Source organism: Flexivirga oryzae, assembly GCF_014190805.1.
GTDB classification, from domain to species: Bacteria; Actinomycetota; Actinomycetes; order Actinomycetales; family Dermatophilaceae; genus Flexivirga; species Flexivirga oryzae.
Genome location: NZ_JACHVQ010000001.1, coordinates 1,428,818 through 1,486,488, shown reverse-complemented (window position 1 = coordinate 1,486,488; position 57,671 = coordinate 1,428,818). Strand labels below are relative to the sequence as shown.

At 69.4% G+C, this 57,671-nt stretch carries 46 protein-coding genes and 1 tRNA gene (2 of these 47 running past the window's edge); 8 read left to right on the top strand and 39 right to left on the bottom strand.

Annotated features, from left to right (window positions below; all coding sequences use genetic code 11):
* The 3 genes in view from FHU39_RS06825 to FHU39_RS06815 are tightly spaced (each overlapping or abutting the next) and all read right to left on the bottom strand, a layout consistent with a single transcriptional unit that may run on beyond the window.
* Positions 1 to 2,043: the 5' portion of an alpha-(1->3)-arabinofuranosyltransferase domain-containing protein gene (locus FHU39_RS06825; protein ID WP_183319649.1), read on the bottom strand. It extends 1,725 nt beyond the left edge of the window; only the first 2,043 of its 3,768 coding nucleotides appear in the window; it begins with the start codon at positions 2,041 to 2,043; the stop codon falls past the left edge of the window.
* Positions 2,040 to 2,747: a class I SAM-dependent methyltransferase gene (locus FHU39_RS06820; RefSeq protein ID WP_183319648.1), complete on the bottom strand. Its 708-nt coding sequence runs from the start codon at positions 2,745 to 2,747 to the stop codon at positions 2,040 to 2,042. Before FHU39_RS06820 ends, FHU39_RS06825 begins: the two co-directional genes overlap by 4 nt.
* A complete protein-coding gene (locus FHU39_RS06815; protein WP_183319647.1) occupies positions 2,747 to 3,565 on the bottom strand; it encodes a class I SAM-dependent methyltransferase in 819 nt (272 codons plus the stop codon). Before FHU39_RS06815 ends, FHU39_RS06820 begins: the two co-directional genes overlap by 1 nt.
* Before the next feature lie 141 nt (positions 3,566 to 3,706).
* Here FHU39_RS06815 and FHU39_RS06810 point away from each other — a divergent pair, with 141 nt between their 5' ends.
* Entirely contained in the window at positions 3,707 to 4,990 is a 1,284-nt protein-coding gene (locus tag FHU39_RS06810) for a glycosyltransferase family 4 protein (protein ID WP_343065763.1), read from the top strand.
* A gap of 106 nt (positions 4,991 to 5,096) precedes the next feature.
* Here FHU39_RS06810 and FHU39_RS06805 read toward each other — a convergent pair whose 3' ends face one another.
* From FHU39_RS06805 to FHU39_RS06785, 5 genes are read right to left on the bottom strand one after another with little or no spacing between them, the layout of a single operon-like run.
* Positions 5,097 to 5,249: a hypothetical protein gene (locus tag FHU39_RS06805; protein ID WP_183319646.1), complete on the bottom strand. Its 153-nt coding sequence runs from the start codon at positions 5,247 to 5,249 to the stop codon at positions 5,097 to 5,099.
* 47 nt (positions 5,250 to 5,296) lie between these two features.
* On the bottom strand, positions 5,297 to 7,012 hold the full coding sequence (locus FHU39_RS06800) for an MmpA family trehalose lipid delivery protein (protein WP_183319645.1): 1,716 nt from the start codon (positions 7,010 to 7,012) through the stop codon (positions 5,297 to 5,299).
* The gene (locus FHU39_RS06795; protein WP_246336403.1) at positions 7,009 to 8,079 is read right to left on the bottom strand and encodes a glycosyltransferase family 4 protein; all 1,071 of its coding nucleotides are present in this window, start codon (positions 8,077 to 8,079) and stop codon (positions 7,009 to 7,011) included. The genes FHU39_RS06800 and FHU39_RS06795 overlap by 4 nt, the downstream gene beginning before the upstream one ends.
* Positions 8,080 to 8,087: 8 nt before the next feature.
* Positions 8,088 to 8,918 carry a glycosyltransferase family 2 protein gene (locus tag FHU39_RS06790; RefSeq protein WP_183319644.1) on the bottom strand — a complete coding sequence of 277 codons (831 nt, stop codon included), beginning with the start codon at positions 8,916 to 8,918 and terminating at the stop codon, positions 8,088 to 8,090.
* Positions 8,911 to 13,365, bottom strand: a complete 4,455-nt coding sequence (locus FHU39_RS06785; protein WP_183319643.1) for an alpha-(1->3)-arabinofuranosyltransferase domain-containing protein — start codon at positions 13,363 to 13,365, stop codon at positions 8,911 to 8,913. The genes FHU39_RS06790 and FHU39_RS06785 overlap by 8 nt, the downstream gene beginning before the upstream one ends.
* A gap of 32 nt (positions 13,366 to 13,397) precedes the next feature.
* On the opposite strand from FHU39_RS06785, the gene FHU39_RS06780 reads away from it, so the two are divergent.
* Entirely contained in the window at positions 13,398 to 14,651 is a 1,254-nt protein-coding gene (locus FHU39_RS06780) for an oligosaccharide flippase family protein (protein ID WP_183319642.1), read from the top strand.
* On the opposite strand, the gene FHU39_RS06775 is transcribed toward FHU39_RS06780, so the two are convergent.
* The 7 genes from FHU39_RS06775 to FHU39_RS06745 all read right to left on the bottom strand — a co-directional run bounded on the left by FHU39_RS06775 (position 14,616) and on the right by FHU39_RS06745 (position 25,220).
* Positions 14,616 to 15,458 (bottom strand): class I SAM-dependent methyltransferase, encoded by an 843-nt coding sequence (locus FHU39_RS06775; protein ID WP_183319641.1) that lies wholly within the window; start codon positions 15,456 to 15,458, stop codon positions 14,616 to 14,618. The two genes, FHU39_RS06780 and FHU39_RS06775, sit on opposite strands and share 36 nt — an antisense overlap.
* 33 nt (positions 15,459 to 15,491) lie before the next feature.
* Positions 15,492 to 16,787 (bottom strand): ArgE/DapE family deacylase, encoded by a 1,296-nt coding sequence (locus FHU39_RS06770; RefSeq protein ID WP_343065762.1) that lies wholly within the window; start codon positions 16,785 to 16,787, stop codon positions 15,492 to 15,494.
* A gap of 64 nt (positions 16,788 to 16,851) precedes the next feature.
* Positions 16,852 to 18,324 carry a hypothetical protein gene (locus FHU39_RS06765; RefSeq protein WP_183319640.1) on the bottom strand — a complete coding sequence of 491 codons (1,473 nt, stop codon included), beginning with the start codon at positions 18,322 to 18,324 and terminating at the stop codon, positions 16,852 to 16,854.
* Positions 18,325 to 18,333: 9 nt separating this feature from the next.
* Positions 18,334 to 20,283, bottom strand: coding sequence for an acyltransferase family protein (locus tag FHU39_RS24930; RefSeq protein WP_343065761.1), 1,950 nt, complete (start codon positions 20,281 to 20,283; stop codon positions 18,334 to 18,336).
* Positions 20,280 to 22,235, bottom strand: a complete 1,956-nt coding sequence (locus FHU39_RS06755; protein WP_183319638.1) for an acyltransferase family protein — start codon at positions 22,233 to 22,235, stop codon at positions 20,280 to 20,282. Before FHU39_RS06755 ends, FHU39_RS24930 begins: the two co-directional genes overlap by 4 nt.
* The gene (locus FHU39_RS06750) at positions 22,232 to 24,178 is read right to left on the bottom strand and encodes an acyltransferase family protein (RefSeq protein WP_183319637.1); all 1,947 of its coding nucleotides are present in this window, start codon (positions 24,176 to 24,178) and stop codon (positions 22,232 to 22,234) included. Before FHU39_RS06750 ends, FHU39_RS06755 begins: the two co-directional genes overlap by 4 nt.
* Positions 24,179 to 24,266: 88 nt before the next feature.
* Entirely contained in the window at positions 24,267 to 25,220 is a 954-nt protein-coding gene (locus tag FHU39_RS06745) for a sugar phosphate nucleotidyltransferase (RefSeq protein ID WP_183319636.1), read from the bottom strand.
* Between the two features lie 69 nt (positions 25,221 to 25,289).
* Between FHU39_RS06745 and FHU39_RS06740 the strand changes: the two genes are divergently transcribed.
* The gene (locus FHU39_RS06740; RefSeq protein ID WP_183319635.1) at positions 25,290 to 26,987 is read left to right on the top strand and encodes a hypothetical protein; all 1,698 of its coding nucleotides are present in this window, start codon (positions 25,290 to 25,292) and stop codon (positions 26,985 to 26,987) included.
* Positions 26,980 to 27,576 (top strand): hypothetical protein, encoded by a 597-nt coding sequence (locus tag FHU39_RS06735; protein ID WP_183319634.1) that lies wholly within the window; start codon positions 26,980 to 26,982, stop codon positions 27,574 to 27,576. Before FHU39_RS06740 ends, FHU39_RS06735 begins: the two co-directional genes overlap by 8 nt.
* Here FHU39_RS06735 and polA read toward each other — a convergent pair.
* On the bottom strand, positions 27,573 to 30,254 hold the full coding sequence (gene polA / locus FHU39_RS06730) for a DNA polymerase I (RefSeq protein WP_343065760.1): 2,682 nt from the start codon (positions 30,252 to 30,254) through the stop codon (positions 27,573 to 27,575). The genes FHU39_RS06735 and polA overlap by 4 nt on opposite strands.
* Positions 30,255 to 30,273: 19 nt before the next feature.
* Here polA and FHU39_RS06725 point away from each other — a divergent pair, with 19 nt between their 5' ends.
* Positions 30,274 to 30,729: a hotdog fold thioesterase gene (locus FHU39_RS06725; protein ID WP_183319632.1), complete on the top strand. Its 456-nt coding sequence runs from the start codon at positions 30,274 to 30,276 to the stop codon at positions 30,727 to 30,729.
* 3 nt (positions 30,730 to 30,732) lie between these two features.
* Here the strand turns inward: FHU39_RS06725 and FHU39_RS06720 are convergent, their stop codons facing one another.
* The 7 genes from FHU39_RS06720 to phaZ form a co-directional block, all read right to left on the bottom strand.
* A complete protein-coding gene (locus FHU39_RS06720) occupies positions 30,733 to 31,311 on the bottom strand; it encodes a GNAT family N-acetyltransferase (protein ID WP_183319631.1) in 579 nt (192 codons plus the stop codon).
* 111 nt (positions 31,312 to 31,422) lie between these two features.
* Entirely contained in the window at positions 31,423 to 32,028 is a 606-nt protein-coding gene (locus FHU39_RS06715; RefSeq protein ID WP_343065759.1) for an ANTAR domain-containing response regulator, read from the bottom strand.
* A 63-nt stretch (positions 32,029 to 32,091) separates the two neighbouring features.
* A complete protein-coding gene (locus FHU39_RS06710) occupies positions 32,092 to 33,117 on the bottom strand; it encodes a DUF695 domain-containing protein (RefSeq protein ID WP_183319630.1) in 1,026 nt (341 codons plus the stop codon).
* A 65-nt stretch (positions 33,118 to 33,182) separates the two neighbouring features.
* A complete protein-coding gene (locus tag FHU39_RS06705; RefSeq protein ID WP_183320932.1) occupies positions 33,183 to 33,914 on the bottom strand; it encodes an MgtC/SapB family protein in 732 nt (243 codons plus the stop codon).
* 71 nt (positions 33,915 to 33,985) lie between these two features.
* The gene (locus tag FHU39_RS06700) at positions 33,986 to 34,264 is read right to left on the bottom strand and encodes a PLDc N-terminal domain-containing protein (protein ID WP_183319629.1); all 279 of its coding nucleotides are present in this window, start codon (positions 34,262 to 34,264) and stop codon (positions 33,986 to 33,988) included.
* Between the two features lie 66 nt (positions 34,265 to 34,330).
* Positions 34,331 to 34,909, bottom strand: a complete 579-nt coding sequence (locus FHU39_RS06695) for a hypothetical protein (protein ID WP_183319628.1) — start codon at positions 34,907 to 34,909, stop codon at positions 34,331 to 34,333.
* Positions 34,910 to 34,919: 10 nt separating this feature from the next.
* Positions 34,920 to 35,738 (bottom strand): poly(3-hydroxyalkanoate) depolymerase, encoded by an 819-nt coding sequence (gene phaZ / locus FHU39_RS06690; protein WP_343065758.1) that lies wholly within the window; start codon positions 35,736 to 35,738, stop codon positions 34,920 to 34,922.
* A 657-nt stretch (positions 35,739 to 36,395) separates the two neighbouring features.
* Here phaZ and FHU39_RS06685 point away from each other — a divergent pair.
* Together FHU39_RS06685 and FHU39_RS06680 are read left to right on the top strand one after the other, a co-directional pair.
* A complete protein-coding gene (locus tag FHU39_RS06685) occupies positions 36,396 to 37,604 on the top strand; it encodes an acyl-CoA dehydrogenase family protein (RefSeq protein ID WP_183319627.1) in 1,209 nt (402 codons plus the stop codon).
* Between the two features lie 53 nt (positions 37,605 to 37,657).
* Entirely contained in the window at positions 37,658 to 37,963 is a 306-nt protein-coding gene (locus FHU39_RS06680; protein WP_183319626.1) for a hypothetical protein, read from the top strand.
* A gap of 61 nt (positions 37,964 to 38,024) precedes the next feature.
* Here FHU39_RS06680 and FHU39_RS06675 read toward each other — a convergent pair.
* The 16 genes from FHU39_RS06675 to hisI form a co-directional block, all read right to left on the bottom strand.
* Positions 38,025 to 38,110 (bottom strand) — tRNA-Leu (locus FHU39_RS06675).
* Between the two features lie 55 nt (positions 38,111 to 38,165).
* Positions 38,166 to 39,605, bottom strand: coding sequence for a pyruvate kinase (gene pyk, locus FHU39_RS06670; protein ID WP_183319625.1), 1,440 nt, complete (start codon positions 39,603 to 39,605; stop codon positions 38,166 to 38,168).
* Positions 39,606 to 39,675: 70 nt separating this feature from the next.
* The gene (locus FHU39_RS06665) at positions 39,676 to 41,136 is read right to left on the bottom strand and encodes a glutamate synthase small subunit (RefSeq protein WP_183319624.1); all 1,461 of its coding nucleotides are present in this window, start codon (positions 41,134 to 41,136) and stop codon (positions 39,676 to 39,678) included.
* On the bottom strand, positions 41,129 to 45,670 hold the full coding sequence (gene gltB, locus FHU39_RS06660; protein WP_183319623.1) for a glutamate synthase large subunit: 4,542 nt from the start codon (positions 45,668 to 45,670) through the stop codon (positions 41,129 to 41,131). The genes FHU39_RS06665 and gltB overlap by 8 nt, the downstream gene beginning before the upstream one ends.
* Positions 45,671 to 45,816: 146 nt before the next feature.
* Entirely contained in the window at positions 45,817 to 46,143 is a 327-nt protein-coding gene (locus FHU39_RS06655) for a hypothetical protein (protein WP_183319622.1), read from the bottom strand.
* A complete protein-coding gene (locus FHU39_RS06650; RefSeq protein ID WP_183319621.1) occupies positions 46,080 to 46,448 on the bottom strand; it encodes a hypothetical protein in 369 nt (122 codons plus the stop codon). Before FHU39_RS06650 ends, FHU39_RS06655 begins: the two co-directional genes overlap by 64 nt.
* Before the next feature lie 11 nt (positions 46,449 to 46,459).
* Positions 46,460 to 49,642: a CDP-glycerol glycerophosphotransferase family protein gene (locus FHU39_RS06645; RefSeq protein ID WP_183319620.1), complete on the bottom strand. Its 3,183-nt coding sequence runs from the start codon at positions 49,640 to 49,642 to the stop codon at positions 46,460 to 46,462.
* Positions 49,643 to 49,854: 212 nt separating this feature from the next.
* Complete coding sequence (locus FHU39_RS06640; protein ID WP_183319619.1) at positions 49,855 to 50,742, bottom strand: glycosyltransferase family 2 protein; 888 nt, start codon at positions 50,740 to 50,742, stop codon at positions 49,855 to 49,857.
* A 4-nt stretch (positions 50,743 to 50,746) separates the two neighbouring features.
* Positions 50,747 to 51,772, bottom strand: coding sequence for a prolipoprotein diacylglyceryl transferase (gene lgt, locus FHU39_RS06635; RefSeq protein WP_343065757.1), 1,026 nt, complete (start codon positions 51,770 to 51,772; stop codon positions 50,747 to 50,749).
* Complete coding sequence (gene trpA, locus FHU39_RS06630) at positions 51,769 to 52,581, bottom strand: tryptophan synthase subunit alpha (RefSeq protein ID WP_183319618.1); 813 nt, start codon at positions 52,579 to 52,581, stop codon at positions 51,769 to 51,771. The genes lgt and trpA overlap by 4 nt, the downstream gene beginning before the upstream one ends.
* Positions 52,578 to 53,795 carry a tryptophan synthase subunit beta gene (trpB, locus tag FHU39_RS06625; protein ID WP_183319617.1) on the bottom strand — a complete coding sequence of 406 codons (1,218 nt, stop codon included), beginning with the start codon at positions 53,793 to 53,795 and terminating at the stop codon, positions 52,578 to 52,580. Before trpB ends, trpA begins: the two co-directional genes overlap by 4 nt.
* A complete protein-coding gene (gene trpC / locus FHU39_RS06620; RefSeq protein WP_183319616.1) occupies positions 53,792 to 54,580 on the bottom strand; it encodes an indole-3-glycerol phosphate synthase TrpC in 789 nt (262 codons plus the stop codon). Before trpC ends, trpB begins: the two co-directional genes overlap by 4 nt.
* A complete protein-coding gene (locus tag FHU39_RS06615; protein ID WP_183319615.1) occupies positions 54,581 to 54,847 on the bottom strand; it encodes an HGxxPAAW family protein in 267 nt (88 codons plus the stop codon).
* 41 nt (positions 54,848 to 54,888) lie between these two features.
* Complete coding sequence (locus FHU39_RS06610) at positions 54,889 to 55,485, bottom strand: Trp biosynthesis-associated membrane protein (RefSeq protein ID WP_183319614.1); 597 nt, start codon at positions 55,483 to 55,485, stop codon at positions 54,889 to 54,891.
* Positions 55,482 to 57,050 (bottom strand): anthranilate synthase component I, encoded by a 1,569-nt coding sequence (locus tag FHU39_RS06605; RefSeq protein ID WP_183319613.1) that lies wholly within the window; start codon positions 57,048 to 57,050, stop codon positions 55,482 to 55,484. Before FHU39_RS06605 ends, FHU39_RS06610 begins: the two co-directional genes overlap by 4 nt.
* A complete protein-coding gene (hisI, locus tag FHU39_RS06600; RefSeq protein ID WP_343065756.1) occupies positions 57,047 to 57,400 on the bottom strand; it encodes a phosphoribosyl-AMP cyclohydrolase in 354 nt (117 codons plus the stop codon). Before hisI ends, FHU39_RS06605 begins: the two co-directional genes overlap by 4 nt.
* A gap of 92 nt (positions 57,401 to 57,492) precedes the next feature.
* Between hisI and FHU39_RS06595 the strand changes: the two genes are divergently transcribed.
* A protein-coding gene (locus FHU39_RS06595; RefSeq protein WP_183319611.1) for a TIGR03085 family metal-binding protein crosses the window boundary here: on the top strand, positions 57,493 to 57,671 show its 5' portion. 466 nt of this gene lie beyond the right edge of the window; the window shows 179 of its 645 coding nt (coding positions 1–179); the start codon lies at positions 57,493 to 57,495; its stop codon lies off the right edge, out of view.

Here is a 57,671-nt window from a genome sequence, read left to right as displayed (position 1 = left end):
CCATTCGCGGGCGGGCTGGGTCGACGGGTCCGTGGCGGGTGGCAGGTCTTTCGCGCCGATCCTCGTCGGCTCGTCGTCGCCACGGGTGAGCACCGGGCTGTAGGCGTACGCGGTCGGGACTCCGTCGTTGTACGCACGCCACGGCATACTGTCGGTGACGACGTCAGCATTGCCCGAAACACGTGAATCCAGCTGGTACCACTGATCTTCCGAGAGCACGCCTGCGGCATACATCGCGAAGAGCGCCTCGGGGCCACCCGCGACCGTCACGGGCTCGGAGCTGTAGACGGCGGCACCCTTGTCCGCGGCACCGGTGATGTCGTACACGGTGAGCGTGGAACCGCCCTCGCCGTAGACCGCCTGCTGGCGGAAACCGGGTGACAGGCGCAGCGTCCGCTGCACCCGCTGCCACGGCTGCGCCCGCACCGACGGGGCGAGGTCACGCCGGAGCACGACCCGCTCGATGCCGAGCCGGGCCAGCCCCGCCGCCAACGACGGCTGCGAGACACCGGTGGCCGCGAGTTGGTCGACGACGTCAAGGATCCGGGTCGACCCGGGGATGCCGAGCGGCGCCGCCTCCCGGGTGACGACCGGCGAGGCGGCGAGGGCCGCGAGGGGTTCGTCGGTGGTGCTGCCCCACGTGTAGGTGGGCGTCCGCGAGTTGGGCAACAGCAACGTCGCTCCGCCGGAGGTCTTTGCCGCGGAGTCGATCTCGTGCGCGACCTGCGTCCACTGCGTGGGTATGGCGGCATAGGCGTCGGCGGCACCGACGCGTCCCTGCCAGATCGGTGTCGCGGCCACTGCGACCGCCAGCGCGATGATCGCGGGCGCGAAACGATGGCGGGCCTTGCCGGACGAGGACACGTGGTGCAGCACCGCGGCCAGGCCGATGACCAGCGGTAACCGCAGGACCGGGTCGGCCTTGTGGACGTTGCGCAGTGGCGCGAGCGCCCCGTCGAGCAACGCCCTCACCGGCTCGGACAACGGGCTGCCCACGGACCCGCCGTGGCCGAGGCTCATGAAGAGCACGGCCGCCACCGCGCAGCACAGCGTCCACCGGGCCAGATGTCCGCGCAGGCGGAGCAGTCCCCAACAGCCGACGGCCGCAACGACTCCGGTGGCGATGATCGCGGTCACCGACTGCGCGAGGACCCAACCGCCTTGCCAGACGGGGTGATCCGCGCTGTCCAGGATGTAGGCGATCCAGTCGTCGGCGCCGCGGAACACGTTGGGCACGGACGTCACCGCGGTGGTGATCGACGCCGTCTCGATGTAGTCCAGGAACGGGTACGCGTACCGGCCCAGCACCAGCAGCGGCAACAGCCACCACAGCCCGCCGAGGACGGCCGTGCCGACCCAGAGCAGCAACCTCCGCCGGCCGACCGGATGGGTGAGCAGGAAGACGAACGGCAACGCCAGCACGATGCCCGAAGCGGTCGCGTTCACCCCGCCCAGGGCCGCCGTGAGCACCCCGGCCAGCGCCAGTGCCCGGATCAGCTCGGCACGGGTGAGCGACCGCCGGGTCAACGGCAGCACGGCGACCACCAGCCACGGCGCCAGTGCCATCGGCCACGCCTCGATCGAGATCACCGGCAGCACGGTGAGCATCCGCGGTGCGAGCGCGTACGCGGCGCCGCCGGCGATCGCGGGCAACGGTCCGGCGACCCCGAGCCGGCGGATCAGCTGCTGCGCACCGAGGAAGGACACGACCAGCAGCAGCGTCCACCAGACCCGTTGGGTGGCCCAGCCGGGGATCCCGAGCGACCGGCACACGCCGAAGATCGGGCCCATCGGGAAGAGGTAGCCGTATGCCTGGTTCTGCAACTCCCCCAGCCCGGCGTGGTTGTTCCACGCGTCCAGGGACCGGCCGAGGTAGCGCCACGGCGAGATCGTCAGGTCGATCTTGGTGTCCGGTTCGGTCCGCCCCGGCGACACCAGCCACGGGAGCACCACGAACACCGCCAGCATGAGCAGCAGCTGGATCCGGTGCACGCGCCGCCGGTCGGCGGGTGCGTCGACCTGCGCGTCATACCCCTCGGTCATCGGCGTCGCAGGATCAGCAGCAGGTTCCAGGTGACGATCTCGCGCAGCCCGGGGACCCGCAGGACGTGCCGGGCGGAGTCCGGCAGGTACCGCGGGCGGGCGACGAGCACCTCGACGTCCGGTTGCTGCCGCGCCCAGCGCAGCCCCTGCGCGACGCTGACCCGGAACAGGGTGCGACCGACGGTGTTCTTGGGGGCGTGTCCGTGCTTGCGGGTGTAGCGGCGGACCGCCCGCTCGCCGCCCAGCCAGTGCCACGGGGACGTCTCGTGACCACCCCAGGGCGAGAGCCAGTTCGTGTAGGAGAGGAAGACCAGGCCGCCCGGCCGGACGACGCGCACCATCTCGTCGGCGGCGTGCTCCGGGTCGCGGACGTGCTCCCACAGGTTGCTGCTGAAGACCACGTCGACGGAGCCGTCGGCGAACGGCAGCGCCTCCGCGGTGGCCACCACGCCGCCGTCGTGCACCGACGGGACCGAGCGGTCGTGGTCGATCGGGACGTACGTCGCCCCCGCCGCCCGGAACGCGTCCGCGAACTCGGTCGGTCCCGCTCCGACGTCGAGCACCCGTGCCCCGTCCAGCGTGGTGAGCTCGCCCAGCAGCTCGCACGAGTCGCGGGCGAGCGTGCCGTAGAAGACCTCCGGCTCGGTCTGTTCGACGAGGAACGCACGGAACAGCCGCACCGACCGGCCGATGCCCCGTTCCATCAGGCCGGCTTCCGGGCGGTCAGCTGCAGGGTCGGCCGCAGGCCGGGTCGTATGGCGCGGGCGCCGAGCACCAGAGGCGCGCTGGCCAGGCCCGCGAACAGGACGGGGCGCTCGGCGAGCACTCCGTGCGGGCGTGCCCGTGGCCGCACCCGCCGGGCGATGCTGGCAACGTCGGTCACCAGGCTGTCCATCGCCGGCCGAGTCACGCGCACATCGGTCAAGCCTACGGACAGCGCGGCCCGGCGCAGGCTCTCGGCGGTGAAGAACCGCACGTGGGTCGGGTCCTCGAGCATCCACCAGGCCGACCCGTAGAGCCGCAGACCCGCGCTGTCCCCGGCCGGGGTGAGGAACTGCACCCGGCCGCCAGGTCGCAGCAATCCGGTGACGTGCTCGAGGGTTCGCAGCGGATGCTGCACGTGTTCCAGCACGTGGATGCCGTAGGCGAGCTCCACCTGCCGGTCCGTCGCGGCCAGCTCCTCGATCGGCTCGGTGTGCAATTCCCCGCGCGCCCGCACCACCGGGTCGACGTCGATCGCGAGCTGGTCGGGGTCGGTGCCCGCCACGATCGCGCCGGCGTCCAGGAAACGCCGTAGCAGCGAACCGGCGCCGAAGCCCACCTCGAAGACCGAGTCGGGCACGCCCTCGGCAGTGAGCAACCGGTAGGTGAGTGCGAGCCGCCACGCGTCCAGCGTCGGCTCGCCGCCGTAGGCGTGATCCCGGTGGCCGGCGGGCGCGTCCTGCAGGTCACGTGTCAAGTGCCCGCAGGTGTCGCAGCGTCGCAGGGATCCGCCGCCGCGCAGCGTCAGGCGCCCCGTCATACCTCCGCAGATTTCGCAGCGATCCTGCGGCGGCGCGCCCAACACGCAGATCCTCCAGTTACCAACGGGTAGCATTCGGCGCTACTGTACCGGTGGCCGGGCGATGTGTCCGGCACCACATCGACCGACTGGGGGAGAAACGTGCGGGCACGTCCGGCGGAGGCAGGTTCACCCCTGCGGGTGCTCTACCTGTCCTGGAGGGACCGGGACAACCCCGAGGCGGGTGGCGCCGAGACCTTCACCGAACGCACCGCCGAGGTGCTCACCGAGCTCGGGCACCGGGTGACCATCTTCACCAGCCGCTTCCCCGGAGCCCCGGCGATCGAGGACCACGGCGCCGTGCGGGTGCTGCGCCGCGGTGGCCGATTCTCCTGCTACACCGCGGGACTGCTGTATGCCGCGCGGCACCGCCACGACTACGACGTCGTCATCGACGTCCAGAACGGCGTGCCGTTCTGGTCCCCGCTGCTCGCCGGCTGCCCCGTCGTCAACGTCATGCACCACGTGCACCGGGACCAGTGGCACGTCATCTTCGGCCCGAGACTCGCGCGGTTCGGCTGGTTCCTGGAGTCGCGGGTCGCGCCGTGGGTCTACCGCACCTCGCGCTACGTCACGGTGTCGCAGGCCAGCCGCGACGACCTGGTCGACCTGGGCATCGACCGCGACCGGATCGACGTGGTCTACTCCGGCAACGACCGCCCCGCCGAGCTGGAGAACGGCCTGATGCACCCGCAGAGCGCCACCCCGGTGCTGACGGTGCTCGGCCGGCTGGTCCCGCACAAGCAGGTGGAGACCGCGATCGACATACTCGCCGACCTGCTGCCCGCGCACCCGCAGCTGCGACTGGACATCGTGGGCACCGGCTACTGGCACGACGACCTGGTGCGCTACGCGAGCGAGCGAGGCGTCCGGGACCGGGTGGACTTCCACGGTTTCGTCGACGAGGACACCAAGCACCGGCTGCTCGCCAGGTCCTGGCTGATGCTGATGCCGTCCCAGAAGGAGGGGTGGGGCCTGACCATCGTCGAGGCCGGCCTGCACGAGACGCCCTCGCTGGCCTACGCCCACGCCGGCGGGCCGACCGAGTCGATCCTGCACGGCACGACGGGGCTGCTCGCGCACACACCGGAGGAGATGCGCGATCAGGTCGACGTCCTGCTCCGCGACGAGGAGCTGCGCAGCACCCTGGGCCGCGGAGCGCGCAAGCACGCGCTCAGCTTCGACTGGGCCGCCAGTGGCAAGGCCCTCGACCTGACCCTCAAGTCGGTGCTCGGACTCGCGCCGCGGCCGGAGCAGCCCGCCGCACGCACACCCCGGCTACGCACCGTCCGGGAGATCCTCGCCGACCGGCGCTCCGCGCAGGACGCGGTCGACGCCGACGCCGACGGCGCGGAGGACGCCACGCCGGTCGCCGCGAACTTCTGAGCGGACGCAGCGGCGGCCCAGGTCGCGACTGTCGTCACATCCTCGGGCACGAAAGGGCGGCCATCCCGGAGGATGACCGCCCTTGTCGTATGTCGGGTGCGACGACCTACTGGTTGTAGTTGATCGTCGAGGAGAACTTCTGCGGCTGCGTGATCGACCCCTGCTGCGCGATCAAGCCGAAGATGGCCACCGTCGCGAGGACAGCACCGACGATCGCTCCACCCACGTTGAAGAGCACCTTCTTGTTCGACTCGCCCATCACATCCCTCTCGGTTCGGCGCCGTTGCCCCCTATGTTACCCATGAGTCAGTGCCTGTGTGTCAACCCTTCCGCGACGAGTCGTGCACCGACGACCAGAATCGCCAGTCCGGCGAGCAGCCAGCCGGTGTAGCGCACGGCCCCGTGCGTCGCCGGCTGCGGCCGCCCGCTGCCCAGGTCGTACAGCCGCAGCGTGCCGTCGGAGGCGATCCGGCGGGCCGATCCGAGATCGGGCACGTCCCCGGAGGTCGGCTGGTCGGTCTGCACCAGGACGTACCGCACACCCTCCCGGCGCAGGGTCGCCGGCACGCCGCGGTCGGCACGCACGGCGTCGGTGATCCGCGCGGCGCGCGGGCTCTCCCCCGGCACGACCGCCCCACCCACCAGCGGCAGGTCGTCGTCCACCACGACGTCCCGGTCCAGCAGCCGCTGCCACGGATCGAGCACGACGACGTCGTCGTCGAAGGCGTACTGCCGGTACAGACCCCACGGGAAGACCGCCACACCGCCGGCGGGCAGCGCGTCGATGCGCTGCGCCATCCTGGTGTATGACGCGGGGTAGTCGACGGCGTGCAGCGATCCGCCGAGACCCCAGGCGAACCCGGTCAGCGTGACCACCGGCCAGCAGGCAACGAGTGCTGCGACGGTCAGCGCGGTGGAGCGTTCGACGCCGGCGGCCGCTCCGACGTCCCGGACGCGTTCGACGAGCCGTCCCGCGAGCACGGCCACCAGGATCATCCAGAGACCGACGAACTTCTGGGCGTCCCGCAACAGCCCACCGCCGGGCAGGTCGGTGATGACCGTGGTCATCAGGTCCCGCCCGAGCGGTAGCGCGCTGGCCGCCGCGAGCACCAGCCCCACGAGGCCGGCCAGGGCGAGCCCCGCGACGGCCGGCCCGGCGCGCCATACCCGATCACGGACGGCCAGCCCGGCCGACAGCAGCGCGACCAGGAGCGCCAGTCCGGAGACGACCGCCGAGTCGCGCTCGGAGAACCAGACCCCCTGGTTCCAGATGCCGCCGCCGGTCAGCAGCGACCCGATGACCCCCCAGGGTGTGTCCGCAACCGACCGGAACGCCTCCACCCCGACGCGGGAGGTGCTCGTCGACGACGCGAGGAAGAGGTAGGAGAACCACCAGGTCGCGTTCGCGAGCACGAAAACCACGGCGGCCCAGGCGAAATCGCCGACCCGTCGGCGCAGCCCGGGACTCGGCACCGCGAGGACGGCCAGGACGGCGATCATCCCCAGGACGGCACCGGTCGACCCGGTGGCGGCAGCGGCCAGCAGCCACACCCCGAGCCGGACGCGTGACCGAGGCACCCCCTGGCGGACCGCCGCGGCAGCTCCGACCAGGAAGGGCACGCACGCGTAACCCAGCAGGTAGCCCCAGTGCCCGATCGACAGGCGCTCGGCGACGTACGGGTTCCAGCACGCGACGAGCGCGCCGGCTGCCGCGCCCAGCCGGCTGCGCAGCAGCGCACCGACCCCGGTGCCCGCGAGCACGAAAACGGCCAGCAGGAGCACCTTTTCGATCACCCAGCCGGGTGCGAGGTGCGACAGCAGCGCGGCGACGAAGTCGTTGGGGACGGCGCGCGGGACGGAGCCGTCGACGCCCAGGGTCCGGTCGCCGAGTGCCAGGTGCGGGACGAAGACGAGGTCGTAGCGCAGGATGAAGCCGGGTGCCAGGGAGGGCCCCAGGGCGATCAGGCCGCAGACGAGCCCGACGACCGCACCGACGCCCCGGCGCCCGACCGTGGCCTTCATGGCCGGTCTTGTGCCTCGATGTCGGCGAACGCCTCTCCCATCCGGGCACATTGGGTGGCCAGGTCGTGCTCGGCGATCATCCGTTCCCGGTTCGCAGCCCCGATCCGCAGGCGCAGGTCGCGGTCGGTCAGCTGGGTGACCAGCGCGGCCGCGAGTGCCTCCGGGTCGTCCTCGACGAGCACGTTGGGTGGTTGCACCGCCTCGTCGTTGGTGCCGCAGCGGGTGGTCACGACGGGTATGCCGCAGGCCTGCGCCTCGATGTACGCGAGGCCGAACTGCTCGGTCCACTTCCAGGTGGGGCGGGGCGCCGTGCAGAAGACCGCGGCGTTCGCCAGCAGGTCGGCGACACCGTGGGCGTCCAGTTGGCCGGCGAGGCGCACCCCCGTGCCGGGATCCGCCGCCGCGCGCTCGACCAGGCCGCGCAACGGGCCGTTCCCGGCCACGACCAGCTCCGCCTCGGGCACCCGCTTGCGGACCAGCCGCATCGCATCCAGCACCCGGTCGATGCCCTTGTTCGGTGCGAGCGGCGAGCAGAACACCACGACCGGGTCGTCGGTCGGTTCGGCTGCCGGTGTGAAGACCCGCGTGTCCACCCCGGGCTTGACGACGCGGATCCGGTGGTCGGGAAAACCGTTGTCGATCATGTGGTTCCGCGCCGCGTCGATCATGCACAGGAAGAGGTCGGCGTCACGCGCGGAGTCGAGGGCCTGCTTGTAGGGCGGGATCCGGTAGAGCGGCTGGTGCGACAGGTTCTCCCAGGTGACGACCGCCTGGCGCACCCGGCTGCCCCGCCGCCAGCGACTGGCCTGGCCGGTGACGAGCGAGCACAACTCCAGCGTCGTCACCCAGTCGTATGACGCGGGCGGCTGCTCCTCCAGGCCGTTGACCCACGCCAGCGCACCGGCCTCGATGAAGCGTTTGACCGGCCGCCGGTAGCTGCTGGGGACCCAGGTGATGTCACCGACCGGTTCCTGCGCGGCGAGCGCCGTGACGTCGGTGTGCGGCATCCGGCTCATCCAGTACAGCTCGCGACGGGGTCGCTGGTCGGGCAACGACACCCACAGCATCCTCCTGCTCACGACACGCCCCGCGCCCGGTCGCGCCGGCCGCGGCGGGCTCCTGCGGTGTAGCCGACGACCTCCAGGCTGCGCAGCGCGACCATGCCGGCGGCGTGCAGCGGATCGCGTGCGAGCAGACGCCAGTTGACGGCATACGACTTCAGCACGGCCTTGCCCTGGGCGCCGACGGCACCGTCGTGCTGCCCGGCGAAGGCCGGGATGCTGCGGCCGTAGTAGTAGCGCTTGAGCATGACGTCCTTGACGGTCAGCCGTCCCTCGTCGTGGTCGACGATGATCGGTGCGAGCTCGATGCCGTGCCCCTCGGCGCGCATCCGCAGCCGCAGGTCGGCGTCCTCCGGCCCGGACATCCCCAGGTGGAACCCGCCCTCGGTGACCAGGTAGTCGCGCCGGACCAGCCGCGGGTTGTGCAGCCACGGCTGGTTCAGGTAGCACTCCCGTTCCAACGCCCGGCAGGCCGTCCAGAAACCGTCGCCGATCGTGCGCTCGGGCAGCGCGACGCCGGTCGCCCCGGTGGACAGCGCGGTCGCGACCGCCTGCTCGACGCTGGTCGGCGGCAGGATCATGTCGCTGTCCAGCCACAGCACCCACTCACCACGTGCCCGCTCGATGCCGAGGTTGCGTTGCGCGGACCGCTCGGGCCCGCCCGTCACTGCACTGTCGGCCAATTCCGTTGCCACATCGATGGTTCCGTCGTTGCTGCTGTTGTCGACGACGATGAGCTCGATGGCGGGATAGGTCTGGTCGCGCACCGACTGCAGGCAGGGGCGGATGGTGCGCGCGTTGTTGCGCGTCGGCACGACGACCGACACCAGGGGTTGTTCACTCATCGGCCACGTCCTCGTCCGTCGATCCGGTGTCCCGCAGTGCGCCCACGAGACCGATCACCAGTCCCGCGCCGGCCAGCCAGTGCGGCCACATGCTCTGTGCGACGCCGTCCGCGCTCAGGGTGCCGCGGGCGTCGCCGAGCACGAGCAGGTAGACACCCATCGAGAGCAGCAGCAGGGCCGCTCCGGCGACCTGCAGCCATCTGGCGGGGACCGAGCGCCGCCGGCGCAGCACCGCCACGACGACGGCGCCCGCGACCAGCCCGGCCCAGCCGACGAAGAACGCCGCCACCAGGACCAGCCCGACCTCCAGGACAGGACGTGGCAGCGCCCTCGCCGCGCTGGGCGAGGTCAGCCGTCGCGGCCCGCGGGCGCGTTCGGTCCGCGGACGCCGGTCCCAGGTGTCGGACAGGCCCAGGCCGCGACCCGCCGCACGATCGGTGTCCACCTCGTCGGCGGCGCCGCTGTCCCGATGCCCCGCCATGCTCATCGCGCGCTCCACCGCGCCGTCCACCGGCCCGAGTTCGGCGAGCCGGCGGTAGAAGACGTCCAGGTCCTCGTCGTCGAGGTCCTCCTCGCCGTCCGGGTCCTCCGGGCCGTTCTTCGCCGGGCGCAGCTTGCGGAACACCGCCAGCACCACCAGCGCGACCGCGAGCAGCAGCACGGCGAGGCTCACCGCGAGTGCCACGTCGGCGCGGCGCTGCGGGGCGTAGCTGATCTGGATCGTGTACTTCCCGGCCTTCGGCAGCAGCCATCCGGTCGAGTAACCGTCGATCAGCTGCGGTGCACCGAGGTCGGTGCCGTTCGCGGTCGCGTGCCAGCCGCCGGCCAGGCTCTGCCCGAGGACCACGGCGGTCGGCCCGTTCGTGGTGACCCGCAACGTCTTGTGCGTGCTCGCATCGCGGGTGACCTGGGTGACCGGTGCGACCGCGGGCGACGCCGCGGCGTCGTGCTGCACGTCGGTCAGGTGCAGGTTGTCCAGGACGAACCCGGGGGCCGGCTCGATCCGGTGCGTCCCCTTGCCGAGGTGCAACGAGCCGCACAGGGCCCACGTGCTGCCCTGGTCGGAGGTGCTGCTCAACTGCTGCGCCACGGGTCGCATCCGCAGCGGGTCGCCGTCGACGGTGGCGACCGTCGTGCACCGCGGGTCGTCCGCGCCCGCCGTGTCGACGGGTCCGAGCTTCAACTGCTTGACCCGCAGGCCGGTGTCGATGGAGGTGAACCGCGGCGGCACGCCGTTCTCGCTGCCGGTGATCGAGTCGATCGTCATCCGGATCGTCTTGCCCCGCAACGGCTTTCCGTGCCGCTTGGGTATGACGATCCGGGTCGTGCCGGACTGCTTCAGAACGGCCGAGGCGACCTCGTGGCCGTCGACGGTGATGGTGACGCGCTTCGCGTAGGAGTTCCGCGGGTTCGAGGTGTCGCCGTCGGCAGGTTGCTGGGCGACCTTGACGGTCCGGATGGCCCGCTGCGGGCCGGTCAACTGCCACCAGGCACCCGCCAGCTTGCCGCCGGGCTGCCAGGCCGTGGACGACTTGCCGTCCGCGGCGAGTGACGCACGGGTCGAGGCCAACCGGAAGTAGAAGTCCGACGAGGTCGCCCGGATCTTCGTCGACAGGCCGGCGGCCCGGTCGTACACCGGCTCGAACGAACCCTCCACCCGGACCGCAGCCGTCCCGTCGAAGGTCCGGGAGTCGGGCAGGCTGACGATCCGGCGCAGCTGCGTCTCGGAGTCGTCATACACGTCGGCGGTGCCCTGCTCGCGGGTCAGCAGCACGTCCAGCGGCGTGCTGTCGAACCTCGCCCGCTCGCTGCTGCTGAGCCCCTGGTAGAGGGTGTCGAAGGTGAGCGGGGTGCGCGCGGTGCGGACCGCGACCGGGCCGACGCCCTGGATGTCGGTGATGCCGACCAGGTTGTAGCCCGTGCCGCGGGTGGAGTCGATGGTGACCGTGACCTGCTGGGCGGACACGTCACCCATCGGGAAGTCCGCGTAGCCGGTGGACGGCAGGGTGCGTGTCACGGACCTGCCGCCGGCCCGCACGGTGACCTTGTCGATCTTCACCTTCCCGACCTGCGCCTGCGCGATCCGGATGGTGCCGAGCCGCTGCGCCTTCGGCTCGGTGATGGTGAGCCTGTTGCCCGGTGCCCGGTCGAAGTCGCCGAACAGCCAGGAGGTGGTGGGGTCGCCGTCGACGGCGTTCTCGGGCACGGCGTACGGCTGGTCGAAAAAGGCGCCGCCCTCGGAGGTCGCCGTGACCCTCGCGCCGCTGCGCTCCAGCACCGTCTGGTCGTCGGGATCGGTGCCCAGCGTGCGGGTCAGGCCGAGCGGTTGGTTCGCGGCCAGCAGCGGGCCCTGGTTGTTCGAGAGCCGGTTGGTGATCGCGTCCCGCCGGGCGTTGGTATCGGTCAGCACGAGGGCGTGCTCGCGGCCGAGGCTGCCGGCCAGCCCGCTGCTGGTCAGGTCCTGGGCGTAGCGGAAGCTCGGTGTGCCGGCGAGCAGACCGGCGCTCACCATGGCCGGGACGGAGAAGCCGTCGCCGGCGACGACCAGGGAGTTCTTCGTCGATTCGACCCGGACGGTGGAGTTCGGGTCCTTCACCGCGTACTGCTGCAGCGGCGGCAGCTGGTTCTCGGCGGCGTCGCTGCCGCCGGTGGCGACATACTCGCCGGGCAGGCCGTAGTTGGCGACGCCGAACAGGCCCTTGTCGGCGGCGGCGATCGACGAGACCGCGCCGGGCTGCACCCCGCCCGCGTCCTGCCAGTCGGTGTCGTGCCGCATCAGCACGGTGTCGGCGCCCAGGTACCGGGCGTAGGTGGAGACCATCCCGTCCGGGACGACGCCGTTCTCCAGCGTCGAGTCGAGCGACGCCAGGAAGTTGCCACCCGGGGCGGACGCGTTGGGGCTGGTCTCGGGGAGGATCACCTGCCGGTCGAACAGCGAGTTGGCCACGTCGTCCGGCCGGTCGACGGTCCAGCGGTATGCCGCGCGCGTCTGCCCGGGCAGGAAGAGCACTGCGGCGTCCGGGTTGCCCTTGTCGACCGCGCTCGCGGCCTGCTTCCAGTAACCGGGGATGTCCATCGGCGAGGTGTAGAGCCGGTTGGTCAGCGCGGGCAGCGTCCAGGACATCAGCAGCACCGCGACCGAGACCGCTGCGATCGGTGCCAGGCCGTCCCGGCGCATGATCCGCGGTCCGAGCCGGGCCGCGGCGACGCCGAGGGCGAGCGCGAACCCGAGCGCCAGCAGTGCGCCGACCTTGTTGGTGGTGCGGAACGCCGCCATACCGGGCAGTTCCACGAAACCGCGGTAGACGATGCCGAACGGTGATGCCGGATGTCCCGCAGCGGGGAAGATCCCGACCATCAGCACGGCGGCGATGGCAACCGTTCCCACGACGATCACCCGGGCGGCTCCGTGCAGCCAGCGCAGGGCGAGCAACGCCAGCGCCGGCCACAGGATGGTCAGCACCATGACGACCGTGCTGGTCAGGTAGACCGCGTCCTGCGGCACCCAGGCACCGTGGTTGTCCTGGCCGTACAGCGACCAGAGACCCATCCCGCGCAGCACCTCCGGGAAGGAGGACACCTTGGCGATGCCGGTGAGGGACTCGGACTCGTCGACGATCTGGCTGCCGGTCGCCACCGCACCGAAACCCGGGACCAGCCAGTAGATCGACACGCCGACCACGAACACCGCGCATCTGCCGAGTGCGGCGAGCACGACCGGCCACCGCAGCCGCCAGACCTGCACGGCGACCCAGACCACCGGCAGCAGGGCGAGCAGCTGGAAGATCGGCACGATCGCGACGTTCATCCCGCTCATCGCGAAGAACTCCAGCCCGAACACGGCCGGCCAGAGCCAGCCGCGGGGCGAGAACCATCGTCGGCCCGGGGTCCACAGCGCGTTGATGAACGCCAGCAGCGACCAGGGCAGCAGCGCCATCGGCAACGCGATGGCGAGCGTGCTGCCGGCCTGGATGGTGTAGGGGTTGGCCAGCACCAGCACACCCGCGGCCAGACCCGCGTACCGTCCTGCGCGCGGGACCAGCCGGCGGGTCAGCCGTGCGGTGCCCCACGCGGTCGCCAGCCACAGCGCGAAGTGCAGCACCTTGAAGGTCCACTCGGGCGACAGGCCGAGGCCGCGCAACGCCCCGGTCACCAGGAGCACCGGCACCAGCCCGACGTTGAAGTTGGGTGAGCCGAGGTACGGCGTGCTGGTCCACGCCGACAGGTACTGCCCGATCATCCGCCCGGGCGCCAGGTAGACCTCGGGTTTGATGTCGGTGTAGAAGTGCCCCAGCCCGTTGAGCCCCACGATCAGTGCGAGCAGCAGCGTCAGTCCGGCAACGGCCAGCCGATAGCCGGTCATCAGTCGGCGCACGTCAGTCGGCTCCCAGCGGTCGAGTTCGGCTTTCGTCGCCGTCGGCGCGGCGTCCTTCGTGGTTACGGGCACCCAAATATAACTCGCGAGTAACCTCTGTGGTCGTGACAGTCCGTAGCGCTCTGCGCTCGCCCTCGTCGGGCACCGCCCTCGGTGCCCTGCTCGGCGTCTCCATGGGTATGGCGAACGCGCTCGGCTATGTCGTGGTGATGCTGCTGTCGCGGCCGCTCGGCCCCGGCGAGTTCGGCGGCTACACGGCGCTGTCCACGTACGGCGTGCTGCTCGCCATACCGGCCGGTGTCTTCCAGGTGGTCGTCGCACGCCGGTTGTCAGGGACGGACTCGGAAGAGCCGACCAGCGCCCTGCGGCCGGCGATCTTCACCGGTCTCGCAGGTGCATCGTTCACGGCGGTGATCTCGCCCGCTCTGGCCAGGGTGTTCCACCTGCCCTCGTTCGTCACCGCCATCCTGCTCGGCGGGATGCTCGTGCCAATGATGCTCACCGGCTGTTTCCAGGGCATTTTGCTGGGCCGCGGCAGGTTGCACGCACTCTCCGTGCTCTATCTGGTCAACGCGACGACCCGGGTCGTCGCGGCGGCCGTCAGCGCGCTGATCGGTGCGGACGTGACCGGTGTGTTCGCCCTGATGCTGCTCGCCGGTGCTGTGACCGCCGGTATCGGAGCGTGGCTGTGCCGCACGGACCTGCGCGTGCTGCCGCGGTCCGCACGCATGGCCCGCGAGCTGGTCCGGTCGAACAGCACCCTCGCGGCATACATCGCACTCACCAACGTCGACATGCTGTTGGCACGGCACTTCCTCACCGCGCACGAGTCGGGTGGCTATGCACTGGCGTCGACCTTCGCGCGCGCCATCTGCTGGGGCACGCAGTTCGTCGCGCTGATCATCGTGCCGCGGATGCAGGGGCGCCGGCCGACCCGAACCCTCCTCCAGGCGAGTGGAGTCGTCGCCGCGATCGGCGCCGTCGGCTTCGGCATCGTCGCCATCTCACCGCGCACCTGGATCACCCTTGCAGGCGGCGCCGATTACGCACCGTTCAGCCGGCTGGCGCTGCTGTGCGTGATCCTCGGTATTGCGTGGGCGCTGGCCCAGGTGTGGTTGTTCTCGGAAATGGGCAGCAACACCGGCTGGCTGGGTCGGTTGACCTGGGCCGTCATCGCTGTCGAGGTCATCGCGATCTCCGCCCACTGGCACCGCTCCGCAACGCAACTGGTCGGAGTCTGCATGGTGGGCGCGCTCGTGATCGTGGGCGCCGGCCTGTGCCGGGTGCTGGTGCGCCACCAGGCGGCGACGCTGGCGGAGGACTCAGTGATCGTCGCCGCCGACACTCCTCGCACGTGAGACGGTGAGGCGCACCAGTCCCTGCTTGACTGGAGCCGGGAGCCGCGTTCCGAACTTCCACGCGGCCTTGTTGATCTTGTCCTGCAGCACCGTTTGATAGCGGCGCAATCCTTCGTCAGTGCGGCTCAGGGACCGCCCCCTGGCATCGCTGCGACGAAATACGAGCGCGTGCATGCCGTTCGCCCACCGCAGGTCGTCAGCCCCCGTCACGTCCCAGGTACGCACGACCTTCCAGCCCGGATGGCGGCGCAGGAAGAGTCGGTGAGCGCGCTGCACGACCTTCCAACTCGCATCGTCGACCAGTACCAAGGCTTCGTCGGCAAGCAACGGTTCCACGACAGCGAGCGCCAAATAGTGTGCGAGCAGCGTGTGGTCCCCGTCGTAGAAGTAGACGCCGATCGGCCGGTCGATCACGCCGGGCTGCGCCATGAGGGTGAACGCGTCTCCTTCGAGCAGGTGCACATCGGCGTCGCCAGCGAGCCGTTCCAGGTTGTCCTGGAGCTCGGCGCGGGCGTCCTGGCCCGTCATACCGAACTCCAGGAAGTTCTCGATCGCGTAGAACCTCGTGCGCTCGTTGCCCTGGACCGCGGCCACGAGCGACCGGCCCTTGAAGGTGCCGACCTCCAGGTAGGCCTCGTCGTCCGGGAGCGCCGCGGCTGCGGCGTTGAGCACCGCGAGCTCATTGGTCCCGGTGAAGCCTTCGACTTCTTCGGCCAGCCGCTGCCACAGCGGATCTATCGGGTCGGTCGACTGCGGGTCGCCCGGGAACGCCGCGGCGACGGCGTCGAACACGCGAGAAGTCTGCATGGGGGCAGAGACTAGCGCCGCGCCCTCCTGGGGTTACTCACCGGTCACTTCCGTGCTGCTTGCGCGCACGGCCAGCAGCGCGCACACCCGGGCGCAGGCCAGTACGTCCGCCAGTTCGACCGATTCATCCACCGCATGAGCCTGCTCCACGCGTCCCGGACCGTACTGCAGGGTCGGCACACCGGCCCCGGCATACAGCCGCAGGTCGGAACCGTATGGCGCCCCGACCACGTCCGGGACGCTGCCACGGACGGTCGACACCGCGTCGCGGACCTCCTGCAGCAGCGGATGGCCCTGTGGCAGGCTGCCCGCCGCGAACCGGCCACCCGGCCAGCTGATTCGCACCGGGTGCTCGCGCAGCCACGGATCTCGTTGCGACTCGGCACACACGGCCTGCTCGAACGCCCGTTGCGCGTCCTCGACCCGCTCCCCTGGGCGCACACCGTACCGGCCCTCGGCGATCAGCAGGTCGGGGACGGTGCTGGCCCAATCACCGGCGTGCACGATGCCGATGGACAGCGGCCAGGGAAGCTGTAGATGCGCGAATTCCGCTGGTACGCCTGCGTTTCGCTCCGCTTCGAGGCGCCGCAGTGCGGTCTGCAGCACGTCCAGTTTGTCGATCGCGCTGACACCTTGCCATCGTTGCGAGCCGTGGGTCGCCAGCCCGGGCACCTCGATCCGGAAGGTCAACGAGCCGGCGTTGGTCGGTATGACGGCGGCCGCGGTCGGCTCGGTGATGACGCAGGCGTCCGCGCGATGGCCCCGCTGCAGGGTGGCGAACGCGCCCAGCCCGCCGTCCTCCTCACCGCTGACGCAGTGGACGGCGATCGACCGGCTGCGGTGGACACCGGCCCGGCGCAGTGCGTCGACCGCGCCGATCATCGCGGCCACCCCGGCCTTCATGTCGCACACGCCGCGCCCGTAGCCGACGCCGTCCTGGATCCGCAGCACGAACGGGTCGCTGGTCCAGGCGTCGATGTTGCCCGGTGGGACGACGTCGGTGTGACCGCCGAACGCGAGAGCGGGACGGTCGGCGTCGTTGCTGCCGTCCGACGCCGGCAGCACGCCGACGACGCCCAGTGCCGCCGCCCGCTCCACCTCCGCCCCCGGGAATCCCACGGCAGCGGTCAACGCGGGCACATCGATGTCCCATTCGTCGACGTCGAACCCGAGCACGCGGAGACGCTGCGCACACCACCGCTGCGCCGCCACCTCACCCGATGATCCGCCGGCCGACGGGATGGCGACCAGTGCCGCGAGGTCGGCCAGGATCGCCTCGTCATCCACCAGATCCAGCACGCGTTGCTCGTCGGCAGTCAACCCGTTCACCCGCGAAGGATCTCACTCCAGCGACCATCCGGACGCGGGAATGCCGACTCCCGGATTGCCATTGTCAGCCGGCCGCGGGCAGTTTCACCACCGGGACGCCGTCGTCACCGACCGTGACCTGGACGGCGTCTGCCGGCGCGTTGCGGATACGGCGATACTCGTCGTCCTCCGGATGCCCCCAGGCCACGTCGAAATAGGGGGTGTACCCGTGCGCGGCGAGGAATGCCACGACGGCCGGGGCATAGCTGGCCCAGCCTTGCGCGCCGACGCCGCGGATCACAACCGCACCGGACCGAACCCCGTCCGCGCGCAGTTCCTGTCGGACGGCCCCGGGCACCGGCTGCGCTCTGGTTGTCGAGCGAAGTTCGCCCCGTGTGAAGCTGAGTGCCATCGGCGCGCCCGGTCCGATGCACAGGGCGATGGTGAGCCCGACTGCTGCCCAACCGGCTGGTGGTACTGCGCTCAGGCGCTGCCGCATCGGCCACCGGTCCCGCCGGGCCGCAGCCGCGAACAGCACCGCACCGAACGCCATGAAGAGATAGCCGAGTCGTCGTGTCCCGCCGGCTGCGAGCGCCGCCAACACACCCGTCGCGAGGCAGCCACTCACCGAGCGTGCGGCCGATCGCGCGGTCAGAGACTGCGGGGCGATCCGACGCGCTGCCCAGCAACAGGCCACGACAAGGAGGGCGGCAGCGACCAGGTGCAGCGGCCCAGCCAGTTCCCTGGTGGTGAGCGCCCACAGTTGCGAAGCGTTGTTCGGTGTCACCTCGAAGAGTTCCACGACCGCGGGGAGCCAGCAGGCGACACCGACCGCCACTGCGCGCGCACCTGGCCGGCGCCACACTCGCGGCCGGTCGACGGCACCCCAGCCCGGCAGCGGCCAGATGGCCGATCGTCGCTCGTGCCAGCGCAGCAGCCCGACCACTGCCAGGACGATCAGCAGCGGCAGCACTACGGGCAGCAGCGCCAGATTGGCCTGCAGGACGAGACTCGCGACAGCGACGAACCACGGCAGGGCGGACAGTTTATCGAGCAGCAGTTGCCAGGCCAGCACCAGCAACGTCACCGTACCGAGCACCGCGGGCCAGGGGTTCCACGGCAACACCAGGGACGGCCCGAGCATGATCTCCGATCCCACCACCGCCAGCACAACGACAACAACACCGTTGCTGCGGCCGGCCGCCCACCCGTGCTCGACGGCGAGCCAGATGAGTGCCACCGCGAGCAGAAAGCATCCGAGGATCAGACCCACCGGGTGGAAGCCGGTGACGGCATACGGCACGGCAAGCAGGTAGAACTCGATCGGGCCGGGGTGGTGTGCCCAGACGCCCGTCCACTGCAGGTCACTGGTCGATCGCATCCCCTGCAGCGGCGGATGTGCGCTGAATACGTCCTGGGTCTTCAGCGCGATCCAGGCCTCGTCGCCCTGCGGAATCCATCCGTGCAGCACCCAGCTCAGTGCCCAGGCGAGCAGCGGCAGCGCCAGGACTACGACGAGGACGACTCGCCACCGATCGCCCTGGAGCCGCCATGTCACAGGCACACCTTAGGGTGCCGTGCCCCGCGACGCTTCCGAGCGGGCGATGGGTGCCAACCAGGTCCAGATCATCCCGGCGGCCTGTGGGGTGAAGTGCAACGTGTCGTGGTAGAGGGTGACGCCATTGAGCGTTGGTGTGAAGCCGTGTCCACACAGGCGGGTGTGCAGATCCGCGATCCGGACGCCGGGATGCGCCGCAGCCCACTGCACCAGGACGCTGTTCGTCCAATCGATCGTCTTGTCGTTGCTGCCCTGCGCGGCGAAGAATCGCAGCGAAGGGTCGAGCTGCGCTGGATCGATTTGGCGGCACGGCAGATTCACCAGCGTGATCGTGGAGACCCGTGCCGTACGTGCACGGCCCCTGATCCCGTCCAGGGTCTCGTCAATCAGCTCACGCATCGCCGGGGTTCCTGCCCTGACCACCCGACCGGCCACCATGTGGTCGGTGAGGAACTGAGCGCCGGCGAGCACGATCATCGAACTGTCGTGCGCGTCACGCATTTGCGACGGCCAGTCGCGACGCCAGGACGCGCACTGCTTCTCCGGTGCGCCGACAGAGCCGTCGTGCCAGGTCGGGGCGTCGATCAGATCGCACCCGATGAGCGTCTGGTCGGTCAGCCTCAGGTCCCGGTACGCGCCCTGGTTCCAGCCGGCCATCAGGGACGAGCCGACCGAGTCGCCGAGCACGCCGACCCGGTGCACGGTCGCGGTTGGTCGGTATGCCGACTGACCGGAGACGAGGTCGGGAGTCGATGCCGAGGCCCCGGCACTCCCCTGCCACATCATGATCCCGCCGAGCAGCGAGGCGATCAGTGCGGTGGCCGGGACGGCGCGTCGTGTGCGCCGTCGACGCCACACTCCGCGAAGCCCGTACTGCATGATCGGGAGTTCGAGGTACCGGAACGACACTGTCGCCACGGCGAGTGCCAACAACAGCTGGAGGGTGCCGGCCACCCAGCGTGGTAGACCCGGCATCGGCAGCCAGAGATGAATGGGCCAGTGGTAGAGGTAGAGTCCATAGGAGATTCGGCCCAGGTAGACCAGCGGTCCCCAGGAAAACAGCCGGTTGATCAGCAGGTCGCGTTGGTCGATCGCCGCGAAACCCATCAGTGCCGCAGCCACGGCGAACAGGAGCATACCTCCGCCGTTGTAGACGCAGGCGCTCGTCGGACTCAGCACGAACAGCGCCGCCAAGGATGTGCCGAAACCGATCCAGGCCAGCAGATGGGTGGTGCCCCGCGAGAGGGCGATGGGCTCTCTGCCGCGGTGGTCGACAGCGAGCAGCAGTCCCGCCGCGACGCCGACCAGAAGCGCCTGCGCCCGTATGTCGGTCGCGTAGTAGAACCGCGCCTGGTCGACAATCCCCCGATAGTGCAGGTGTGCCGACCAGAGCGCCGACAACACCGCCAAGCCGAACGCGCACGTGGCGCGCGCCGGCCGCGAGCGCAGCAACCAGCAGACCACCAGCAGAAGAAGTGGAGCCACCAGGTAGAACTGCTCCTCGACGGACAGCGTCCACGCATGCCGCAATGGGCTCGGGTGACCGAACATCGTGAAGTACGCGTCGTCCCGCCCGATCAGCCGCCAGTTGAGGTAGAAGCCCAGCGTCGCGACCGCGTCACCCCCGAATTGCTTGCGATAGGCCGGGTCGGCGAAGAGCGCGGTGTGCACGAGGACAGCGCCGACGAGCACGATCATTGCGGGCACGATCCGGCGTACCCGGCGACGGTAGAAATTGATCAGACTGATCCGGCCATCGCGACCGAACTCCTTGACGAGGAGTCGGGTGATGAGGAACCCAGAGAAAACGAAGAAGTGGTTGATGCCCACCCAACCGCCGACGAGCGCGGTCACTCCGACGTGGTACAGCATGACCAGGACAACGAACAGTCCGCGGTAGCCGTCGATCGCGTCGTATCGACGCCTACTGACTCTGCCGACGGATGCAGGCCGGGTCACCGGCCTTTGCCCAACTCTGCGATGAGGAAGGCCCACACGCTCGGGGTGAACTGCGGAGAGAAGTGCACACCGTCACCGAAGATCGGTGTGCCGGGGATCGATCGGGGAACACCCGTCGGGCACACGGCCTTGTGGAGGTCGGCAATTGGCACCCGTTCGTCGTTCGCCCATCGGCGCAGGAAGGTGTTCTCGTGCGATGCGGATTCCAGTTCCTTCAGCACGATCGGGTCGTTCTGGCGGACCGCGTCGACCAGTTGGCCGAGGCCGGTCGCCTTGTCGCTGCGGCAGGTCTGCGTGACTATGGCGACGTCCGTTCCGACTGCCTTGGCAGCCCGGGTGATCGTGTCGAGCTTGCTGCGAATCGCCTTCTCGTACTTCGGATCTCCCCACCAAAGAGCCTTGCCGTCGAATTCGTGTCGGAATCCCAGCAAGGCACCTGGAATGATGATCAAGAGGTTGGCATGCGCAGCGGCGATGTGTCCCGGAATGTCCTGCTTGAACTTCTTGCACGACCCGATGTTGGGCTCAGCGCCGTTCCGCGGGTCGATCCACGGCTGGTCGAGGAGATCGCACCCAGGAACAGCGACCGAGGCTGCTCTCACGCCGGGGAAGTCCCCCTTCGGAAAGTTCTGCACCAGCAAATAGGGCACCGAATCGCCATACAACGCAATGGTGTACGGCTTGGCCGGCCGGTGGAACGGAGGCTGCCCGGGGACGAGCCGGACCACCTTGCCGGTGGTGCCGGGCGCGCCGACCCCGGTCGCGGCCGGGGCACCGACGCCGACGCCGATCGCCCCGAAGAACAGAGCAGCTGCGGTGCCCGCGGCGATCGTGCGCGCCCGGAGGGGGGTGCCGACCACGGCGCGCCAGCCGAGGTCGTGGATGGGCCGCTCGACACGCTGGTAGGAGATCGTGGCGACGCCGATGGTGAGGACGAACCCGACCACCACGCGTACCCAGGTGGGCTCGTCCGGCATCAACTGGCCCAGCCACAGCCCGATCGGCCAGTGCCACAGGTACACGCCGTAGGAGATCCGCCCAAGCGCGGCAAGTGGCGGAACCGCCAGCACCCGTTGCAGCGGCCCGGCCCGCTCGTCCGAGACAGCCCAGACCCACGCCACCGCGACGAGGGACAGCACGAACATCCCACCGTCCGCCATCAGCGGGGTCTGCGGCACCGCCAGGACGAAGCTGGCCACGGTGAGCGCGAACGCTGCCCAGCCCACCGCCTGAACGTGCTTGACCGGCAACGGGCTCGGCCGTTCTACGGCGCCGAACCGGGCGGCCAGCACCCCGAGCGCGGCACCCATCAGCAGGGATTGTGCTCTGGTGTCGGTGCCGTAGTAAAGGTGCGACCGGGCGACGTCGCTGCCGACGCCGACGACGGCCATCCACCCCGCCGACACCAGCGCCAATCCGGCCAGGGTGGCAATCAGCGCACGCCGCGTCCGCAACACTGCCATCAGCAGCAGGATCAGGGCCGGGATCACCAGGTAGAACTGTTCCTCGACCGACAGCGACCAGGCGTGCTGCAGCACCGACGGCTCGGAGAACTGCACGAAGTACTGGTTGCTCTGCGCGATCAGCCGCCAGTTCATGAAGTAACCCATGGTGGCCAGCACGTCCCACCGCAACGGGCCCCGGACCTGGTCCGACGCGAATAGGAAGCCGTAGATCACCACTGTGGCGAGCAGCAGCGCGAGGGCTGGAAAGAGCCGGCGAGCGCGCCGGGCGTAGAACGCGACGAAGCTGATCCGCCCGGTCCTGGCCCGCTCCTGCACGAGCAGGCGCACTATGAGGAATCCGGACAGCACGAAGAACACGTTGAGGGTCAGCCAGGCACCCTGGAGCTGAGTGAACCCGAAATGGAAACACAACAGGAATATCACCAGGACGCCGCGGATCCCGTCGAGCGCCGCCAGCCGCCGAGTCACCAGAGAGCCGCCTCTCATGACCTCGCCTTCGGCGTGCCCGGCACCCACCGCGCGATCTGAGGCATCAACCACTTCCAGAAGGCAGCAGCACCCGCCTTCGTGTAGTGCACGCCGTCCTGACGCAGTTGCACACCGTTCACCTTCTTGGTGAATGTGCCCGACGGGCAGACAAGTTCACCGGGGTCAACGAGATGGATGGTCCTCGGGTGCTTGGCCGCGAATGCCACGAGAATTCCATTGACCGCAGCCGCTCGCTTCGGATCATTGCGCTCGGGTGCCATGTCGACGCCGTTGACCATGTACTTCGGTTGACCAAGACACGGCACCGTCGGGATGACCAGCGGCCCATGTCTGCCGGCCTTGTTCATCGCCGTCAGACCCTCTTGCAATCGGGACTGGAGGTACCTGGCGTACGCGGCGCTGCCAACCTTCAGCGTCTTGCCGTCGATGTAGTGGTCGTAGACCTCCCACGGGCCAAGCGTCCACACGACCACCTTCGGGTGCGTGCCGGAGACACCCTCCGCCCAGTGCTGGAAGATGTCGGAGCAGTCGCTCTGCACGGGCTGCCGCTTGCCCTGCACCACCAGGCTCTGCTCGGCCGTGCCACAACCGAAGTCGACTGCTGCGGTCGCATTCACGTCCGGGAAGGTGGACCGCGGAAAGTAGTAGCCGAGTGCGAACCCCACGGAGTCCCCGACGATCAGCACCCGGTAGGAGCCCGATCCTCCGGACAGCGAGATCCCCTGTCCGGCTCGGGCGGTCGGCGCCAGACGCATACCGTTCACCGACACGAGGATGGTCGTCGCGGTGGCTATCACTGCAACAATCGGAACGGCTGCTGCGATCCGTTTCCCCAGCCGCCGTAGCGCACCCTTACGGATCGGGTCCTCCACGAAGTAGTAGGACGCACTCGCGATGGCGAAAGTGAGTGCGAAACGCACGATCTGCAGCGGTATGCCGGACAGGTGCGTCCGGTCCGGGGTCAGCAGGACGAACAACGGGTAGTGCCACAGGTAGAGCCCGTAGGACAGCATCCCGATCCACGCGAGAGGATGCCAGGAGAAGACCGCCGCTATCGAACTGGACCGGACGAGTTCGACGCTGGCGACGAGCAGCGCGAACATCGTGTCGAAGACCAAGTAGCCGCCGTAGAACACCCACCCGCTGGCCGGGATGAAGAAGAACCAGTAGAAGGTCAGCCCGGCCACGATCCAGCCGACGCCGACGACAGCTCGTCTGTTGCGCCGTGCCCAGGCCGACAGCCGGCGCGGGTCGATCATCGACATTACGATTGCGAGCGCTGCGCCCACGAGGATGTCCTGCATCCGGGTGTCGGTGCCGTAGTAGACCCGAGACGGGTCGCCGCCGGGCACGTAAACCTTGGCCATGGTGATCGCGGACGCACCGGCGAGCGCGACGATGACGCCCAGCGTTTTACCCCTGTTGCGCCGACCGAACCACCGGAAGAGCACGATCATCAGGATCGGGAAGAGCAGGTAGTACTGCTCCTCGATGCCAAGTGTCCAGGCGTGTTTGAACGGTGACTGGGCAACGGTCCCGAACTGTTCGAAATACGACTGGCCGGTCAGCACCATTCGCCAGTTCGCGACGTAGAACAGCGCCGCCAGGCCGTCACCCTTGATCGTGCCCGGCGTTTCGTCGCCCAGAATGCGCGGCCAGACTACCGACACGACGACGAGCATGATCAGCAACGCCGGAAGCAGGCGTCGCGCCCGCCGCATGTAGAAGCCGACCAGATCGATCGAGCCCCACTTGTCGAGCTCCTTCAGCAGCAACCCGGTAATGAGGTAACCCGAGACGATGAAGAAGACATTGACCGACCAGTAGCCGCCTGTCACCCACTCGTAAGGGACGTGGAACAGCATGATCGTCAGCACAGACACGGCACGCATGCCATCCAGCGCCGGGCGGTAGCCACCGCCGGTGGGTCGAGGGCTCATCAAGTCTTCGCGGGTGCTCGGGGTCGGGACGTCGCGTCAGCATACTTGCCCGGCAGGCGGAATTGGCGCGGAACTTACCTGTGAGTAATCAGGACACGAGAACGTCGTCCGCTGCTTCGAACCTCGCCGGTACCACCGCACCGGCAGCGATCACGCACCGCAGCAATGTGGCCTCTGCACCCACACGACTGCCCGGCAACAGCACCGTCGCGTCCAGCCTCGCGCGAGGTCCGACAACCGCACCCGCGTGCACGCTGCTCCCACCCTGTACTACGGCTCCCGGCGCAACTGCCGCACGTTCGTCGACATACGCTGTCGCAGACCCGGGCACAGAACCTGGCAGGGCGCCGGTCACCGCGTCCACACTCGCCACGCGGTAGGCCGTGGGGTCACCTACGTCCCGAAAGTACCCGGCACCGGCCCACGCGACGACGCGCGCATCCGCCCTGATGAGTGACGGCAGGATGTCGCGCTCCCAGGACGAACGTCCGCGCGGAAGCGACCGCAGCACGTCGGCACGCACGACATACGTGCCCGCGTTGGCCAAGCCGGGACCGGCACCGCACTTCTCCGCGAAACCACGCACCAATCCGTCATCGGCGCACATGACGTGTCCGTAGCGCGCGACGTCCGCCACCTCGCGCACGTGCAGACCGACGTCCGCCGTCCCGGTCGCTGCAAGCTGGCCGCTCAGGTCATGGCTGGACAACAGGTCACCGTTGACGACGATCACCCGCTCGGAGCCCGGCAGGAGCTCGACCGCCGCGCGCAGTGCCCCGCCTGTGCCCAGCGGTTCCTCCTCGACACTGTGCAGGAGTCGGAGGTTCCAGCGAGCCCCGTCGCCGAGTGCGTCCTGGAACCTGTGGGCGAAATACCCGGTCGCGAGGACGACACGTCGCACACCAACGCGTGCCAGGCGTCGTAGCTGGTAACCGACGAGGGGTTCAGCTCCGAGCGGTAGCAACGGCTTAGGACAGTCCAGGGTGAGTGGGCACATCCGGCTTCCCACACCACCGGCCAACACGATTGCCCCAACATCCACGCCCGCATTATGACCGAACCAACGCGCCGGTAACCTGCGCCTAACCGTTTTCGAGACTCGAGGTGGCAGATGTCGGTGACCGTTCCGCAACGGGTGCGGAGCGCGATGTGTCATCCCGTCACGGGGCTGCTCGCGATCGCCGTCGTCCCTATCGTCGTCGCCTACGTACGCGCAGTTGGGCATGGTTGGGCTCCCGAGGGGGACGATGCGGTCATCGCCGACCGCATGCGAGCGGTCTTCAGCGCACACCCGCCGCTGATGGGCCAGCGCTCGACAAGCGTCCTCACTCAAGGCGCCGAGGTCGCAACACACCACCTCGGCCCGCTGGAGTACTACGTTGCCGCAGCGATCGCCGGCATCTTCGGATTTTCCGGCGCGGGCATCCTGCTGTCCATCGCCGTCGGCAACATGATCTGCGCGGCTGGTTCGATCGCGATTGCCTTTCGACTGCGCGCGCTACGGACTGCAGTGCCAACGACAATCGCTGTGCTCCTGCTCGAATGGTCGCTGGGACCTGAGCAACTGGTGCGGCCGCTCAACGTCTACGTCGCGGCGCTGCCGATGCTGCTGACCCTCGTGTGCGCTTGGGCATGGGTCGACGGCGACCGGAGCGTTCTGTGGGTTTACGGCGTCGCGGCGTCGTTCGTCGCGCAAGCCAATCTCGCATTCGTGCCATTCGTCGTCGGCCTATCGGTAGCGCTCGGCCTGCTCGGGATCTCGCGCAGATGGCGTAACGTGCGGATGCCAGGACAGAGTCCGGCTCGAATGCAACGTCACTGGCTCGTGACCGCCGGCCTGCTCTTCGCCGTGTGGCTTCCGACGTTGCTGGAACTGATCCTCTACTCCCCCAACAACCTGCAGCAACTCCTCGCCTATCGCAGCCGATCCGCGGGCGCTGGTACGTCGTGGCCACATGCCGCGGCCTACGTGTTGGATCGTCTGTCACCAGTCGGCTTCGGCAGATTTCACAACACCTATCAGCCTGCGGTGAGCGGCGTCACGGTCGCAGCCGGCGCCATCGGGGTGCTCCTACTCGCGCTGGGCGCGTTCGCCGGGACACACCGTCCGAACACCGTCGGTAGCCGAGCGTGCGGCGTAGCGGTGATCACCGTTCCGGTTGAGGCGTGGGGCCTCACCCATCTGACCGGATTCACCGTGGGTTACTGGCTGCTGCCGTGCCTCGTCATCGCAGCGTTCGCCTGTGCCGCTGTGCTGACGCGCGCAATCGAGCTGATACCACGCCGGCGGTGGAGCAGCGTATTGCGACTTGTGCCGCCCGTGGCCCGTACCACCATCGCAGCTCTCCTCGCGACATCGGCCTGCGCACTTGCGTCGACCACTGCGAGCCCTCCTGCGTGGGCAGCCGAGGATCAAGCTCGGCACGCGTCGGCAGTCGTGCTCAGATTCCTTCGGCAGCACGCGAACCCGGGCGTCCCCGTTGTTGTCCAGGGCAGCGGCATCAGCTCGCTCAGTCTCAACTCGGCGATCGGATTCCAACTTGACCGAAGGGGTTACCACGCCTACTACCTGCTCTCGTGGCCAATTCCGGAAGACACTGACCCGTGGCATGTCGACCATGCCCCGCCAACGCATGTCACGGTCATCATCAGTCAGCGGAGCCTCGGCGGCACGTGGTCGGATCAGCGTCCTACCGGATCGAGCGCACTGGATCTCGGACACAACGACGACGGCGCCGAACTGCGCGCCTGGGTGACGATCCCGGATCTCTTGGCCCGCTTACCGCGGACCGCACCGACTGGTGAGTAACATGCCGCTCATGCCAGAAGACATCGAGACGCGTACCGTGCTGAATCCTCGCACCGGCACGAAGATTTGCATCCTCATCGGACTGGCGTTCATCGTCGCGGCGGTCTACTTCTACTTCGTCCCTGTCACGGACGTGCGCACCACCAGCGGCTCGATCTTCGGGTGTGGCACCGCAGCACATCCGGCCGACAACACATTTGCCAAAGGCATCTGCTGGCGTATCACCGACGTCGAAAAGTACCGTGCGATCGCCTGCATGGTGATCGGTGTGCTGACAATCGTGCTCGGTTCTGTGATGTTCGGGGTCGACCGCCGCACCGAGACACGTCGCACGCGTCGCCACCTCGACGACTATGAAGACCGCGCAGCTGGCGAAGACCCCGACTGGGACCGGCAGACCGACGGGCGCCGCAGGAACGAGTACGACGGGGACCGAATGGACGACACCGGCCACCGGGCCGAGCGTGGACGCGACGGGCGCGAGGATCGGCACAGCGACGACTGGGATCGTGACGATGCCGACAACCGGCCCGTGCGACCCCGTCGGCGTCGCGACTGGGACTCCGATCAGTCAGATCGACGTTCTTAGTGCGCCGCGGCGTGCCAGGAGTTGCCGACGCCGATGCTGACGTCCAGCGGCACGGCCAGGTCGATGGCGCCGCCCATCTCGCGGCGGACGATCTCCTCGACCTGCGCCTGTTCACCGGGCGCGATCTCCAGCACGAGTTCGTCGTGCACCTGCAGCAGCATCCGTGACTTCACCGCCGCCGCGTCCAGAGCGTCGCGCACGTGCAGCATGGCCAGCTTCATCACGTCGGCCGCCGAACCCTGGATCGGTGCGTTGAGCGCCATCCGCTCGGCCGCCTGCCGGCGTTGCCGGTTGTCGGAGGTGAGGTCGGGCAGGTAGCGGCGGCGTCCGAGCATCGTCTCGGTGTAGCCGGTCTTGCGGGCCACGTCGACCACCTCACGCAGGTAGTCACGCACCCCGCCGAACCGCGCGAAGTATTCCTCCATCAGCCCGCTCGCCTCGCCGGTGCTGATCGACAGCTGCTTGGACAGCCCGTATGCCGACAACCCGTAGGCGAGGCCGTAGGACATCGCCTTGACCTTCGCCCGCATCTCGGCGGTGACGTCCGGTGGCTCGACACCGAACACCCGTGACCCGACGAAGCGGTGCAGGTCCTCGCCGCTGCGGAAGGCCGCGATCAGGTCCTCGTCACCGGACAGGTGCGCCATGATCCGCATCTCGATCTGGCTGTAGTCGGCCGACATCAGCGACTCGAACCCGTCGCCGACCACGAACGCCTCACGGATCCGCCGGCCCTCCTCGGTGCGGATCGGGATGTTCTGCAGGTTGGGGTCGGTCGAGGACAACCGCCCGGTGGCGGCGATGGTCTGCTGGTAGGTGGTGTGGATCCGGCCGTCGTCGGCGATCGACTTGCTGAGCCCCTCCACCGTCACCCGCAGCCGGGCGGCGTCCCGGTGCCGCAGCAGCGCCTCCAGGAACGGGTGCTCGGTCTTGGCGTAGAGCTCGGTCAACGCATCGGCGTCGGTGGTGTAGCCGGTCTTGGTCTTCTTGGTCTTGGGCATGCCCAGCTTGTCGAACAGCAGCACCTGCAGTTGCTTCGGGGAGCCCAGGTTGATCCGCTCGCCGTCGGCGGCCTCGTAGGCGTCCTCGGCCGCGCGGTCGAGCGCGTCGGCGTAGTCGCTCTCCAACCGGTCGAGCAGCTCCGGGTCGACGTGGATGCCGACCCGTTCCATCTGGGCGAGCAGGTCGACCAGCGGCAGCTCCAGGTCGCGCAACAGGTCGGTGCCGCCGGTCTCGGCGACCTGTCCGTCGAGTGCCGTGGACAGGTCGAGCACGGCCCGCGCCTGCACCATCGCCTCCTCGGCCTGACTGTCGTGGCCGTCCAGGTCGAGCATCCCCTGCGCCGGGTTGTCCTGCTCGGGCCGCAGCTCGCGCTTCAGGAAGCGCAGCACCAGGTCACCCAGGTCGTAGGCGCGCTGGTCGGGACGCACCAGGTAGGCCGCCAGTGCCGTGTCGCTCACCAGCCCGGTGAGCGGCAGGCCCGCGGCATACAGCGCCTGGAGCGGACCCTTCGCGTCGTGCATGACCTTCGGTCGCGCCGGGTCGGCGAGCCACTCGCGGATCGCCCGCTCGCCGTCCGGGGTCAGCTCGGTGACGTCGAGGTATGCCGCTCGGCCGGTGTCCTCATCGCCCACGGCGATGGCGAGCGCCCGGACGTCCCCGGTGCCACGCGCCCAGTCGCCGATGACGTGCAGCCCGACGCGATCCTGCGACGTCAGGTTGGTGGTGACCCAGCCGGCCACCTCGTCGGGCGTGAGCACCGAACCATCAACCTCAACTGCACCTTCAGCTTCATCGCCGGCGGCTTCGAGGGTGGCGAAGAGCCGCTCGCGCAGCACCCGGAACTCCAGGCCGTCGAAGACCTGGTGGACCTGGTCGCGGTCCCAGACCTGGCGCTCCAGGTCGTCGACGGTGACGTCCAGCGAGACGTCACGCACGAGCTGGTTGAGCCGCCGGTTGCGCAGCACACCGTCCAGGTGCTCGCGCAACGAGTCACCGACCTTGCCCTTGATCTCGCCGACGTGATCGACGATGCCGGGCAGATCGCCGTAGAGACCGATCCACTTGGCGGCGGTCTTCGCGCCGACACCCGGCACACCCGGCAGGTTGTCGGACTTCTCCCCCACCAGCGCGGCCAGGTCGGGGTAGCGCTCGGGTGAGACCAGGTAGCGCTCCTCGACCTTCGCGGGGGTCATCCGCCACAGGTCGGAAACGCCCCGGGCAGGATAGAGGACGGTGACCTTGTCGGTGACCAGCTGCATCGCGTCGCGGTCACCGGAGACGATCAGCACCTCGTCGAAACCCTGCGCCTCGGCCTGGGTCGACAGCGTCGCGATCAGGTCGTCGGCCTCCCACCCGGCCAGCTCGATGTAGCGGATCCGCAGCGCGTCGAGGATCTCGTGGACCAGCGACACCTGACCCTTGAACTCGTCGGGGGTCTTGGCCCGGCCGGCCTTGTACTCGGCGTATTCCTCCGCGCGGAACGTCTGCCGCGACACGTCGAAGCACACGCCGACGTGGGTCGGCTCCTCGTCGCGCAGCACGTTGATCAGCATCGAGGTGAAGCCGTAGACCGCGTTGGTGGGCTGCCCGGTGGTGGTGGAGAAGTTCTCGACGGGCAGCGCGTAGAAGGCGCGATAGGCGAGAGAATGACCGTCGAGCAGCAGCAGGCGTTTCACACCTGGCAGCCTAGGGGTCATGACCGACAACACCACGCAGTCCCCCGACGCTTCGTCCGCCATCGATCTGGTAGCGCTCGCCAATGACATAACCGTCGGCACACTCGGCGAGAAGCTGGGGATCACCTTCGTCGAGGCCGGCCCGGAACGGATCGTCGCCACCATGCCCGTCGCGGGCAACAACCAGCCCTACGGGCTGCTGCACGGGGGCGCCAGTGTGGCGCTCGCCGAAACCCTGGGCTCGGTGGGGGCTGCACTGCACGCGGGTGAGGGCCGGATCGCGGTCGGCCTGGACATCAACGCCACCCACCACCGCGGCGCCCGGTCCGGGCTGGTCACCGGCACGGCGACTGCGCTGTCGCTGGGGCGCACGCTGGCGTCGTACGAGGTGGTCATCACCGACCAGGACGGCAACCGCCTGTGCACCAGCCGGATCACCTGTCTGCTGCGGGACAGCGCCCCCACAGCGAAGTAGCGCTCAGTCGGCGGTCGACAGGGCACTGCGGCCGCGCGCCCTGGCACGCAGCGACCGGCGCAGCCGCACGGCGTCGCTGACGCCGGACAGCGCGGGGCCGGCGAGCCTGCGCCGCAGCGCCGCCGGCGAGGTCGTCCGCTCGGTGACCACGGAGGCGAAACCGAGGCGGGCGAAGAACCGGTTGGCGTCGCGGCTGGACGACGGGACGCACGAGACGATCTCGGGTGCACCGATGTGCTCCGCGTATGCCGCGACGGCCTTGAGCAGCGCACCGGCGACGCCCCGCTGGCGACGCCCGGGCTTCACCCAGAGCACGTCCACCCAGACCGCCGGCGTCTCCTGCAGCGCGGAGACCGGGCCCGACATGACCACGGTGAATCCGACGGGTTCGCCGTCGATGGAGGCGGTGTAGGCCCGAACGTCGGACCGGGCACACGCGCGGGTCAGGCGGCCGTCGCGCAGGGCGCGCTCCACCTGGTCGTCGCTGTGGCCCTCGGCGAGTTTCGAGGTGCGCCACAAGGCGATGAAGGACTCCTCGTCACCGGATGTCACCCGGGTGACCTGCACGGCCGATCTGGCCATTCAACTTCCTCCGTCGTAACCGGCCCCCGAGAGCAGATGCAACAACGAAGCGTACGCCCTGAGTCAAGTGTCTGAATACGTGCCGGTGACCGGTACGGCGCGGGTGCCGGGTCAGTCCGCGGCCACGTCGGGGTCGGCGGCACCGGCGATGACGGCGTCGGCCACCTCACGCATCCCGAGCCGGCGATCCATCGCGGTCTTCTGGATCCAGCGGAACGCGGCCGGCTCGTCCAGCCCGAGCTGCTGCATCAGGATGCCCTTGGCCCGGTCCATCCGCTTGCGGGTCTCCAGCCGCGCCCCGAGGTCGGCCACCTCACCCTCCAGCGCCTTCCGCTCGGACCACCGCGACCGGGCCACGGTGATCGCCGGCTGCAGATCCTCGATGGTGAACGGTTTGAGCACGTAGGCCATCACCCCGGCGTCCGTCGCCCGCTCGACCAGGTCCTTGTCGGAGAACGCGGTCAGCATGACCACCGGGGCGATGCCGTCGCGGCCGATCTCGTCCGCCGCGCTGATGCCGTCCAGGACCGGCATCTTGACGTCCAGCACCACCAGGTCGGGTCGCAGTTCACGGGCCCGGTCGACGGCCTGCCGGCCGTCCCCGACCTCGGCGATGACGTCGTACCCCGCCTCGCGCAGCATCTCGGCGAGATCCAGCCGGATGATCGCTTCGTCCTCGGCGACGAGCACCCGGGCGGCGGCCTTTTCGTTGCTCACGGCGACCAGCTAAGCACGGCCGGCCGCGACGGTGCGCGCCCGCCACCACGGTTGTGGGCGAACTCACCCGCGCAGGTGGGCGACTCCCGACCAGCCGGGGTCGGCCTCCTCGTTGACCTTCACCGACCCGTCCGGCCAGCCGGTCACCGCCGCTTTGATCTGGTCGACCGCGGGGGTGGAACCGTCGGCGTAGACGTGCACCAGGCACAGTCCCCCGCTGCACTCGTAGGCGACGACCCGGCCCTGACCCTCCAGCCGATCCGACACGTGGTGGCGCAGCCGGTCCAGCTCCGCGCTCGCACCGACACCCGGCAGTTCGTCGTCGTCACGATCCCGGTAGGGCACGGCGACCACGATGTGCTGGTCGAGTTGCGGGGCCCAGGCGGCCGCCAGCGGCACCTGCGCTCCCGCGATGACCGGACCGCGGGGCCCGTTGCCCTGCAACGAGATCCACTGCGGTTCACCGTCGTCGTCGGTGAACTCCTCCCGCAGGTCACGGACCACCGCGCGCAGGCCGGTGAGGCCGAAACCGTCCAGCGGCGGCGTGGTCACCGGTGCCAGCTCCCCGATCCAGGTCTCGGTCATCTCCTCACCGAGCGCCGTGTCGAGCGCCAGGAAACACAGGGTGACCCGCTTGTCCGCCGGCACCTGCTCCATCTGCGGGTGGTAGACCGTCACGTCCAGCCGGCTACCGGCCCGGCGCACGCCCACCTGCACCGCGCCGAGGTCGAAGTCGTCGCCCTCCAGACTGATGCACCGGCCATCGATGGTGGCGGCCGGCTGCCGGCTGTCGGCATACGACCAGACGAAGTCGCTGGGTGGCGCGGCGGCGAGCCACCGGCGCGCGACGGCACGCAGTTCGGGGTCGCCGTCGGCGGTCACCACGAGCAGGTGCGCCGCCTCGCTGCCGGGTGCGAGCTCCCACGCGAGGCCCGAGGCGATGGCCTGCACACGCGGACCGAGCAGCTGCACCTGGTCACTGGGCGCATCGGCCATCGCGACCTGACCGGAGCCACCGTCGTTCCACCAGGTCCAGAAGTCCTGGATCGCCTCGCCGGTGGTGTCGCGCCGCTTGCCGAAAAGTGCCATGGGGACATCCAACACCGGGCCGGTGCGGTCACGCTCCCGGGTCGCCGCACTCCGGACGGGCGCCGTCAGTCGTCGTCGGACTCCTCCCGGTCGATGCGTATGACGCCCTCGATCTCGCCGAGCACCGGGACCGCTTCGTCCAGGCCGCGTCCACTGAGCGTGATCCAGACCGCGACGACGGCGGTGTCCTCCCAGTCCTCCTCCTCACCGATCGGTTTGCGGCCCCGCTCTACCGACAGTGAACCGACGACCCACCGCCGGCTGGTGCACGCGGCGAGCACCTCACGCAGGATGCCGCGGCCGTCGGCATACGTGATCAGGAAGCGGCGTTCGCCGTGACCGCGGTCGTCGAGCCAGCGGGACAGCGGGGTGAAGCCGAGCACCACCACGAAGTGCAACACGGTCACCAGCACCGCGAGCAGCGGCAGGCCGGCGCCGGCCGCCATACCGATCGCCGCGGTCTCCCACACCGACGCCGCCGTGGTGAGGCCCCGCACCGTCGAGCGGCGGGTGATGATCAGGCCGGCGCCGAGGAAGCCGATGCCGGAGACGATCTGCGCGGCGACGCGGGAGGGGTCGAGCACCACGTGATCGCCGAGGACGTCGGAGAAGCCGTACTTGCTGACGAGCAGGATCAGCGCGGACGCGGTGCCGACGATGGTCTGGGTGCGCATGCCGGCGGCCTTGCCGCGGATCTGCCGTTCGAGGCCGACCACCGCCGACAGCACGAAGGCGAGCAGCAGCTCCTCCACCTGCAGCCAGCCCTGGCCGTGCGTGGTCCCGAGCATCGCGTGCATCACCGCAGCGGCACCTCCTGGCAGATCCGGTCGAACCCACCAGCCTATGCCGGTCGCCTGCGCTCAGCGGACTAGGTCGGCGGAGGTTGCTCGCCGCGTAGGTAGGTGTTCCCGCCGGCGTGGGTGGAGAGGTTCTGTTGCGGCGGGCCGCCCGGGGACGGTCCGAGTTTCTCGAAGAGCAGATAGGCGACGGGGCCGATCGGGATGAGCAGCAGCACCGCGAGCGCCCACTGCCACCTGCGCACCAGCAACGCGTGGTCGGCGCGTGCGATGTCCGCCAGGCAGTAGGCCACGAGCAGGGCGCCGAGGACGATGACGGGTAACGCCATCGCCAGCGAGACGTGGTACACGGACGAGCCCCCTTCCGCCGGACCCCTGCGAGTCGGTGTGACCAGTATCGCACCGGGGCGCGGTTCTCACCGGGGTATGACGCGCTCCCACCGGCGCTCGGCGCCGGCCGCCCCGTCGCGCCAGGTCACGACGAGCTGCGGTGTGCCCGTCTGCCAGGACACGACCGCGTGGAAGACCGTGGATCTGCCCGGCGGCCAGTCGTCGCCCTCTGGTAGTTCTGGCGGGTCGAGCCGGACCGCGTCGCTGACGGTCATGCGGACGTCATACACCGTGCCGGCGCCGGCGTTGGTCAGCTCGTAGGCACCGTCGACGGTGCGCTGCAGCAGCCATGGGACGGCCGCCCGCTGCCCCGGCCCGGACGGCGCGACCGAAGCGGACGGCCCGAGCTCCTCGAGCTGCTCGGGCGGCTCGCCGCGCAGGGTGGCGGTCGCGCGGTGCTCCTGCCCTTCGTACATCTTCTCCAGCACGTCGGCCATCCGCTGCTGGGCGGCCGCGGCCTCCTGCGCAGCGGTCAGCCCCTTCTCGGCCCGGTCGTTCGCGGCGGCGGCCGCCTGCTTCGCACCGCGACCCGTCCACCACGTGTAGGCGAGCCCACCGATGGCGATCACGTTGCCGGTCCAGGCAGTCCACGACGACGCGTCCACGGGAGTGACTCTATCCAGCGGCCGCGACGCGCTCCTCGCGGAGGAATCCCGCGATGCGCGGTGCGAGCTCGTCGGCGAGCGTCACCAGGCCGAGGTGCCCGTCGGCGAAGACGTGCAGCTCGGCGTGCGGCAGCAGCGCGTGCAGCAGCCGGCCGTTGGCGACCGGGATGATCGGGTCGTCCTCCCCTGTCAGTACCAGCGTCGGCTGGCGGATCAGCGGCAGCACCGGCAGGCTCGTCCAAGCCGCACCGGCAAGCAGTTGCAGCAGGTAACCGACAGGTGGGCCGGCCGGCTTGTGCTCGCCGAGGATCTCGCGCGCCAGCTCCGGCTCGTCCCGCATGCGGCCGCCGTAGATGTCGGACGCCACCTCCGCCGCGTAGTCGGCGTCCCGGTGTCGCCGCGGCGTGACCATGTGCCGCAGCACCCGTGGGTGGGCGGGGACCATCATCGTCCCGGTCGCGGTGCTGACCAGCACCAGCCGCCGGCAGCGACGCGGGTGCTGCAAGGCGAACTGCTGAGCCAGCGCCCCGCCCCACGACATACCGAGCACGTCGACCTCGTCAACGCCCAGTGCGTCCAGCAGGCGGCCGAGCTGGTGGGCCAGCGTGAGCAGGTTGTACGGCGCCAGCGGCAGCTCCGAACCACCCACACCCGGCACGTCGAAGCGGATCACGGGGATCGAAGGGTCCAGCGCGTCGACGAAGCCCTGCAGGGCCTCCAGGCGGGCGCCGATCCCGTTGCACAGCAACAGCGGCGTGCCCTCACCCTCCCGGGTCGAGACCCGCACCTTGCGCCCGCAGACCTCGACGAGCCGCGTCGACTCTTTCACCGTCCGACCTCCTGTTCGCCGATTCCGGCACGATCCGGACGCTTTGGACGGGCGTCCCAGTTACCCACCACCGGAGGCTAGCCCTGCGGGACACTCGAGAGCGGGATTTCGGCGCGTCGCGCCGGCGCCCGGGCCGGTTTTCCCGGTCATAGCTCCCCCCAGGGGCGACTCCGGCACGCCCCGGGCCGGATTCCCGGTCATAGCTCCCCCCAGGGGCGACTCCGGCACGCCCCGGGCCGGATTCCCGGTCATAGCTCCCCCCAGGGGCGACTCCGGCACGCCCCGGGCCGGATTCCCGGTCATAGCTCCCCCCAGGGGCGACTCCGGCACGCCCCGGGCCGGATTCCCGGTCATAGCTCCCCCCAGGGGCGACTCCGGCACGCCCCGGGCCGGATTCCCGGTCATAGCTCCCCCCAGTGGCGACTCCGGCACGCCCCTCGCCGGATTCCCGGTCATAGCTCCCCCCAGTGGCGACTCCGGCACGCCCCTCGCCGGATTCCCGGTCATAGCTCCCCCCAGTGGCGACTCCGGCACGCCCCTCGCCGCGCACCGCTGTGCCCCGCACCACGATCTCGACACGAGCGTTGTCGGCCAGAACATTTACCGCGACCGGTCGGTGCGAGCAAGGTTGGTACGAGCGAGCAGAAGGAGACTGCGATGACCGACCCCAACACCGACTCTCTGGTCGAGACGATCGGCGCCTCCCGCGGCACCGACTACTTCCTGATGCGTGAGCAGCTCAGCGCCGACGAGACGGAGCTGATGATGAAGGTCCGCGCCTTCGGGGACGCCGAGATCCTGCCCGTGGCCGCGGATTACTGGGAGCGCGGGGACTTCCCCTTCGAACTGCTGCCCAAGCTCGCAACCCTCGGCATCGTCGGCGACACCATGGAGGGCTACGGCATCACCCCCATGACGGCCGTCGGTCAGGGGTTGGTCTCCTACGAGCTGGGGCGGATCGACGGCAGCGTCGGGACGTTCCTCGGCGTCCACGTCGGTCTGGCGATGCAGTCCATCTACCTGCTCGGTTCGCCCGAACAGCGGGAGCGGTGGCTGCCCGACATGGCCCGACTGGAGCGGATCGGCGCGTTCGCCCTCACCGAGCCCGAACACGGCTCGGACTCGGTCGGTCTCGAGACCACGGCGCGCCGGGACGGCGACGGCTGGGTGCTGCGCGGCCGCAAACGCTGGCCGGGCAACGCGACCTGGTGCGACATCATCGTCGTCTTCGCGCGGGACGAATCCGACGGCCAGGTCAAGGCATTCGTCGTCGAGAAGGACGACCCCGGCTACAGCGCGAGCAAGATCGGCGGCAAGGTCGCCCTGCGGATGGTCCAGAACGCCGACATCGTGCTCGACGACGTCCGGGTCGGCGAGGACCGCCGATTGCAGCAGTGCGACTCCTTCGCCGACGTGTCCAAGGTGCTGATGGGTACCCGCAACATGGTGGCGTGGGCGTCCACCGGACACGCCGTGGCGGCATACGAGATCGCCCTGACCTACGCCCAGCGGCGCACCCAGTTCGGCCGCCCGATCGCGCGCACCCAGCTGATCCAGTCCAAGCTGGTGGAGATGCTCGGCGACGTGACCGCGATGCAGCTGTACTGCATCCGGCTGGGTCGGCTGATCGACGAAGGCAAGCTGAGCGACACGATGGCCGCCCTGGCGAAGTACTTCTGCAGTGTGCGCGCCCGGCACGTGTGCCGCCTCGCCCGAGATGTGTTGGGCGGCAACGGGATAACCCTCGACTTCCACGTCATGCGGCACCTGTGCGACATGGAGGCACTGGTGACCTATGAGGGCACCGCGGAGATGCAGTCGCTGATCGTGGGCCGGGACATCACCGGTCAGAGCGCGTTCGTCTGAGCGTGAATCCACCTTCCCCAACTTCTTGAGCGACTGCTCAAATTCGCGATAGTATGACGATCCCAGCCGGCCCGGAGAGGCGTGCCATGGTCGCCACGCGAGTCCCCTCGGCGCTCGGAGAGATCCGACGCGCGAGCACCCCGGTGCGCTACTTGGTCTACGGCTTCGTCGGCTGTGGGTTCGTCGGGGTGGCCGTCGGGACCGTCATCGGGTTACGGGTGCACGCCCTGACGGCCTGGGCGGCTGCCGTGGAGGTCGGGCTGCCCAGCGCGGCACTCGGCGCGGTCATCGGCGGACTCGTGGGATGCGTGGTCGCTGCTGCCGGAAGACTTCGCCCGCGACACCCCGGAGGACGTTGACGCCGCTGCTGGACGCTCCCGCTACCGACCTGGTTCGAGCAGGTTCAGGGTCGAGAAGGTCTGGTGCCGGAGGCGGGATTTGAACCCGCACGCCCTTGCGAGCAAAGCATTTTGAGTGCTCCGTGTCTGCCGTTCCACCACTCCGGCGAGAGTGCGGGGCAAGCATACGTGAGACCCCGCGACCGGCTCCAATCGGCGGGGCTCAGTGGTAGGCCGGCGCGACCTTGTTCTTGGCGTCGCCCATGCGGTGCACGCGCAACGCGTTGGTGGAGCCGGGGATGCCGGGCGGGGAACCGGCCACGATCACGACCACGTCGCCCTCCTCGGCACGGCCGTCGCCGAGCAGTGTCTCGTCGACCTGCATGGCCATCATGTCGGTGTGCTTCACCTGCGGCACCAGGTAGGTCTCGACGCCCCACACCATCGCCAGCTGGGACCGGGTGGACTGCTCCGGGGTGAACGCCAGCATCGGCCGCGAGCTGCGCAGTCGCGCCATCCGCTTGGCGGAGTCACCCGACTCGGTGAACGTCACCAGGTAACGCACGTTCAACAGGTCACCGACCTCGGCGGCCGCGGCCGTCACCGCGCCACCCTTGGTGTGCGGGCGGGAACCGAGCGGCGGCACCCGGTCCAGGCCGTGCTCCTCCGTGCTGTCGATGATCCGCGCCATCGTCTGCACCGCCTCGATCGGCCAGGCACCGACACTGGTCTCCCCCGACAGCATGATCGCGTCGGCCCCGTCGAGCACCGCGTTGGCACAGTCGCTCGCCTCGGCGCGCGTCGGCCGGGAGTTCTCGATCATCGACTCCAGCACCTGCGTCGCCACGATCACCGGCTTCGCGTTGCGCCGGCAGATCTCGATGGCGACCTTCTGGACGATCGGCACCTCTTCCAGGGGGAGTTCCACACCCAGGTCGCCGCGCGCCACCATGACACCGTCGAACGCGTCGATGATCGCCTCGAGGTTGTCGACCGCCTGCGGCTTCTCGACCTTGGCGATCACCGGGACACGACGCCCCTCCTCGTCCATGATCTCGTGCGCACGTCGTATGTCGGCGGCATCGCGCACGAAGGACAGGGCGATGGCGTCGGCGCCGAGCTGCAGCGCCCACCGCAGGTCCGCCTCGTCCTTCTCCGACAGGGCAGGCACGCTGACGGCAACCCCGGGCAGGTTGATGCCCTTGTTGTTGGAGACGGTGCCGCCCTCCACGACCTCGGTGCGCACGTCCGTGTCGGTGACCGCCGTCGCGCGCAGACTGACCTTCCCGTCGTCGATCAGCAGACTGTCACCCGGCTTCACATCGCCGGGTAATCCCTTGTAGGTGGTGGAAACTCGGTTCTGGTCACCCTGTATGTCGTCCACCGTGATGGTGAACTCGTCACCGTTCGCCAACTCGATCGGACCGTCGGCGAAGCGGCCGGTGCGGATCTTCGGACCCTGCAGGTCGCACAGCACGCAGACCGCACGACCCGACTCGTCCGACGCCTTGCGGATCGCCTGGTAGACCTTCTCGTGGTCCTCGTAGGCACCGTGCGAGAGGTTCAGTCGCGCGACATCCATTCCGGCGTCGACGAGCGCACGCACCTTCTCCGGGGCGGAAGTGGCAGGTCCAAGGGTGGCAACGATTTTGGCTCGACGCATTCCTCAACCTTAGTGAGCCGGACGTATGACGGGCAGGTCGTCCCGTCATACGTCCGGCATCCGAGAGGGGTCAGACCGTGAGCGGCCGGTCGGTCGGTGCGATCGGCGCCGGCAGGTCGGAGTGACCGCCGGAGAGGAAGGCGTCGACACCGTGTGCGGCCGCACGCCCCTCGGCGATCGCCCACACGATCAGCGACTGGCCGCGCCCGGCGTCGCCCGCGACGAAGACGCCCGGCACCGACGACATGAAGTTGCCGTCCCGCCGCACGTTGGACCGCTCGTCGAGCTCCACCCCGAGCTCGTCCACCAGGCCCTTCGTGAACGGGCCGAGGAAACCCATCGCGAGCAGCACGAGGTCTGCCTTCAGCTCCCGATCGGTGCCCTCGACCTCCTCGAATCCCTTTGCGCCGGAACGCACTTCGGTGACACGCAGCGCCCGCAGCTCGCCCTTGCCGTTGTCCAGCGCCTCCTTGGTGCTGATCGAGTAGACGCGCTCGCCGCCCTCCTCGTGGGCGCTGGCGACCCGGAAGATCATCGGGTATGTCGGCCACGGCTGCCCCTCGGAACGTTCCTCGCCCGGGCGGGGCATGATCTCCAGCGAGGTGACCGACGCGGCACCCTGCCGGTGCGAGGTGCCGATGCAGTCGGCGCCGGTGTCACCGCCACCGATCACGACGACGTGCTTGCCCTCCGCGGTGACCTGACCCTGCACCTCTTCACCGAGCGCGACCCGGTTGGCCGGCGGCAGGAAGTCCATCGCCTGGACGAAGCCTTCCAGCTCCCGGCCCTGCACCGGCAGGTCGCGCGGCACCGTCGCCCCGATGGCGACCACGACGGCGTCGTACCGCTCGCGCAGCTGCGCCCAGGTGATGTCCTTGCCGATCTCGGTGTTGCACCGGAAGCGGGTGCCCTCGGCGACCATCTGCTCGATGCGACGGTCGACGATCGCCTTCTCCATCTTGAACTCGGGGATGCCGTAACGCAGCAATCCGCCTGGCTTGTCTGCGCGTTCGAAGACCGCGACGGTGTGACCTGCCCGGGTCAGCTGCTGTGCGGCGGCCAGCCCGGCCGGGCCGGAACCGACGACGGCGACGGTGCGACCGGTCAACCGGTCCGGCGGCAGCGGTTCGACCGTGCCGCGCTCGAACGCCTCCTCCACCGTCGTCAGCTCGATCTGCTTGATCGTCACCGCCGGCTGGTTGATGCCGAGCACGCACGCGGTCTCGCACGGCGCCGGGCACAACCGGCCGGTGAACTCCGGGAAGTTGTTCGTGGCGTGCAACCGCTCGATCGCGTCGCCCCAATCCCCGCGCCAGGCAAGGGTGTTCCACTCCGGGATGAGGTTGCCGAGCGGGCAGCCGGAGTGACAGAACGGTATGCCGCAGTCCATGCAGCGGCTCGCCTGCTGCTGGAGGTCGGAGAGCTGCTGCTCCTCGTAGACCTCTTTCCAGTCCTTGATCCGCACCGGGACGGGACGCCGCTCCGGGAGGCTGCGCTCCCGCACCTTCAGAAAACCGCGCTGGTCAGCCACGGGCCACCTCCATGATGCGCTCCCAGACGACTTCGCCGTCCGGATCGAGTCCTTCGTCCGCTGCTTGTGCCCGCACGTCGAGCACCTGCTGGTAGGCACGCGGCAGCACCAGCGAGAACCGTTCCGCACTGACTGGCCACTGCGCGAGCAGCCGTGACGCCACAGCGGAGTCGGTCCACTCGACGTGCTGCTCGAGCAGGTCGTGCACGACGACGAGGTCCTCCTCCCGCAGCGGACCGACGTCGACCAGCTCGCGGTTGACCAGCTCCTCGTCGAGGTCGAGGACGTAGGCGACACCACCCGACATACCGGCACCGAGGTTGCGCCCGGTCGGGCCGAGGATCATGGCGCGGCCACCGGTCATGTACTCCAGACCGTGGTCGCCGACACCTTCCACGACTGCGGTCGCACCGGAGTTGCGCACACAGAAGCGCTCCCCGACGACGCCGCGCAGGAACAGCTCGCCCGTGGTGGCGCCGTAGGCGATGACGTTGCCGGCGACGACGTTCTGCTCCGCGACGAGCGATGCGTCCCGCAGCGGTCGAACCACCACGCGGCCGCCTGAAAGCCCCTTGCCGACATAGTCGTTCGCCTCGCCGAAGAGACGCAGCGTGATGCCCTGGGGCAGGAACGCGCCGAGGGACTGGCCGGCGGCGCCGGTCAGCGTCACGTCGATCGTCTGGTCGGGCAGACCGTCCGGGTAGCGCTTGGTCACCTCGTGACCAAGCATCGTCCCGACGGTCCGGTTGACGTTGGCGACCGGCAGCTCGATACGCACCGGGGAACGGTCCTCCAACGCGTCGCGGCTCATCGTGATCAGTTGCTGGTCGAGTGCCTTCGCCAGACCGTGGTCCTGCGGCACGACGTGCCTGCGCGGGGTGCCCGGGGGCAGCTCCACGTCGGCGAGGATCGGCGACAGGTCGAGACCGGCCGCCTTCCAGTGCTTCACTGCGCGCTCGGCGTCGATCGTGCCCACCTGACCGACAGCCTCGTCGATGCTGCGGAAACCCAACTGCGCCAACAGTTCCCGGACCTCTTCGGCGATGTACTCGAAGAACGTCTCGACGAACTCCGGCTTGCCGGTGAAGCGGGCCCGCAGCTCCGGGTTCTGGGTGGCCACGCCGACCGGGCAGGTGTCGAGGTGACACACACGCATCATGATGCAGCCGCTCACCACCAGCGGCGCCGTCGCGAAACCGAACTCCTCGGCTCCGAGCAGCGCGGCGATGACGACGTCACGGCCGGTCTTCAACTGACCGTCCGTCTGCACGACGATGCGGTCTCGCAGCCCGTTGAGCAGCAGCGTCTGCTGCGTCTCCGCCAGGCCCAGCTCCCAGGGCCCGCCGGCGTGCTTGAGCGAGGTCAGCGGAGCGGCGCCGGTGCCTCCGTCGTGACCGGAGATCAGCACGACGTCCGCGTGCGCCTTCGACACCCCGGCCGCCACGGTGCCCACACCGACCTCGGCGACCAGCTTGACGTGCACCCGCGCGGACGGGTTGGCGTTCTTCAGGTCGTGGATCAGCTGAGCGAGATCCTCGATGGAGTAGATGTCGTGGTGCGGCGGTGGCGAGATCAACCCCACGCCCGGTGTCGAGTGCCGCGTGTTCGCGACCCAGGGGTACACCTTCTGGCCGGGCAGCTGGCCGCCCTCCCCCGGCTTGGCACCCTGCGCCATCTTGATCTGGATGTCGTTCGCCTGCGTCAGGTAGACCGACGTCACACCGAACCGGCCGGAGGCGACCTGCTTGATCGCCGAACGACGCTCCGGGTCCAGCAGCCGGTCCAGGTCCTCGCCGCCCTCACCGGTGTTCGAACGGGCGCCGAGACGGTTCATCGCGATCGCCAGCGTCTCGTGCGCCTCCTTGCTGATCGAGCCGTAGCTCATCGCGCCCGTCGAGAAGCGCTTGACGATCTCGCAGACCGGCTCGACCTCCTCGATCGGGATGCTCGGCCGGGTCTGCTTGAAGGAGAACAGCCCGCGCAGGGTCATCAGCCGCTCGGCCTGGTCGTCGACGCGCTGGGTGTACTGCTTGAAGATGTCGTAGCGCCGCGAACGGGTCGAGTGCTGCAACCGGAAGACGGTCTCGGGGTCGAACAGGTGCGGCGGGCCCTCTCGGCGCCACTGGTATTCGCCACCGATGTCCAGGGTCCGGTGCGACAGTTGCTGGCCGTTCTTGGGGTATGCCGTCTGGTGTCGCTCGGCGATCTCCTTGGCGATGTCGTCCAGCCCGATGCCGCCGAGCCGGGAGGCGGTGCCGGTGAAGTACTCGTCGATGACCTCCTGCGCCAGGCCGAGCGCCTCGAACACCTGCGCGCCGCGGTAGGACGCGACCGTGGAGATGCCCATCTTGGACATGACCTTGAGCACGCCCTTGCCGAGCGCCTTGATGAGGTTCTTGACCGCCTGCTCCGGAGTGACCCCGGTGACCAGGCCCCGGCGCACCAGGTCCTCGACGGATTCCATTGCCAGGTAAGGGTTCACGGCCGCGGCGCCATACCCGATCAGGAGCGCGACGTGGTGCACCTCGCGCACGTCACCGGCCTCGACGAGCAGGCCGACCTGGGTGCGGGTCTTCTCGCGCACCAGGTGGTGGTGGACCGCGGCGGTCAGCAGCAGCGACGGGATGGGCGCGAAGGCCGCGGTGCTCTCCCGGTCGGACAGCACCACGAAGCGGTGGCCCTCTTCGATCGCCTGCGAGACCTCCGCGCAGATGCCCTTGAGACGCGACCGCAGGGCGCTGGTGCCGCCGGCCACGCGATAGGTGCCCCGGATGACGTAGGTCTGGTAGCCGGGGAACTCACCGTTGTTGTTGAGGTTGACCAGCTTGGCCAGTTCGTCGTTGTCGATGACCGGGAAGTCGAGTTCGATCTGCCGGGCGTGCTGGGGCCCGACGTCGAGGGCGTTGTGCTCGGGTCCCATCAGGGTGCCGAGCGAGGTCACCAGTTCCTCCCGGATCGCGTCCAGTGGTGGGTTGGTGACCTGCGCGAACAGCTGGCTGAAGTAGTCGAACAGCAACCGGGGGCGGTCGGACAGCACCGCGATCGGGGTGTCGGTGCCCATGGCGCCGAGGGCCTCGCCACCGGAGGTCGCCATCGGCGTCAGCAGGATCCGCAGCTCCTCGTGGGTGTAGCCGAAGGTCTGCTGACGGCGCACCACCGATGCCGGGGTGTGCCAGACGTGCTCGCGCTCGGGGCGTTCGGACAGCTTGATGATGCCCGCGTGCAGCCAATCCTCGTAGGGGTGCTCGGCGGCGAGGTCGCGCTTGACCTCGTCGTCGCTGATGATGCGGCCCTGCGCGGTGTCGACCAGGAACATGCGGCCCGGTTGCAGCCGGCCCTTGCGGACCACCCGTGCCGGATCGAGGTCGAGCACACCGGCCTCCGATGCGAGCACGACCAGCCCGTCATCGGTGACGGCGTACCGGCCGGGGCGCAGACCGTTGCGGTCCAGCACCGCGCCGATCAGCGTGCCGTCGGTGAAGGCGACGCAGGCCGGGCCGTCCCACGGCTCCATGATCGCCGAGTGGTACTCATAGAACGCCCGGCGTGCGGGGTCCATCGTGGCGTGGTTCTCCCATGCCTCGGGGATCATCATCAGCACCGCGTGCGGCAGGCTGCGTCCGCCCAGGTGCAGCAGCTCCAGGACCTCGTCGAAACTGGCGGAGTCGGAGCCCGACTCGGTACAGATCGGGAAGAGGCGCTCGATGTCACCGCCGAAGATGTCGCTGCGCAGCGTGGATTCGCGGGCGCGCATCCAGTTGCGGTTACCGCGCACGGTGTTGATCTCGCCGTTGTGCGCGATCAGCCGGTAGGGGTGCGACAGCGGCCAGGAGGGGAAGGTGTTGGTGGAGAAACGCGAGTGGACCAGGGCCAGCTCGGTCGCGAACCGCCGGTCGGACAGGTCCGGGTAGAACGGCTCCAGCTGACCCGTGGTCAGCATGCCCTTGTAGACGATGGTGCGACCGGACAGGGACGGGAAGTAGATCTCGCGCTCCGACTCGATGCGCTTGCGCAGCGCATACGCCTTCCGGTCCAGCGCGATGCCGGAGAGGTCGCCGTCGGCGGCCGCGACGAACAGTTGCCGGAAGACCGGCATCACGGCCCGTGCGGAGTCCCCGACGAGCGATGCGTCGGTCGGCACGTCGCGCCAGCCCACGACCCGCAGGCCCTCCTCCGCGGCGATCTCGGCGATCCGCTCGCCGATGTACCACTGCTCGTCCGGGTCGGTGGGCAGGAAGGCGATACCGACGGCATACGTGCCCTTGGCCGGCAACTCGAAGTCGCACACGTCCCGGAAGAAGTCGTCCGGGATCTGGGCGAGGATGCCGGCCCCGTCCCCGACACACGGGTCGGCCCCGGTGGCGCCGCGGTGCTCCAGATTGCGCAGCGCGGTCAGCGCGTGGTCGATGATGTCGTGACCTGGCGTGCCGCGCATCGTGGCCACCATCGCCACACCACACGCGTCGTGCTCATGGATCGGGTTGTAAAGACCCTGTGCCGCCGGAACCGCGGAAAAACTTCCCTGCGCCGTCACGAACTCACCGTCCAGTCGTCAGGAACGGCTCTAGCAGCGCCGTTCGAATGAGATAACCGAACCTTGAGCGGACGACGCTGGCCACCAAGGCCAGACCAGAATAGCGGGCCCACGCCGTGCTCACAAAGTGGACCTCGCCGTCTCGATCAATGAGACGAAAACGTCACGGCCAGCGTTTGCTCAGCGCCCGGATGTCTGCCCTGATCCGGGCGTTCTCCCGCGCCAGGGATCGCTGCGCCAAGCGCTGCTCGCGCGCCCGGAAACCGGGCGAAGCCCGTGGTCGCCCTGGTGAGATGCTCGGCCGCGTCGACGGCGTTGATGGTCGCGATCGGTGGCGCATGGTCGACCCCTGCGACCAGCCGGTCCAGCGGCGCGTCGGTGCGGTGCCGGTCGTCGGTGTAGATGTGCTTCAGCCCGTTGACGTCCAGGAAGTCGATGTAGTGGTCGAACCGTGAGGGCTGCAGTTTCTCCACGGTCGTGAAGTCAGCTGCTCGATCAGTTTCGCGTAGTTGGTCAGGTTGGTGACGAAGTCGTCCCGGAACGCGTCGGCCAACGGCACCACGTAGAGGTCGTACTTCTCGTTGATCTCGGCCGCACGCGCGGGGTTCGTCGCATAGTTGTCGACGTGGAACTCGACGTCGTCGGTGAGCAGCGTTCGGACCACGCTGAACTGGTAGATCAGGTTGCCGATGTTCGACCCGAACCTGTCGCTCTCCAGCAGGTCGAGCGCGCCGTAGTTGTCCTGCGGGAGCATGCCGCCCCGCATCAGAATCTTCACGTTCGCGATTCCTATCGCTGTTCCTTGGAGCGATCGGCGCCGCCCCACCGAGTGCGGACCCGGTTGTTGACACTCCGGTATCCGGTGCGCACGAAAGCGCGCCCGAGGAGGGCAACCTTGCGCGGCGTCGATGTCTTCCCCTTGGGTTCGGCCCGCAGGTTGTAGTTGACCCGCACCCACTCCGTGCTCCGTGCCAGGGTCATCGGCATGGACTGCGTGCGGCTGCTGAAGCTCTCACCGCGCAGATGAGCCTTCAGGTCCGACCGCGTCATACCCGGAGCGAACTCGACCTCCTCCGCGCCGACGCCGACGGCGTCCTTGAGCGGGGCGAGGTTGCGGATGAACACCTTCTCCTTCGGGTGCCGGCCGCGGTACCGGAACCCGCTGCGGAACGCACCGCGTGCCAACCGATCACGGTCGAGCACCGGCAATTGCGAGTAGCGTCGCGCGAATTCGGGCAGCAGCTCCTCCATCGCGTCGAAGAGCTGTACCTGGTAGGACCGCGGCTGGGTGACCGCTCGGATCCGCCCGTCCGCCTCCTCGTACCCGAGGGTGGTGCTGTGCGGGTGGTTGGCGAACACCGCCTCCACGAAGATCATCGAATAGGTCGCATTGGTGAACATGTGGCGCACCGCGTGCCCCTCGGACGGGCGCACCGCCCGCGCGTAGTAGAAGGGCGTGTCGATCGGGCGACCGGCGGCCTCCACCATCAGCCGGGCCAGGCAGTCCTGGGTGTAGCCGCTGCCCCAGTACTCGATGAAGGCGAGCGGCTCGTCGAAGTCGATCTCCTGCTGCAGGTAGCGGACCGCCAGATCACGCTCGGCGGCTGCGGTGCGCAGCAGGTGCTCGCGGAACTCGGCGGAGCCGGACAACGCCGCGAGCACGGTCTCGCGGGTCGGTTCGTCGGTCAGATCCGCATCGGTCAGCCCCTGGAACTCGGGGAACATCGCGTGGAACTCCCCGGCGCTCAGCCGCGCGCTCGACAGCAACGCGTCGACGGTCCGGGCGTGGAAGAAGTCGCCGTGCGGCTGGAACAGGTCGGGGTCCAGCTCGTCGATCTGCGACGCCAGCCGCCACGCGCTGCGCGAACCGTAGATGTAGCGGGTCCGCACGTCGAGGCCCCGCTCGGCGACCAGCACGTCGGCGATGCGCTTGAGGTGGTGCCCGTCGCGGGACACGAAGTAGACCGTGCGGTAACCGCGGCGGATCGCGTCGGACAGCGCCCAGTCGACGTAGGGCACCAGATAGGCGGCCACGTGGTTGAACGCGAACTCCTCCTGGGAGGACAGGGTGCTCTGGTCCTGATCGTCGGACCGCTCCCGACGGAAGTCCCGCAGCATCGCGGCGTAGAGGTGACCCTCCCAGGACAGGAAGTCCCGCATGATCTCGTTCTCGAACCGGTTGAACTCGGTGCGCGGCACCGGATCGGGGATGATCGCCATCGACTCGGCCGCCCGGACGTCGCCGGCGGGCGAGTCACCGTGATGGATCCACTCGGCGAAGTCGTAGCCGACCTCGCGGTAGACCTTGAGGTAGAGCGACTTGGTGGTCTTCTGCTCACGCGTGTCCGAGGAGAGGTACAGCGGGTAGTTCGTCAGCCTCGGGTCGGCCCGCTCCAGCAGTGCCGTCACCGTCTCGCGCGGCAGGTACATGTCGCTCACCAGCGCGACCGTTGCGCCATCCCGATGGAGCTGCTCGAGTCGGTCGATCATCGCGGTATCGGGTATGACGCTCGCGAGCTCGCCCTCGATCTCCCATTGCTGCAGCGCCTCGCTCTGCTCCGGGCTGAGGTCGAACAGGGTGGCGAGCCGCTGATGGATCTCCTCGAACGTGATCTCGAGCAGCGCCTCCTGCACCATGTCACGCTGCCGGCGTCGCCGATCACGCATTGCGGCCTCGGCCTGCTGCCTGATCTCGGGGTACTGCTCCCGCAGGAAGGCGGGGAAGGCCAGGTCGCTGTTCTCGATCCGGCTGCGGACGTAGTGGAACACCGAGCCGGGTGTCACACCGCGCCGGTGGATGAGCGTGTCGAAGACGTCGAAGGTGTGCAGGGTCGGCAGGTCGAGGTCGCGGATCTTGAACTTCAGCGCCGCGTCGACGATGTGGCCCAGGCTGTCCGGGGACGAGTAACCCCAGAACGCCTCCTCCAGCCGGCTGAGCTCCGCCGTGTCGACCCGGTTGTCGTGCTCCAGTGCCGCGAGAAGCTCGTCGAACGACTTGGTCACCGTGCCGCAGGACAGGTCCAGATAGTCGAACTCCCCGGTGACGACCTCGCTGCCGCTCTCCTCGTAGTCGAAGATGTATCGGACGAAGTTCTGCACACCGGCAGCCAGCAGGTCGTAGAGGATCGACGAGTAGTCCATGATCGCCAGGTCGATCCTGGGGAAGATCTCGTAGATGTCCTCGGAGTTGTCCCAGAACATCAGGTAGGGGTGATGTCCGTACGCCTCGCGCAACTGGGCGAAGTAGCGGTCCTTGCCCATGTGCGGGTGCATCTTGAGGATCAGCAGCGTGTTGGTGGCCTCGAGCTGCGCGACCAGGCGATCCATGTCGGGCAGCGCGCGACGGAGGAAGTCGGGGGTGGAGGACCTGCGGGGTGTCGCTGCGTAGACCGCGACGCGGGTGCCCTCGGGCAGACCGCGCCGGGTGAGGACGTCGTGGTCGTACGACGCGTAGCCGCCGATCTCCTTGGGGTAGATGTTCTGGGGGTAACCGCCGCGGATGATCGTGTCGTCGTCCAGCCCGATCTGCCGGATGAAGTGCTCCTCCATCATCTTGGAGGTCACCAGGAAGAGCTGGTTGTCCCGGTAGAGCTTGTTGTACCGGATGTACTTCTTGGCGATGCGTTCTTCGAGGTAGCCCTTGTTCATGGCGCGCTCGATGCCCTTGACACCCACGCCGTGCCAGACGTTCAGGAAGACCGCGCCGCGCAGCTCGTCCGGGATGTACTCCTTGACCTGGTTGACGACGTAGACGCCGGTCTTGGCCTGGATCCTGGGCGCCTCCGGGTCCTTGAAGGTCAACGCCCGGTAGCCGAGGCTACGAACGTATGCCGCGGTCTGCTCCGTCTCGCACAACCAGTAGGCGGTGATGTCCGGGCGGAACTTCTGCACATAGATGAACAACCACTTCGGGTTGCCCGAGAACGTGTCACCGCAGTTGAACATCCACACGGATCGGCTCCGAACCGGCACTGGGTGGCCCCTTCCTGTTTTCGCGACGGTGCTCGCGCATCCTTGGTCCGGGCCGAGGTCACTCCGCCGGCACGGCCGACGAGGGCGAGCAGACCGGCGAGGATCTCCGCGATTCCTCACCCGTCCAGCTGGTCAGGCTAGCAAACCTCGAAGGCCCGGCCTTGTCCGATCACCGGCGATTCGCCGCACGTGGCGTCCGTCACGCCGGGCGGTCACACGACCGGCCAGCGACCGTTGCGCCCCATCCGCCATACGGCCGACCACGGCAGTTTTCGCTGCGTCTCCCCCGGTGCCCACGGCTGGGACTTCCAGCCGGCCCGCCAGCCGGCCAGCCAGGGGCGCAGCGTGGAAGGTGTATGGCGGGAGCGGACCAGCTGCACGGCGCTCCACGTGCCGACATACGCCCAGCTGACCGGCCACGGCAGGTTGCGGCGCGCCAGCCAGACCCGGTTGCGGGCGTTCTTCAGGTAGTAGTCGTCGTGCCGGCGGGGGTCGATCACCGGGTGCCCGGCACGCAGGTGACCCAGGTAGACGACCCTGCTGCCCGCGGCCCACACGCGCCACGCCAGTTCGATGCCCTCGTGGGCGTAGAAGAACGACGCCGGCCAGCCGAGGGTCTGCTCGAACACGTCGCGGCGGATGGCGACGGCCATCTCGACCACGGAGAAGACGTTCGAGGAGTGGTAGGGGCTGCCCTTGTGCAACCGTGGGATCCACCGGGTCGGGAGCTCGTCGGCGCTCGGGTCCTCGATGCGCGGCTGGATCATCCCGATCGTCGGATCGGCGGCGAACTCGGCCGCGCAACCGGCCAGGAAATCGTCGTCCGGCAGCCACGCGTCGTCGTCCAGGAAGAACAGCAGGTCGCCGCGGACCTGGCCGACTCCGGCGTTCCGGCCGGCCGGGATGCCGACGTTCTCCGGTAGGGCGTGCGCGTGGACCCCGTCGGGCAGGTCCACCGGTTCCCAGCCGTTGCCGACCACGACGATGTCCAGCTCGACACCGCGCTGGCGCAGCAGCGAGTCCAGCCCGCGGCGGAACTCGCGGGGTCGGGTGCCCTGGGTGAGCACGACGACCCCGAAGGTCGGGAGGCCGGTGTCCATGCGGTCAGTCTTCTGCCGGGTCGTCGTGGTTGCCGGAGCGCTCGGACCGGCCCGAGTCGGCCGCCGCCCGTGCGGTCGCCGTGCCATCGGCTGCGTCGTCCTCGCCTGCCGGCTCGTCGTCGGGTTCCGGCTCGTCGTCGGGTTCCGGAGCATCGGCGGCGCGCCCGTGCGCGGTCAGCGGAACGGGTTCGTAGGCGCCGTTCGGGTGTCGGCGTGCGCACATCAGGTAGCCGACGACACCGATGATGAACACCACCACGCAGACCCACACGTTGACCCGCTGGCCGAGGATGTGGTTCGCGGGGTCGTCACGCAGCCACTCCATCCAGATGCGGCCGCAGGGGTAGAGCGCGACATACAGGAAGAACGAGCGACCCCGACCCAGCCAATAGCGCCGGTCGAGCAGCACGATGATCAGCGCGATCACCAGGCAGAAGAACGACTCGTAGAGGAAGGTGGGCTGGAAGTAGCCCGCGACGATGGGATGGCCCGCGCTGTCGTGGACCGCGTGGCCGGCGCTCTCGTCCCACTGGTAGACCTTCAGCCGCCACGGCAGGTCGGTGGTGCGGCCGTGCAACTCGTTGTTGAAGTAGTTCCCCCACCGGCCGAGCGCCTGCGCCAGGATGACGCCCGGTGCCGCCGCGTCCGCGAAGTCGAGGAACCGCACGCCCTGTCGTCGACACCCCAGGTAACCGCCGAGGGCACCCAGTGCGATCGCGCCCCAGATGCCGAGCCCGCCGTGCCAGATCGCGAACGCGTCCCAGGGGTTGCCGTGCTTGCCGAAGTAGGGCTGCGGCGAGGTGATGACGTTGTAGATGCGACCGCCGATGATGCCGAACGGCACGGCCCACCAGGCGATGTCGTAGATCACGTCGCGTCGGTAGCCGCGGTCACCGAGCCGGCGCCCGGTCACCCAGATCGCGAGGACGATGCCGGCCAGGATGCACAGTGCGTACATGCGGATCGGGAAGGGCCCGACCCAGAAGACGCCCTTCGTCGGGCTCGGGAAGTATGACGAGCCCGCGATCACCCGCGCACCCCGTCGGCGAGCGACGCGGCCTTCTGGGCCAGCGTGGCCAGCCCCTCGTTCCGGTCGGCCGCGGTGACCAGGGTCGCCACGAGCGCGGAGCCGACGATCACACCGTCCGCGTAACCCGCCACCTCGGCGGCCTGCGCCTCGGTGGAGACGCCGAGGCCCACGCAGATCGGGGTCTCGGTCACCGTGCGCGCGCGTTCGACGAGCTGCGCAGCCTCACTGCCGACCGCTTCGCGTGCTCCCGTGACCCCCATGAGGGACGCGGCGTAGACGAATCCGCGGCACGCGGCCGTCGTGGTGACGAGGCGCTCCGGCGTCGAACTCGGCGCGATCAGGAAGACCCGGTCCAGGCCGTGCGTCTCGCTGGCGGTGATCCAGTCGGCGGCCTCGTCGGGCACCAGGTCGGGGGTGATCAGACCGGACCCGCCGGCGGCCGCGAGGTCCCGCGCGAACGCGTCGACGCCGTAGCGCAGCACGGGGTTCCAGTAGGTCATCACCTCGCAGGACGCGCCGGCGCCGGCGACGGCCTCGGCCGCCCGGAAGACGTCACGCACGTGCACGCCGGACGCGAGCGCCCCGGTCGCTGCGGTCTGGATGACCGGCCCGTCCATCAGCGGGTCGGTGTAGGGCAGGCCGATCTCCACGATGTCGACGCCGTTGCGGACCATGGTCAGCATCGCCTCGATGGAGGTGTCGACGTCGGGGTAGCCGACGGGCAGGTAGCCGATCAGTGCCGCGCGTCCCTCGGCCTTGGCCGCGGCGAGCGCGGCGGACACCCCGCTCACGTCTTGCTGCGTGCTCATCCTTGCGCCTCCCCCTCGTCGAGCAGGCCGAACCACTTCGCGGCGGTGTGCACGTCCTTGTCGCCGCGGCCGGAGAGGTTGACCAGGAGCAGGGCGTCCGGGCCGAGTTCGCGGCCGATCTTCATCGCCCCGGCCGCTGCGTGTGCGCTCTCGATCGCCGGGAGGATCCCCTCGGTCCTGGACAGCGCCTCGAACGCCGTCATCGCCTCGGTGTCGGTGACCGGGTAGTACTCGGCGCGACCCGAGTCGCGCAGGAACGCGTGCTCGGGGCCCACGCTGGGGTAGTCCAAACCCGCTGACACCGAATGGGATTCGATGGTCTGTCCCTCTTCGTCCTGCAGCACGTAGGTGTAGGCGCCGTGCAGCACGCCGGGGATCGCCTGACCGGTGAACCGCGCCGCGTGACGACCACTGTCCGGCCCGTCACCGCCGCCCTCCAGGCCGATCAGCCGGACGCCGCTGTCGTCGATGAAGCGGTGGAAGATGCCCATCGCGTTGGAGCCGCCGCCGACACAGGCCAGCACGGCGTCGGGCAGCCGGCCGTACTCGTCGAGCATCTGCGCCCGGGCCTCGACCCCGATGACCCGGTGGAAGTCACGGACCATCTCCGGGAACGGGTAGGGCCCGGTCACCGTGCCGAGCACGTAGTGGGTGTGCGCCACGTTGGCGACCCAGTCGCGGAACGCCTCGTTGACGGCGTCCTTGAGGGTGCGTGAGCCGTGGTCGACGGGGACGACCTCGGCGCCGAGGAGCCTCATCCGGGCGACGTTGAGTGCCTGGCGTTCGGTGTCGACCCGGCCCATGTAGACCGTGCAGTCCAGACCCATCAGGGCGGCCGCGGTCGCCGTGGCGACCCCGTGCTGACCGGCGCCGGTCTCGGCGATCACCCGGGTCTTGCCCATCCGCTTGGTGAGCAGCGCCTGGCCGAGCACGTTGTTGATCTTGTGCGAGCCGGTGTGGTTGAGGTCCTCGCGCTTCAGCACGACCTGCGCGCCGCCGCAGTGCTCGTCACCGAACCTGCGGACGCGGGTGATGATGCTCGGCCGGCCGGTGTAGCTGCGCTGCAACTCGGTCAGCTCGCCCACGAACGACGGGTCGGCCATCGCCTTGGCGCGGTGCTCGTCCAACTCCTCGAGGGCGGCCACCAGGGCCTCGGGCACGTAGCGCCCGCCATACGCCCCGAAGCGACCGAGCGGTGGAGTGGTCTGGGTCATCGGATCCCCTTGATCAATGTGCCGACGGCGGCCGCTGGCTCGCCGCCGGTGACGAGGGCCTCGCCCACCAGCACGGCGTCGGCTCCCGCCGCGACGTAGTCGGCGACGTCCTGCGGGCCGCGGATGCCGGACTCGGCGACGCGTACCCGGTCCTCCGGGACCTGCGACGCGAGCCGGGCGAAGACACCGCGGTCCACCTCGAGGGTCTTGAGGTTGCGGGCGTTGACACCGATCAGCTGGGCGCCGATCGCGAGCGCGCGGTCGATCTCGGCCTCGTCATGGGTCTCGACCAGTGCCGTCATGCCGAGTTCGGTCGCGTGCTGGTAGAAGTCGCGCAACTGGGCATCGTCGAGCGCGGCGACGATCAGCAGGATGATGTCGGCGCCGTGCGCGCGGGCCTCGTCGAACTGGTAGTGCTCGACCATGAAGTCCTTGCGCAGCACCGGGATCGACACCGCGGCGCGCACCGCGTCGAGGTCGTCGAGGGACCCGCCGAACCGCCGCGGCTCGGTCAGGACCGAGATCGCGGTCGCACCGCCGCGCTGGTATGCCGAGGCGAGCTGCGCCGGGTCCGGGATCTCCGCGAGGTCGCCCTTGCTCGGGCTGCGTCGCTTGACCTCGGAGATGACCTTGACCGGGCCCACAGCGCGGAAAGCCGCCAGCGCGTCGAGCGCGGGCGGCGCCTCCTGGGCCCGGCGGGCGATGTCCGGTGCGGACGTCGCGCGCCGTCGTTCGGCGAGGTCCTCGCGGACCCCGACGATGATCTCGTCGAGGACCGTGGACACCTAGGACGCCCGCTGCGCGTCGAGCTTGGCCTGCTCCTCGGGGGTGAGGGGCGGAGCGCTCGGCCGGTTGTGGTTGCCGAAGCCCATCTTGCCGAGGATCTTGCCGACCACGACACCGACGACGGCGAGCGCGCCACCGGTGTAGTAGAGCGGGTGCAGGCCCCAGGCCACGCCGATGCCCACGCAGACCGCCGCGACGAGCAGGAACGCCACAGTGGTCCAGCCGGCGACGCTGTGTCCGTGGTCCTCGTGGAATTCTTCGGCCATCAGCCGCTGCTCCTTCGATGAGTCGTGGAAAACGTCACCGATCATTCGGATCGGTGCCGTTCGTTGATTGTGTCAGACCCGTCCGGGAAGTCGGTCGGGTCCTCGCCATCCGAGAGCATGTCCCAGTCCGAGCGGGCCCGGACTGCGCTGGCGCCGGGGGCGTCATACCGGTTGGAGAGGCCGGACCAGGTGCGCGCTCCGAGGATCGCGAGCACCCCGGTGAGCACCAGCAGCACCGCGCCGAGCAGCGCCATCCAGGGCCAGACCGTCAGGCTCGCCGCGATGTTCCGGTCGCCGGTGTGCCCGGTCATCGTGGTCGCGACGTCCCCCAGGACGGAGCCGGGGTGGCGCACCGGGGCGAGGACCACGACCACGCTGACGACGCCCGCGAGCAGGGTGATGACCGCGGCGATCCAGCGCGGGATCCGTCCGGTCGTCAGGGTCGCGAGCACCGCGGCCGCACCGACCAGGGCCGAGGCGAGCAGTGCCGGCGCGGCCTTGCCACCGGACGCCGTGGTGTGTGCCTGCTGCAGCACCGCATCGGTCACCGAGCCGGACACCCAGGTGCGGGTGTTCGCGGCGATCATCAGGATCACGGCGAGCGCGCCGACCAGCAGTACCGACCGCTTGGACGTCACCCGATCCCCCGCATCCCGCTCGCGATCACCACGGCCCGCAGCGCGGCGGCCGCTTTGGTGCGGGTCTCCTGGTATTCGCTCTCGGGCACCGAGTCGGCGACGATGCCGGCGCCCGCCTGCACATAGGCGACCCGGTCCTTGATCAGCGCCGTCCGGATCGCGATCGCCATGTCGAGGTCGCCGGCGAAGTCGAAGTAGCCGACCACCCCGCCGTAGACACCGCGACGGATGCCCTCGAGCCGGTCGATGATCTGCATGGCGCGAGGTTTGGGTGCCCCGCTCAGGGTGCCCGCCGGGAACGTCGCCACGAGCACGTCGTATGCCGAACGGCCCGTGCTCAGCGTGCCGATCACCGTCGACTCCAGGTGCATGATGTGGCTGTACCGGCGGATCTGCATGAATTCGACGGTGTCGACGGTGCCGGCGTCGCACACCTTCTGCAGGTCGTTGCGGGCCAGGTCGACCAGCATCAGGTGCTCGGCACGCTCCTTGGGGTCCTCGAAGAGTTCGTCGGCCAGGTCCTCGTCCTGCTCCGGGCTCTTCCCACGCGGCCGCGAACCCGCGATCGGGTGCGTGATGACCTGCTCCCCCGTCACCTTCACCAGGGCCTCCGGGCTGGAGCCGACGACGTCGTACGTCGACCCGTCGGGGTGCGGCAGCCGCAGGAGGTACATGTACGGACTCGGGTTGCCGGCCCGCAGCGCGCGGTAGACGTCGAGCGAGTCCGCACCGCACGGCACGGAGAACCGTTGGGACACCACGATCTGGAAGGCTTCGCCGGAGCGGATGTCCTCCTTGGCGGCTTCGACCATGTCGTGGAACTGCTCACGCGTGTGCGTGCTGACCGGGGTCAGCTCGACCGGTTCGGGCACCGACACGGTGCTGGGCGCGTCGACCGCCAGCGCCTCCTGCATGGCGTCCAGCCGATCCACCGCGTCGGCCCACGCCTCGGCCGCCCGTGCGTCGGTGTTGTCGTAGTTGATCGCGTTCGCGATCAGCAGCACGCTGCCGTCGGTGTGGTCGAGGACGGCCAGGTCGGTCGCGAGGACCATGCCGAGTTCCGGCAACCGGAGGTCGTCACTGCCCGGCTCGGCGAGGCGTTCCCAGCGCCGCACGGCGTCATACGTGATGGCGCCGACGAGGCCGCCGGTGAGTGGCGGCAGGCCGGGGATGCGCGGGGTGTCCAGGACGCGCAGGGTGTCGCGCAGCACGTCCGTCGGGGTGCCGTCGACGGGCACGTCGACCGGTGGTGAGCCGAGCCAGACCGCCCGGCCGTCCTCCTCGCTCAGCGTGGCGCGGCTGTCCGCGCCGATGATCGAGTAGCGGGACCAGACGCCGCCGTGCTCCGCCGATTCGAGCAGGAAGGTGCCCGGCCGGTTGTCGGCGAGCTTGCGGTAGATACCGAGCGGGGTCTCGCCGTCGGCGAGCAGCCGGCGCACGACCGGGATGACCCGCCGCCCTGCCGCCAGCTCCAGGAACTGGGGCAGGCCCGGCCAGGTCTGACCCCACGCGGTCTCCGCGTGGACATCGGCGGCTCCGGCCGTCCGGGTGCTCGCGTCACTCATGCCGACACCGCCCCCAGGTCGGTGACGAAGCAGTTGTGGGCGCCGGTGTGGCAGGCCGGTCCGACCTGGTCGACCCGCACCAGGAGAGTGTCCCCGTCGCAGTCGAGCGCGACGGACTTCACGTGCTGCACGTGGCCGGAGGTGTCCCCCTTGCGCCAGTACTCCGCGCGACTGCGGGACCAGAACGTCACCCGACCGGTGGTGAGCGTGCGGTGCAGTGCCTCGTCGTCCATCCAGCCGACCATGAGGACCTCGCCGGTGTCGTGCTGCTGGATGACTGCGGGCACCAGCCCGGCAGCATCCCTCTTCAGCTGCGTCGCGATGTCTGGGTCGAGGGCCGTTGAACTCACGCAGTCATTCTGCCGCACCGATCTGCACGCGGGACGGGCACGGTCCGGTGCCGAACGCCGTGCGAGCGACGGGACTAGGACATGATCGGGGTATGCCGAAATTCGCCCACGCAGAACGCATCGGACTGTGTGACACGTTCCTGTCCACCGGGCCGGACGCACCGACCCTCTGCGGTGAGTGGACCACGCGGGACCTGGCCGCGCACCTGGTCGTGCGGGAGAACCGCCCCGACGCCGCGGCCGGGATGTTCCTGCCGATCGCCGCCGGCCA

Excerpts from the sequence above, each read along its gene's own strand:
- FHU39_RS06605 (WP_183319613.1), bottom strand. The coding sequence starts at position 57,050 with ATGAGTGACGCGAGCACCCGGACGGCCGGAGCCGCCGATGTCCACGCG.
- FHU39_RS06815 (WP_183319647.1), bottom strand. The coding sequence starts at position 3,565 with ATGACGGGGCGCCTGACGCTGCGCGGCGGCGGATCCCTGCGACGCTGC.
- FHU39_RS06805 (WP_183319646.1), bottom strand. The coding sequence starts at position 5,249 with ATGGGCGAGTCGAACAAGAAGGTGCTCTTCAACGTGGGTGGAGCGATC.
- trpA (WP_183319618.1), bottom strand. The coding sequence starts at position 52,581 with ATGAGCACGCAGCAAGACGTGAGCGGGGTGTCCGCCGCGCTCGCCGCG.
- FHU39_RS06615 (WP_183319615.1), bottom strand. The coding sequence starts at position 54,847 with ATGGCCGAAGAATTCCACGAGGACCACGGACACAGCGTCGCCGGCTGG.
- FHU39_RS06680 (WP_183319626.1), top strand. The coding sequence starts at position 37,658 with ATGACGATCCCAGCCGGCCCGGAGAGGCGTGCCATGGTCGCCACGCGA.
- FHU39_RS06705 (WP_183320932.1), bottom strand. The coding sequence starts at position 33,914 with ATGCACGCGATGCTCGGGACCACGCACGGCCAGGGCTGGCTGCAGGTG.
- FHU39_RS06685 (WP_183319627.1), top strand. The coding sequence starts at position 36,396 with ATGACCGACCCCAACACCGACTCTCTGGTCGAGACGATCGGCGCCTCC.
- FHU39_RS06725 (WP_183319632.1), top strand. The coding sequence starts at position 30,274 with ATGACCGACAACACCACGCAGTCCCCCGACGCTTCGTCCGCCATCGAT.
- FHU39_RS06790 (WP_183319644.1), bottom strand. The coding sequence starts at position 8,918 with ATGAGTGAACAACCCCTGGTGTCGGTCGTCGTGCCGACGCGCAACAAC.
- FHU39_RS06720 (WP_183319631.1), bottom strand. The coding sequence starts at position 31,311 with ATGGCCAGATCGGCCGTGCAGGTCACCCGGGTGACATCCGGTGACGAG.
- trpB (WP_183319617.1), bottom strand. The coding sequence starts at position 53,795 with ATGACCCAGACCACTCCACCGCTCGGTCGCTTCGGGGCGTATGGCGGG.
- FHU39_RS06710 (WP_183319630.1), bottom strand. The coding sequence starts at position 33,117 with ATGGCACTTTTCGGCAAGCGGCGCGACACCACCGGCGAGGCGATCCAG.
- pyk (WP_183319625.1), bottom strand. The coding sequence starts at position 39,605 with ATGCGTCGAGCCAAAATCGTTGCCACCCTTGGACCTGCCACTTCCGCC.
- FHU39_RS06795 (WP_246336403.1), bottom strand. The coding sequence starts at position 8,079 with ATGCTGTGGGTGTCGTTGCCCGACCAGCGACCCCGTCGCGAGCTGTAC.
- FHU39_RS06640 (WP_183319619.1), bottom strand. The coding sequence starts at position 50,742 with ATGGACACCGGCCTCCCGACCTTCGGGGTCGTCGTGCTCACCCAGGGC.
- FHU39_RS06775 (WP_183319641.1), bottom strand. The coding sequence starts at position 15,458 with ATGCAGACTTCTCGCGTGTTCGACGCCGTCGCCGCGGCGTTCCCGGGC.
- FHU39_RS06800 (WP_183319645.1), bottom strand. The coding sequence starts at position 7,012 with ATGAAGGCCACGGTCGGGCGCCGGGGCGTCGGTGCGGTCGTCGGGCTC.
- FHU39_RS06740 (WP_183319635.1), top strand. The coding sequence starts at position 25,290 with ATGTCGGTGACCGTTCCGCAACGGGTGCGGAGCGCGATGTGTCATCCC.
- FHU39_RS06750 (WP_183319637.1), bottom strand. The coding sequence starts at position 24,178 with ATGAGCCCTCGACCCACCGGCGGTGGCTACCGCCCGGCGCTGGATGGC.
- FHU39_RS06820 (WP_183319648.1), bottom strand. The coding sequence starts at position 2,747 with ATGGAACGGGGCATCGGCCGGTCGGTGCGGCTGTTCCGTGCGTTCCTC.
- FHU39_RS06755 (WP_183319638.1), bottom strand. The coding sequence starts at position 22,235 with ATGAGAGGCGGCTCTCTGGTGACTCGGCGGCTGGCGGCGCTCGACGGG.